The following is a 51,864-nucleotide window of genomic DNA, read 5'->3' as shown; positions in this document are numbered from 1 at the left end:
ACACTATCTTTCATTTATTCTTATATCGGCTTATTTATTGTTTATATCGACAATGAAAACTGGAATGGCTGTTTTTATTCATGATTGATATCGCATAAAATTTAGCGAGGAGGTGATAGATGATTGAATTAATCAAACAGTTTTTCTTATTAGGGTGCATGTCGTTTGGTGGGCCGGCCGCGCATGTCGGCTATTTTGAGCGTGTGTTCGTCAAAGAAAAGCGGTGGCTGAGTGCGGATACCTTTGCTTCTGGTTTAGCCATCAGCCAGTTTCTACCTGGCCCAGGAAGCAGTCAGCTCGGTATGTATATTGGCTATCAACGCGCGGGTTATTTAGGTGCGTTTGGCGCATTTGTCGCGTTTACCTTGCCTTCTTTTGTTTTGTTGACAGCGGCGGCGGTATTAAACAGCAGTGCGCAAGCTTCTGATTGGGTCGCAAGCATCATTAGCGCAGCCAAATTATTAGCGGTGGTGGTAGTGATTGATGCTACTGTCTCAATGGGCCGAAAATTTATCGGCTCGTTAGCGACTGGGACAATGGCGGTGGCAACAACGTTATGGCTATTGCTAACGCCATCAGGCGTATTATATCAAGTACTTCCCATTGTCATTGCAGGCATTGTAGGAGCTATTGGGTTTGCGAAGCCCCAATCACATCATGCACCAGTTAACATTGCGTGGCGCCGCAGTAGCGTGATCCTGGGTCTCTTTTTACTATTGCTCACAGTACCTTGGCTGTTTAATCAAACCTTATGGGTACAGGTGTTTAATCTGTTCTACCAAGCGGGCAGTTTTGTCTTTGGTGGCGGGCATGTGGTTTTACCATTGCTCGAGCCTATTGTCGGTGACGTTGTCACTGATTCGGCGTTAATTGAAGGTTATGCGGCGGCTCAGCTAGTGCCGGGGCCGATGTTCACCATGGCGAGTTATCTGGGTGCCAGTGTTGAAGGGTTAGCTCCCATTTGGGGCAGTATCATTGCAACGATTGCGATTTTCTTGCCTGGTGCATTACTTATGTTCGGTGTTTTGCCGATTTGGGAGGCGGTTAAAACTCAGCCTCGCTTGGCCGGGGCTATCAGTCTCATTAACGCAAGTGTGGTAGGGCTTCTTGCCGCCGCGCTTTATCAACCCGTATGGGTTTCCGCCTACACAAAACCTTTGGATTTAGTGCCCATCGCGCTTGGCTTAGTGGCATTAACTCAATGGCGAATTTCGGTGTTTTGGTTACTCCTATTAATGATGGTGTACCAGTTTACTCTCGCTTAATACGCGCCATACTTTGTGGCCCAGCTGTGTCTGGGCTACTTTTTATCACTTAGCGCACTATAACTTTATATGTTGTAAAGCAAAAAGCTAAGTCACATCGCTCATGTGGCTCAGCTTTTTAATTAATTTATAAACTGCAGCCTTAGAACTGCCAAGGTTGACGAGTACCTGTATCAGAGGCTGTTTGTGCCAGCTCAATAGCATAGATGACTTTGCTTGCAGAAATTGGGCAAACAGGCGAGGGTTGGTTATCGGTAATTGCCTTTGCTAATCCATCGAACAGGCGGTGATATTGGCCGTTTTCAAGGGTGAGAGGATCAGGAGTGACGCTGTCACCAACTTCGAGCATCCCTTGATACGCTTGCTCACCAAAACCAGAGACAGTTACCATCAAACCCGCGCGTAGTTGCTCTTCTTGAATATCTAACCCTACGGTACTGAAGGTCGCTTTTTCACCCTGGACGACAAAGCGTTCGGTGGTACCTGAACGGTAAGGGCTGGAGGATAAAATTACTTCTGTGTTTGGGTAATGCAGCGTCACTTGAAAATAGTCGGTCGTTTCGCTGCTAGGGCGTAGCGCACGACAGGTGCCGGATACCGCATCCGGTTCCCCTAAAAGATGGAGGGCTTGGTCAATTAAATGAGAGCCGAGGTCATAGAGAATTCCGCTGCCTTCACCTGGCAATTCGCGCCAACGTTGGCGGACTTCTGGGCGGTAGCGATTAAAGCTGGAATGCATGACTTTGATGTCGCCAAGCTCACCTGCTAGGTGTAACCCTTTTAGGGTGAGAAAATCCCCATCCCAACGTCGATTGTGGTAAGGACACAACACCAAGCCTTTTTGCTTGGCCAGCGCCGCTAGCTCGAGACCATCACGGCTATTGGTCACAAAAGGCTTTTCTACCAAGACATGGCAACCGGCTTCTAATGCTTGTTTAACGTGTTGGTAATGGAGGTGGTTGGGGGTAGTAATCACCACCAAATCTGGGGTTTGTTGAGTGAGTAAAGTGTTGAGGTCGTCAAAGCAAGCCGCTTTAGGCAATCGCCGTGCAACTTGTTCGGGTTTACTGGACACAACAGCTGAAATAGCGAACTCAGAGATTGCACTCAAAAAAGGAACGTGAAATGTATTGGCGGAAAAGCCAAAACCGACCAAAGCTGTTTTTATCATAAAGCGTACTCGCATTGACGATGTATTATCAGCACTTTATCGGACATCGACACGCCAATCAATCTAAGTGCAAGATCCCTCTGTCTCAATATGGATATAATTATAGATTAAGTCCATAATGAGAGTGTGTGAGCATGAAATGGTGAATGATATGACAGCAGCACAAGCACCAAAGGCGGCAGACAAGAAGAGAATGGCTCGGGTCGGCTTCAAAGCTGTTGTAAAAATAATGGAAGGATGGGGCTGTACCGGCGCAGACATGCAGCGAATTCTTCGCATGCCAAGGTCTACATTCCAAAAGTACAAGGCGAACCCAGATACTATATCTATGGATGATGATCAGCTTGAGCGCTTAAGCTATATCGCAAACATTCACAGTAGCCTTCGAATCATCTTCGATAACCAAGAGAACGTTCAGGGTTTCATGTCGATGGAGAACAAAAACGCTTACTTCGAAGGGCAGACGCCTTTATCTATTATTAGTAGCGGCAAATTCGCTGATCTTTACGAAGTGTTCTGTCGTGTCGACGCGTTACGTTCAGGTCAATGGGGGTAGCATGCCGAATGCGAGAGAAAATCAAGCGGTAGGTTATAGGCTCATTCCGTCTAAGTACCCGACGATTGATTTGTTTGATGATGTCCTTAATCCGGAAGACTTTGAGGTGATGTATCAACTGCAAGCATTGACGAATCCACGTATTCTCGATGAAGTGGGTGATGTTTCCCTGATTAAGCCGGAGGAAATCCCGTACCACTGTGAACGTGGTCGTAGCTATGCGGTAGCCGCCTTTACGCACATTAACCGTGATGGCTCACGCTTTGCTGATGGCAGCTTTGGGATGCTTTATATTGGTGACACCGAACAAACCGCTGTAAAGGAGGTCATGTATCACCAGCGCAAGTATTGGGCTGGTGTTAATGGGCTTCACTATGATCGTTTGGTGTTTAGGGCGCTTCGTTTCACATTTGATGATAATAAGGTGATTGATGTGTGCGACAAGCCAATGACAGATCCAATTTACGACCTGATTGATTACTCTGCGGCACAGATGCTTGGCCGCCAGGTACGGCAAAATGATACATTATCAGGGATCCGCTACCACTCAGTGCGAAATGAAGGGAGGATCTGCTGGGCGATGTCTACGCCAAAAGTGGTTAGCGATGTCATCCAATGCTTCCACGCAGAAATGATTTGGAACGGGAAAGAAATCAGCCAGGTTGAGAAGATTTACTTACTGGATGAATCGATATAGCGGTATGTTAATAAACCAATCTTAAGTGCGCATTATGTATGTTATGTTAAATAGGGTGTTTATCAGATGACGAATCGTATCGATAAGACAAGCGCCTTGACTCCTCACCTCCATTTTCTCTCCCCCTTCAGTATTCTGACGCGATGATTCAACATAACTGACTATTTACCATAAAATAGCTAATCACCATTTTCTTTAATCAACTTAGTTCAAATGCTCCGCTTGACCTAAGGTGCTTCAATCATGCGGTGATAAGCCAAACAAGATCAGCGTTATTGCTATCTTATACTTCTAGCGCATTGAAGCGTCAGTTCGCCAAAGTCACGGCAATTGCTGTCGTGACCAGCCTATTCCCCGCATTTCTTGCGGTGTCGGACGGCGCTAATAAGGTGATGGCGGCAGGCGTTCAAAGTCATCAATCACTTTAACCATGTTGGGTGGCGTATCACTCCATCGCCAAAATACGATATTTTTCATGTCCTGAGTGGCTCCACGCGCAAAACTTGGCACAATAATGGCGTTGACCTTTGCACTGATGAGCTGCGTCGATAAGTACCAACTATCGGGCGTTTGCTGCTGGGTCACTTGATCTAACCAAGCACAGCTTAGCGTCGAGGGCTTGATGCCACAGTTTAGAAGCACTGTTTCATCGGTCAGATCGAGTACGTTGTCGCAGTCGACATCATATTGACATATTGTCAGAGGCTGAGCTTTAAAACGAAACCCCTGCTGAGCCTCGACCCATGCACCTGATTGAGACAGTGAGGTGTATAAGGCGCCAACACCTTTTGGGTTAAACCGACCACCGTTGCGTCTTGCCCCTTCACCACTGTTAGGCGCGTATGACCAGCGAGGGTTATGGCCACGAAATACCGCACCTTCAAATTTAAACAAATGTTCCTTTAGCTTCTCTTCACGCATAACCGCCTTCGCTCGTATGATCGAGGTAGGCTCTGACCGCATCCATTCGATCGTGCTTAACCAATTGTTCTGCGGTTAATCCGCCAAACTCTGGCAGCCCTTCGCTCCGATACCACGCGTAGGCATGAAATTCATTCCCCGTCCACGGAAGGATTCGGTTGATCACTTCTGTGCAGTTACGTAGTTGTTGCTGCGCCTTGATTGTTGAATATCGTTCGGTGCGACTCAGCGTGGAATAAGGTAACCCAGACAATGATGCAATTTCTTTCAAATTTGTATGGAAAAACGCGGCCATTTTGCTCGGTTCAACGATACCTTCTGCGTTCATGACTACATCTAAAATAGATCGGTTCATCGTGATCACCATGTCATTTAAATTTGACTTATATACGTCTAAAATGGCTGACATTATGACAGTTGTCAAGCTGGGCTAAAATACAGCAGAACAGCAGGTGTTTACTGTACCGGGAACACAAATCACGGTTCGCTCCGGACGAATTCCACCCATTAACCTTTTTAGGTTCAGCAAGGTTTGCTACAGTTCACCAGTCATTAGATCATTCATTATAGGGATAACCATGAAAGCGCACATTTGGGCGTGTTTGCTCGTGGCGTTAGCCAGTTTTGGCGCGATAGCTCAGGACGAAAACGATGTTAAGCATACTAAGGCGGCCAAAGAGCCAACATCGTACGCCGAGCAAAGTATTTACGATAAACCATTGATGGAAAGGTATGTTTTGGATGAGATCCGGAACTTAAGAACCGATTTCCAAGCGTTAGAAAAACGTATGGTCACAGAGATTACCGACCGTGAGCTCGACGTGGCGGATAAGTCACTCAACTACGCTAATGTGACAGTGACCTACTTCTTTTATCTCATCGCGGGCGCAGCATCGCTCATTGCCCTCGTTGGCTGGCAGTCGTTACGTGATATTAAAACCAACACCAAAGAACTGGCGGATCAACAGTTATCTGAAATTGCAGAGCAATATGAGCGTAAGTTCCAAGCGCTCGAGCGAGATTTGAAGCGTAAAACGCGCATTATTGCTGAAAATAACAAAGAAATTGAACGCATTAACGAAATCCATAACTTATGGTTACGTGCGCAGCATTCGCAGACGCCAGAGCAGCGGATGGAAATTTATAATGAGATACTCAAAATCCGCCCTGGTGATCTCGAAGCGTTAACGCACAAAGCGGATGCCGCGATGGAGATGGGTGAATACCATTGGGCGCTAAGTATTAGTAACCGCGTCTTGGAAGTGGATGAGCGCAATGCTAATGCCCTATTCCAACGCGCTTGTGCTTATGCAAGGTTAGGTGCCGAGGACCAAGCCGTGTCTGACTTAGAGCTGGCGATAGCTGAAAGTGCTTCATTGCGTGAGGCAGCTCGAGAAGAGGCCGACTTTGAATCACTGCATGGTCACGAGCGGTTTGATCTGTTGATTGACCCTGATGGACTTATTTAAGCAACAAAAAACGTAAACAAAAAAACCAGGCATGAGATGTTGCCTGGTTTTTCTTTTTACCCGCCGGCCAGTTTGACTGTGTGGCCTTTCTTTTCTAAGTGCGTTTTGATGTTGTCGCGCTTATCCCCTTGGATCTCAATCACGCCATCTTTCACGGCTCCCCCGCAACCACATACTTTTTTGAGTTCGGCGGCGAGCTGTTTTAATTCAGCATCATCAAGGTCTAAGCCAGTGACTAAGCTGACGCCTTTACCTTTGCGCCCTTTTGTTTGGCGCTGGATACGAACAATGCCATCCCCTTTAGGGCGTTGAGGCTTCTCTGGCGTTTCTTTGATTTTTCCAGATTCTGTTGAGTAGACTAAGCGGTTTTCGTCAGACATGGTGATAGTTTTGCTTCGTTGAACATTTTAGGCTCATAATACCAAAAGCGTCGCTGTGTTGGCAGTCACTATCCGCGCAGCTGCTCTCCATTTTTATCAATAAAAAGCTTTAATCCTGGTAGCGATCCCTTCATCAGTTTGCCTCGGACAATCATATACCAGCCCTTTTCATCTTTTTCTGGATCGTCGTTCATAATACGAAAACCATTATATTCTTCCACCTGCTTTTTTGACGATACGTCATCCTCTTCATCATCAAAATCGGCGGGATCGACAAGAATACTGGTGTCAGCCCACCACTCGATTGATTTTTTCACATTGTGCAAACTGCCAGATATCGATTTACCCCCGAGTCTAGCGCGGTAAACCTCTGTGGCCTCATCGCCACCTTCTGACTTTTCAATCGTATAACCACGATGAAAAAGGCGTCGGGTCATGTTTTTTCCTCCCGCAAATAGCCGTGTACGCCATGTTGCATTGAACTACGGCCTTGAGTCTGTTTTAGACTATTATCAGCCCTACTTAGAATTATTTCATTAATCCAAGCCATTAACGGACTTAGGGTCTAGTGTAATGAGATATAAGTCTAATATTTTTCATTCTAGCGTGTTAGACTGATAAGAAATACATAAAGTTATAGTGCGTTATGAAAAAGATTTTACCGCTTGAGCCAAAACATATTCCCGATAGCTTGGCCCTTTTCAATCAAGGCGTGGTCAGTTTGGATGAGTGGGAATTATTAACACAAGGCGCTTACAGTCGTAATTCATTACTCAGTTACCGTAATGACTGGCACGTATTTGCTGATTTTTGTCACAGCCAAGGGATCACAGCCTTGCCATGTGCGATAACGACTTTGCGTCGCTTTGCCGAGCTAGCGGTTCAACAACGTAAAATATCGGTGATTCGTCGTGTCGTGGTCACCGTCGGCTTAGTACATCGACTACATCAACAGCGTGATCCCAGTAAACATCGCGAAGTAAAATACGCCATGGCTCGATTACTTCAGGCAAAGTTGCCGGAAAGTAAAGAAGCCACCCCCTTTCACGCGCAGCACATGATACAACTCAATGAACAACTCGCTGGTTCGCAAAGACTGCAAGATCTGAGAGATCGGCTTGTATGGTCACTTTCTTATGAAGGATTGCTTAAACGCAGTGAACTTGCCGCACTGACCACAGACGATCTGATTACTCAAGGTACCCAAACGTTCATAATAGTTAGAGATCAACGGGTAGCATTGAGTGAGCAAACAGCGATGTTAGTCGCCCAGTGGTTAGATAAAACAGGAATGAATCATGGCCCCCTACTTCGTCGAATCAACAAACATGGCCATTTAGGTGAGACCGCATTAGACCCGTCATCGATTTATCGGGTCTTTCGACGCGCGAGTCGCTTGCTGGGTGAATCCGTTACTTTTTCTGGGCAATCACCTCGCGTCGGTGCAAGCCGTGCACTTGCCAATAAAGGAATGACAATAAAACAAATCCAGCATCTTGGCCGCTGGAAAAGCCCCGCAATGCCGGCGCAATATGTCGGTAACACGATAGCAAGTGAACAAGCTAAAGCGCGATACCGACATAAGAAGCTGACGGAATAACTAGCTTACTCGCCGTCCCGTTGCATGGGTGATACGTGATGCGAGATATTCATCAAATGCTAACCCATGATGTTCGACCAATTTAGGGAACATGGAAATGGGCGTCATACCTGGAAAGGTATTAATTTCGTTGACGAGTACCGTACCGTTCTCAGTCAAGAAAAAATCAATGCGCGACATGTCCTTTAATCGCAGTTGCTTAAACGCTTGATGGGCATAGTCGCGAATACAGGCAACTTGTTCCTCGCTAAGGTCGAGTGCTTCAATCTGTGTATTACTCGAACTCCCTTCACTGTATTTCTCTTCAAAGGTATAAAAACTGCCCTCTGGACAGCGTATTTCACCCGGCTTGGTGACAATAATTTCGTCGCCAACCTGAAACGCGGCGACCTCTAATTCACGCGGTTGAATCGCTTTTTCGATCAATACTTGGTCAGAAAACGTAAACGCATCTGCAATGCATGTTGAGAGCTGCTCTTCTTCAGTCACACGATAGCAGCCTACACTGGATCCTTGACTGGCCGCTTTGACGAAAACGCCTTGATGCTCAGCAAAAAAGGCGGTCGCACGTGCCATGCTTTGGTCACTTTGATCGGTGATAAACACGTAGGGTGTGTTCGGAATGCCGAGGGCATCAAACCACAACTTCGAGGTGATTTTATTAAAGCAAATTTGGCTACCTTCCGGGCCGCATCCTAAGTAAGGCAAGCCGGTGATCTCGAGTAGTGACTGAATATCCCCCGTCTCGCCGGGAAAACCATGGAAGCAAGGGATCACATAATGAATTTGCCTATGTTCAACCTTGCTACAAAGCATGCCATCAGTATCAAGGTGACAGCGCATACCATCGTCAAGGTGCCATCCATCTTGGGTGATTTCGACTTTTTGGACATTGACTCGAGGGAGCTTCGCTAGCTGTGATTCAATATACTGCGCAGAAACGAGCGAGATATCGTGCTCCGCACCACCGCCACCGCACAGTAAAAGCAGGTTTAGTTTCGTCATTATTTTCTCTCACCACGTGCATTAACACGTTACCTGAATATACCGCCATAGTAGTCAAATGCGACGTTGCTTTCACCTATCGACGCGTATTTGTTGGTATTTTGGTGTTTGATTGCTGCGGGTTTGTTCAAAGCTGACCCAAGAGCCAGCTTCTATATTGACAGGCGCGGAGATTCGACTAGTTAACGCGTGTCATCTCAGGCGTTGATGAACGCTTAATGTCTGCGATGTCACGAACAAAAGGACCATACTGCTGAATGGTTTGCGGTAAAGCCTTAATGGCACGCTTCGCTGCATCTCGTGATGAATATTCACCATACAACAAGGTATACCAAGGTAAGCCGTCTACCATTTTCTTGTTGCTCCAAAGTGGCTCGTTACTTGGAAGCCGTTTGGCGTAATCAGTAAACCCGCGATCATGGCTAAGTGCCACAATTTGAATGGTATACCCTGGGCCCTGGCTTGATGCTTTTACGGTTTGTTTTTTCGGCGCTGGCGACGCTTCCTCTTTCCAAGCGGATTGCTCTTTCGATACAGATCGTTCTTTCGATGCAGATCGCTCTTTCGGTTGTGGTGCCGAGGTTTTCACAGTCTCGCGCGTATCGGTTGACTCAATGGTCTGACTATAAATTTCAGTGGTCACACCACCACCACTGCATCCTGTTAGCAGCAGCGCAACTGCAAGTAAGCCCAGTTTTTTCATTGTGATTCTGTCAGTTATCCAAATTTGTTTCATTGTGCCCCCGACCCAATAGCCATTCAACCAAAAGTTAACCTGTTACATAAGGTTTCCGGTGATAGCTCACAGATAGAACGTTAAACGACGTGCTTGAGTGTATCGTAACAGCCAGTTTCTGCCACACCCAGATCACATTGCGTTAAAAAAGACCGTTGATTTCAACGCTGAACCGATAGACTGGCTTCAGAGCTTAACCAATTGATGTGCCCACCGTTGATGACGCTGGGCGACGCTTTTTCGGAGGAAACTATGGCCGGCATCGAACAACTCCTCAAGCCTAAGTCTATTGCAGTTATAGGTGCGTCCGACCGCAGCGACCGCGCAGGCTACGTTATCACCCGCAACTTACAATCCGGTGGATTTCAAGGCCCTATCATGCCTGTCACACCTAAGTATCAAGCGGTTGCCGGCATTTTGGCGTATAAAACGATTGCGGATCTGCCACTTGTCCCCGATTTAGCTGTTCTCTGTACCCGTGGTGAAGCGACGCCAGCGCTTATCGAACAATTGGGAGAAAGAGGCGTTAAGCTCGTCATTGTGCTCGCAGCCGGGATGCGCGGCCAGCTCGACTCACTCGGCACAAGTCAGTACGCGATAATGCAACGGGTGGCAGAGAGATACACCATGCGCGTGCTTGGCCCCAATAGTTTGGGCATGATTTTACCATGGCTTAACCTTAACGCATCCTTTGCACCTGTGCCGGCCAACAAAGGAAACATTGCTTTTGTCTCTCAATCGGCCGCCGTCTGTACCACTATTTTGGACTGGGCGCGAAATAAACGTATTGGCTTTTCAACCTTTATCTCATTGGGCGAAGCCTGTGATATTGATTTCCCCGAATTACTCGACTTTTTGTGTCGCGACAGTAAAACCGACGCGATTTTGCTCTACGTCGATTCAATTCGTGATGCACGGCGCTTTATCTCCGCTGCGCGAGCGGCCGCCCGAAATCGTCGTATTCTCGTATTGAAAAGTGGTCGTACCCGCGGTGGATCTGTTGCTCTTGAACAACTTAGTCAGACCAGTACAGGGTTAGATGCCGCTTACGATGCTGCAATTCGACGCTCTGGGATGTTACGTGTAAACAATACGCACGAGTTATTTGCCGCGGTCGAGACGCTATCTCACTCCGTTCCTTTGCGTGGAGAACGGCTCGCGATTATCACTAACGGCGGTGGGCCGGCAGTAATGGCGGTTGACACGCTGATGGATGCTGGGGGTAAGCTAGCGACCTTGAGTGATTCAACGCTTGACGCCCTAAATCAGGTCTTGCCTGCAAGCTGGTCGCATACGAACCCCATTGACTTGGTCGGAGATGCTGACACCCAGCGTTACCAAGCGGCAATAGATATCATGTTAAACAGTGATGAGGCCGACGCGGTTTTGATCATGCATTCCCCATCGGTCACGGCACCTGGACTGGCGACCGCCAAAGCCATCATTCATTCATTAAAAGAAAACCCTCGCGCGCGGCGCTTTAATATTTTAACGAATTGGCAAGGAGAGGGAGACGATGCCACAGTCGCCCGGCTGGCGTTCACGCATGCCGGCTTCCCAACCTATCGAACACCTGAAAGCGCCGTGACTGCTTATATGCACTTAGTCGAATATAGGCGCAACCAAAAGCAATTAATGGAAACCCCTACCTCGACTGGACTCATGGACTATGACTTATTGGCCGCACGGGCGTTTATCGAACAAGCAGAAGACATTGAGCATCTCACCCTAACGACCCATGAGGTACGACCCTTTTTAGAAGCTTATGGTATGCAGGTTATATCTACCTGGCTCGCGACCGACGCGGTAGAAGCCGCCCAAATTGCCGAACAAGTTGGTTATCCTGTTGCCGTGAAGCTTCGCTCTTCCGATATTCGTCATAAATCAGATGTGCAAGGCGTGATGTTGAATTTACGTACAGGAGCGGAAGTCGCTAATGCTGCTCAAGCGATCCTTGATCGCGTGTCTGTCACTTTTCCCAACGCCCACATCCAAGGATTATTGATACAGTCGATGGCTCCGCGAGCGGGTGCCCAGGAGCTACGCGTTACCATCAGTAATGATCCCGTTTTCGGTACCATCATTTTACTCGGAGAAGGCGGCTCTGATTGGGATGTCACCAAAGATGCGGCAGTCGGGATCCCGCCGCTTAATATGGCACTGGCGCGCTATCTTGTGATTGGCGCGATTAAAAGCGGTAAAATCAAGCAACGCGGCTTTCCTATTGCCATCGATGTACCGCGTCTATGTCAATTTTTAGTGACATTGTCACAAATGATCATTGATTGCCCGGAAGTCGATGAGCTCGATATCCACCCACTTCTGATCGCTGGCGAGGAACTCACGGTTTTGGATGCATCGCTACGGTTACGAGATTACGCGGGTAGCCAACAAAAGCGCTTAGCTATTCGGCCTTACCCTAAAGAATTGGAGCAGTCGGTCACGCTTAAAAACGGACAAACCATTCTGCTGCGTCCTATTCTTCCCGAAGATGAGCCGACGCATAAGGCCTTTGTCGAAAAAGTGTCTGAAGAGGATCTATACCGCCGCTTTTTCTCTGACGTTGGCGAGCTAAATCATGAGGCGTTAGCGAATTTGACTCAAATTGACTATGACCGTGAAATGGCGATAGTGGCCACGTTCCCACTATCTTCCGGGAGAGAAGAAATCTGGGGAGTCGCGCGTTTATTGGCCGATCCTCAAAATACAGACGCCGAATTTGCGGTCTTAGTCCGCTCTGATTTAAAAGGTGTTGGTCTCGGCGGTGTGCTTATGAACACCATTATTAACTATGGCCGCCAGGCAGGCCTATCACGCATCACCGGGATGACCATGCCCAATAATCGAGGGATGATCGCACTCGCACAAAAATGCGGCTTTAGTATTGATGTGCAAATGGCCGATGGTATCGTCGATATGCAACTGCCGTTATCATCCAACGCGTAAGCGAAGACAACGCGCGACCAAAGCTGGTCAATTCAATCCAGCGCCTTCTTCATTCAAGACGAAGACTTATTAATCGGTATGTCGCCTGCTTGCATGTAAGGCGCAAGTAAATTGGGCAACTGTCTGACTAACCAGGATTTAGCATTGCCCATTCGATTGCGCTTCCAGGCTACTCCGAACTTGAGCTGAAACGGCTCTCCCCCTTTTAGGCGTTTTAAACGTCCGGCGTTCAGATCGTCTTGGACCCAAAACCAGGGCAACGTCCCGATGCCTTGGCCATTCAAAATAGCCGTATATTTGTCATGCATGGAACTGACGGTTAAGCGTGGTTGATTTTCCAGCACATTATAGGTTTTCGGCTGCATACCTCGCGCCGTGTCAGCAACCGCGACGCCACGGTATTTGGCGCGAACATCGGGTTCAACCGGGCGCGCTTCTTTATGTATCGGATGGTCGGGAGCAGCAACCCAATAGGCGCTCATTTCTCCCAGCGGCTGTACTTTTATTCCTTGAGGCACAGTATCGGGGATCGGCGCAATCAGTACATCTGCGCGCTCTTGTGCTAACGCCTCCCAACAGCCTGCTAGTATTTGCTCAGACAGTTTCAGCCGTGTGCTACTCTTTTTAGCTAAACGCTCGATCAGCGGAAAAAAGAAGTCACTCTTAAACAATCCATCGTAGGCAAGACAAATTTCCAACTCCCAGCCGTGAGCCAATGATGCTGCATCCGCCACCATTTCATCTGCCGCTTTTAACAACATGCGCCCTCGCTCAACCAATAAATGGCCGGCATCAGTAAACGTCGCACGGTGGCCTGAACGATCAAAAATCACTAATCCAAGTTCGTCTTCAAGCTTCTGTACTTGATAGCTCAGCGATGAGGGCGCACGATTCAACGACTCAGCGGCAGCAGCAAAACTGCCTTTTCGCTCAATGGCATCAAGAACGTGTAAGGCTTCAAACGACAACATAATTTTCTCTCGATGATCACCCTAAAAAGGGCACGTAACAGATCTACACACTATATCAGGGTTTACCTTACCACCCTATGGTAAATCGAAGGGCAATCACTCGTGAGGAAGCATTATGTGTTAGTCACGATAAATCAGGCATATAGCACAAAATAACCATCGATTTCGTTTCCTTTTTCGTCAAGGTGTCATACTCTAAAACAGAGGTGACAATGAGATTAGACCGTATAGAAATTGCAGGCTTCCGTGGCATCCGACGCCTATCACTCCAAGTCGATGAACTCACCGTGTTGATCGGCGAAAACGCATGGGGGAAATCGTCTCTTTTGGATGCACTGGAGCTCGCACTCCATCCCAGTGGCGATAAACCTCAGTTTAAACGCTCTGACTTTCATGTTGACCATGCCCTTGGCGTCGCACCAGAACAACAATTTCAGATTATTCTCCGTTGGCAGGAAAGTTTTCCAGGAGAGCATAAAGCTCGCCGTTATCGTCGTTTTAAGCCGATCTGGAACGGTGAAAATGCCGGTTGCCGAACTTTAGATTACTGTCTGAACGCGACCATGCAAGAAAGTAAAGTTTCGGTACAGCGTGTATTCTTGTCTTGTCAGGGAGAGATAATTGAAAAGGTCGACAACGATGCGCTCGCAAGCCATTTAATGCAGATCCATCCCGTTGTCAGGGTACGTGATGCCCGACGTATGCGAGTACCTGGACAAATGGTCAATAAAGACAATACGCGGGTTGAGCAACGTTTAGATAATACCTATCGCCGTTTATTAATGATGCCTGGGCACGTTAACAAAGGGGAAATCAAAAGTGGCCTGCATGCAATGCGTCAGCTACTCGATCACTATTTTGCCGCTGACGAGCATAGCCGCGCCCCCTATCCCATTCATGCTCCTGGCGCACTGTCGATTACCCATAATCAAATGCACCCCTTAGAAGCGGTTGCCGCCAATACATCTAACCAAAGCCGGCTCGTATTAATGGGGTTACTGAGTGCATTTGTGCGGGCGCGTGGCCCGAAACAACTCAAACGTAATGCCCGACCTATTATGTTGTTTGAAGATCCTGAAGGTCGGCTACACCCCACACTTTTAAATCAGGCATGGCGGCTCATCCAACTCATGCCCATGCAAAAACTGTTGACCACCAATAGCGGTGATTTGTTGGCTGGCGTTCAGCTCGATCATATTCGCCGGCTTGTACGCCATCCCACGGAAACACGTAGCCATCAAGTCCCTTCTCATCTACTGACGCAAGATGAACGTCGGCGTGTCACGTTCCACGTTCGCTTTCATCGTCCCAGCGCACTGTTCGCACGCTGCTGGTTATTGGTTGAAGGTGAAACTGAAATCTGGCTATTTAATGAGCTTGCACGATTACAAGGTTATGACTTTGCAGCGGAAGGTGTCCATTTAATTGAGTTTGCACAAAGCGGACTTAGGCCACTCATCAAGACCGCCAAGGCACTGGGCATTGAATGGCACCTTGTCGCCGATGGTGATATGGCAGGAAAGAAGTACGCAGCCACCGCGCGAGGACAAATCGAGCATCAGCCCGAAGGAGCAAGACTGACGGTACTGCCCGATAGAGATATTGAGCATTATTTATATAACAATGGCTATGAGCCGTTGTTTCGCGAGATGGCTGGCGTGGCGAGCCAGCAGCCGCACATGAACGATAAGCGTATCATCGCCAAGGCGTTAAAGCGCTACGCAAAACCCGATGCCGCCCTGGCCATTATTGCTTATACAGAAAATGAGCTGAATACGCCGATCCCTAAACTGCTCCGTTGGGTTATTCAGCGTGCCATCGGGCTAGCTAGAGGCGTTGGATAACGCCTCAAACACACTTATTGTTCGACGCGTTGGAAAAACAGCGTCACTTTGCCCACTTCAATGCCCCATTTTCGCATCGAGGTCACGTTAAAGAGATGATCATCATCTTGACGGAACATCCAGTCATCAAAGTGGAACTGATATTCACTCTCGCCAACAGGCACCACTAAATCATAGCGCCAATTCAGGGCATTACCCGCAACGACACCCCTTGCCTCGCCGACGATATCGCCAGCCGTCCCCGTATAAGTACCATCTTGATGACGCGTAATCGTCCACACGCGCATTTGGGTTTCTCCGTCCGCATAGATAAACGATTCATCCAATGTGAGCGTGTCACCGTCGACCGTTCCCTCAATATCCACTTCGAAGCGGCGGGTTTGCTCCCCTGTAAAGTCTTGGACCATGCCCCACGCTTTGGTATGTCCATCAAAATACTCGAACATGTTGAACGCCGGCTCACGATCTTGATAATCATCGATATCCGCCGAACAAGCAGCAAGCATGATAACGCTTGCAAGGGTAAGGCATGCCCGGTTAAAACTGCGGGTCCACTTTGTCATGATGCTTCTCCTAATAATGCGCGCCGATGATCGGGGTACTCTGTGTTTTCTGATAACCAGATAGCTAAAAAGGCGTCGGCTAGATCTGTGTCATCGATCACTAATGTGGTGCGCCAATCTTGCCCTTGAGATTGATAATGGAAAACGCCTTTGTCCTTGTAGCGAACAAACGCAAGTCGATCGTCTTCGGTAATATCGCCCCACGCATCATTAAGCGCAGTTTGCCAGCGTTCACGTTGTGAAGCCGAATAACCTAAATGCGCCCATTGGTCGTTAGTGGCTTTCATCAAGCGCTCTTCGCTAATATCACGGGCATACGTGATCACCAGAGCATGAGGTAATGGTGGTTCGTAATCGCCTGATGGCGTGCGTAATGACGATTGATAAATCGTCCACCAGCCCCAAGTTAAGGTCGCTTCCCCCACTTCGGGCCATTGCTGCCAGGCCATCGAGCCGCCGGTCGTTGGCTGCTCAGCTTGCACGGAAGTTGCCATGGTGAGAATGAGGCTGGCGATAAGTACTTTCCATCCTGTCATTGTTGTCCCCTTGTTGCCGCCATTCGCGCCTCTACTTTGTGTTGTAACCAACGCATTAAGGCAACGAATAACACACTGTATATCGCCCAAACGCCGAGTAATACCACGCCCGTTATCCAAAAGGATTGCGGGAATGATAATGCACCGAGTCGCTCTCCCGCGAGATAACTGCTTGCTCCCCCCACACTGCCAATGCATGTGATCAACCAAATTGGCCGAGCGAGCACGAGTTCACGCATAAGCCACGCAAAGGCGCAAAAACCCAACCAAAGTAAAATAAGCCAAGAAGGCATGATCAGTGAGCTGATGTCGACAGCTAACCACTGCGTATACAGCATCACACTGTCACCAATGATGCCTAATGGGGCAAGGGTTAAGATCCCAGCGATCACGGTACGATCATAGGCGATCGCAGCCAGTAACATCGCTCCCATCAACCATTGTAAACTCGGCGGCCCGATAGCCGCCGAAAACCAGTACACGTTGAACAATAAAGAGATCAACACAAAACGCATTATTTAGGCCTCTCGCCAAGCCGGACGACTAAGCAACAGCTGGACTGCACTGATGGTTCGCTCTCTGAAGCCGCCTTCGCAATAGCAAAAATAAAAACGCCACAGGCGCGCAAAACGCTCGTCGTATCCGTATTCCCGCAAGGTCTCTGCTTGTTGATTAAACCGAGTATGCCAATCAGCTAGCGTTTGCGCGTAATCCAAACCAATGTCTTTTAAATCCCGTATCACAAAGTCCGTTTGGGCGGTGAAGTGATCAAGTAAGACGTTTACCGAGGGTAAAAACCCTCCCGGGAAAATGTGCTTTTGAATAAAGTCGACATTGCGACTGTAATGGTCATAACGTTGATCCGCTATTGTGATCGCTTGAATCGCCATCAAACCACTCGGCTTGAGTAGTGACTGACACTTCCGCACAAAGGTATCTAGGTATTCTTTGCCTACCGCTTCAATCATCTCTATCGAGACAAGTTTGTCGTACTCGCCGGTCAGATCGCGGTAATCCTCTTTAAGCAATGTGATCTGATTATCTAACCCCTCTCGTGCAATACACGCCTGTGCCCAAGCATGCTGTTCTTCCGAGATGGTGGTGGTCGTGACACGACAGCCGTAATGCTTTGCGGCATAGATCGCCATGCCACCCCAACCTGTGCCAATTTCGATCAGGTGATCATCAGGCGTTAGCGACAGTTGTCGGCAGAGACGATCCATTTTTTCTATTTGCGCGGCTTCTAGTGAGGCTTCCTTTTCCGGATAAATTCCACTGGAATACAGCATTTGATCATCGAGAAAGTGACGATACAGATCGTTGCCAAGATCATAATGCGCGGCAATATTGCGGCGTGCTGTGTCTTTCTCGTTACGATTGCGCCAATGTGCCAGTTTATGACCGAGGCTCACCAACCAACCCGTGTGCTTTTCTATCCGATCAATCGCCGGCAAATTACGAGCAAAGACCCGAATCACGTCGGTTAGACTGGGCGATTCCCACCAGCCTTCAATATAAGCTTCGGCGGCTGCAATACTGCCACCGGTCAAAATCCGAGTATAAAAACGTGGATCATGGACTAAGACTGATGCATGTAATTGTGCCTGAGGATCTCCGCACTGCAAGGTCTGACCCTGCTCATCAACGAGCGAAATGGAAGCATCTTTGACGTGTGCCATTAACGTATAAACCAACTGCTTCGCGTAATGCTCTTTACGCGTCAATGTGCGTTGACTTTGAGGTACGTCCGTTACAGACATAATTACTCCTTCTTCGCACCCGGGTGCGGATAAAACGGTGCGCCCTTTATCCAAAGTTTGAGCGCTTGCCAATAAATACCAATGAGAACTTTTACTGTCTCTATCGGTGTCCGGATCAATAACTTACCCAATGTTTTTGAGGTAAAAGGCCGTCGTTGTAGGCCAAGTGTCGCGTCAAACTCCTTGGCTTCGCGGTGCGCTTCAAGATGCAAGTGCACGCGCTCGCGGGGCGGACGAAGACGCCAATGATAGCGTTGTTCTATTGGATTGAACGGCGACACATGAAACGCTTTATCATTTTCCCAACGCGTACCGGCCGGAACCGCGTAATAGTGGCGTTCGCCCCAAGGGGTGTTACTGACTTCTGCAAGCACGTAGCGCCAGTTATTGTCGTGATCATAGACGTAGTAAAAATTCGCCGGACTAAAATACACGCCGAGATAACGCAGCTGACACAGCGCATAAACTTTTCCTTCTATGCGCTCGCCCGTGAGTGTGTATACCTTGTCAAGACACGCCGCTTTGGTATCTTCTCGCCCATCTAAATAGTCTCGATAATCAAAGGCCGCCCAGCCCCATTTACCCAGCCGGAACCCCGTAACCTGTGACGACAGTAATGCCAGTTCGTCTAGGTCAATCAACGGCATAAAAACAGGATACGTGAACGTATGTTTGATCGGTGTATAGCGCCGATGCCGGACCTGGCCGACATACAAACCGCTATTCAAAGTTACAACCGACTCAGTCACGAATTGATGCCCTCCACCACGTCAAGTGCACTTTTAACGCCATCTTCATGAAAACCGTTATACCAATACGCGCCACAAAACCAGCTTTGCTGTTGGCCATTAATCTGATGACGCTTTTGCTGTGCTGCGACGCTCTCGGTATTAAACACTGGGTGTGCATACACAAAACGACGTAAAATCTTGCTGGGTTCTATTCTGTGTGTTTGATTGAGCGTGACACAAAACGTCTCAGGCGACTGAATTGATTGCAATATATTCATATTGTAGGTCAAAGCTGCCGGATCCGTGTCTATTTCTTCTGACAAGGGCAAATGATAATTCCAGCTCGCCCATGCACCTTGTCGCTTAGGTAACAGAGAGGTATCCGTATGTAGCACCACTTCATTATCTTGATAAGGGATGGCGCCGAGAACGTCACGCTCTGCATCACTGGGATCGGCTAACATAGCAAGCGCTTGATCGCTATGACACGCGAATACCACCTGATCAAACACCTGCTCGCCCTTATCCGTGGTGACATAGACCGCGCCTTGATCACGTCGAACCTGTTTTACCGGCGTATTGAGATGAATTTTATCGGCAAAAGCCGGTGTCAGTTTTTTCACGTATTCGCGTGAGCCACCTGGTATCACATACCACTGCGGTCGATTCGTTACATCTAACAAACCATGATTTTGGAAAAACCGTAGGAAAAAGGCTAATGGAAATCCACGCATATCCGACAGCGTTGACGACCAAATGGCCGCACCCATCGGTAAGATATAGTTTTGACAAAAATAATCACTGAATCCATGTTGGTTAAGGAAATCCCCTAAGGTATTCAATGATGAAGACGAGGCACTATCTTTCGCTGCGTACGCGTCACGTGCGAGACGATTAAAGCGCATGATTTCGGCTAGAAAGCGATAAAAACGTACATTAACGATATTGCGTTTTTGCGCAAACAACGACGACAAGCTGTGGCCGTTATATTCTAAGCCGTTTGCATCGTTGCGCACACTAAAACTCATTTGTGAAGGCTGACGTCCAACCCCGATGTCATTGAGCAAGCGCTCATAATTTGGATAAGTTCTGTCATTAAAGACGATAAAGCCGGTATCAATCGCGTATTGACCACTTTCGACCTCAATATCAACGGTCGCCGTGTGACCACCGAGGTAGTCATTCGCTTCAAATAACTGAATATCATGTTGTTTGTTAAGGTAATGGGCGCACGTTAACCCGGCAATGCCCGAACCAATAATGGCAATTTTCATGGTTTAGTTCCTTGTCATACGTCGAGCAAGGGCTATCTGCCAAGACATAGGCAGTAGCGCTAAAAATTTAAGAATAAACGTGAATTTTCGTGGGAAATGCACTTCTGTCTTGCCTTTGGCTAATCCAGACTGGATCGCCGCTGAGGCTTGTTTAACACTGACTCGCATTGGCATAGCAAAGTCATTTTTGTCCGTGAGCGGGGTTTCCACGAAACCAGGAGAAACAAGTGACACTGTCACTCCTTGCTGAGCAAGATCTGCGGATAACGTATTGGCGATATAGCTGATCGCCGCTTTGGAGGCGCCATAAGCTTCTGCTCGGGGTAGCGGCATGTAACTGGCAGAGGAACCCACGATCGCAAGATGGGTCGCATCACTAAAACCCGCTTGTAATGCTTCAATACAATTGAGCACACCAAAGACATTGATATCAAACACGCGCTTAAACAACGACACATCGACCCGACCTTGATCGATATATTCGCAGGTTCCCGCGTTTAAAATGATCAAATCTGGGGCCATACTGAGTTTGCCCAATGCCTGATGGGTTTGTTCACTATCGGTCGCGTCAAACGCCAAGGGGGTGAGTGAGGCATGATCATTTGCCATTGCAGACAGTTTGTCTTGATTGCGCCCACACGCGGTGACTTGCCAGCCTTGTCGCGCATAATCTCGAGCCAACTGTTCGCCAATGCCAGAGGTGGCGCCTGTGATCACTACGTGTTTCATTGTCCTAACCTCGTTTTAATCTGTTTCAGTAAGCGCCCGAGAACAGGCAATGCTTCATATAGCATTTCACCCATGTCAAAGTAGTCACGATGACGGATAATTTTGCCCTCGCTAAAGCGCAAGTGAGAGCAACCTTGAACCTGACGCGCTTTGCCTTTTTCTAACTTTGGATGCGAGAGTGTCATGGTCCAGGTGACAAATGCGTCATCGTCTTCGACCGTGGTGTGATGAATAACAAATTGACAGTCAGTAACATTCTCATAAAGCACAGTAAAATACTGAATGAAGGCTGCCAGTCCGACAATCTCATGTGCCGGGTCACGAAACACGATCTCTGGATGATAAAGGGTTTCTAATGACGTTAAGTTACGTTTGTTTAATGCCTTATAAATAGACACAAACTGCTTCACTCCGGCTTGTGTTTCATGATGTGCCATTAAAACGACTCCTGAGGCTGGTTTTTAGCCGCTTCAAATAAGGCTAACGCTTTCTTTCTTTGTTTAGCGTGATCAACCACAGGTCGTGGATAATCTATTGATTTAGCATACTTTTCTGCCCATTGCCAGGGTTGATGAACATGCTTGCCAGGCACCGATTTTAAAGCCGGAATCCAGCGGCGGATAAAACGGCCATCACTATCAAACCGCTCTCCTTGTGTTGTTGGGTTAAAAATCCGGAAGTAAGGCTGCGCATCGGTGCCGACAGATGCCGACCACTGCCAACCGCCATTGTTTGATGCAAAGTCGCCATCAATCAGTTTGGACATAAAATAGTCTTCGCCCCAGCGCCAGTCGATCAGCAAATCTTTGGTTAAAAAGCTCGCCACGATCATTCGTAAGCGGTTGTGCATCCAGCCGGTTTGATTCAGTTGCTGCATGGCGGCATCGACAATCGGATAACCCGTTTTTCCGTTTTTCCACGCCTCAAACAAGGTTGAGTCGTTTTCCCAGACCACCGACTCTCCCCAGCTTAAAAAACACTGCCGCTTGCTAATTGCAGGGTTCTGCGCGCTGACTTCTTGATAAAAATCTCGCCAAATAAGCTCAGACAACCAGGTAGCAGCGCCGGTATCGGGCTCACGCCAATCGCCGTTTTCCGCCTGAAGTCGGGCTAAGCATTGTCGTGGTGACAAGGCGCCGATGGCGAGATAAGGGGAAAGCTGACTGGTGCCATCCATCGCAGGAAAGTCACGGTGCTTTTTGTAATCTGCCGCTCGCTCGCGACAGTATTCGCGCAAACAATCAAGGATCCCTTTTTCGTCACTCGCCCACGCAGAGACATCTTCGGTTGGGTAGACAAACTCAATCGGGGCGAGTTGAGAAAAGATGTCTCTCACCACAGATGTTTCTTCTCGCACAGACGGCGCTCTACGGGGCGATAAGTCCAAGTTATCAAGCGCGCGCAAGCACGCTTTTTTAAACGGGGTAAACACTTTGTATGCTTCTCCCTTGCCTGACTTTATCGTTCCAGGGGCAAATAAATTGCGATCGGCATAGGTATGCCAAGCAATCCCTCGGGCAGCTAAATCAGCCTGCACGCGTTCATCTCGTTTGACTTCATTGAGCTCGTACTCATGATTGGCGAATACCGCTTGTGCATCTGTTTGTGTGGCATACTCTGCCACTGTACGCGCCGCCTCAGTAAAATCATTCGCCCGTTCAACCACTAATGGGATGTTGAGTGCTTTTAGCTCCTCACGCAGCGCTTCGAGCCGTGCTTGAATAAGTCCGGCTTGTGTGGGTGCAAGCTGGTGCTCAGCCCACTGCTGTGGTGTTTCGATAAAAATCCCGACAACAGGGCTAGATGACGCACTCGCGGCACTCAACGCCAAGTTGTCTAACACACGTAAATCGCGCCGAAACCAAACTAAATGCATAACGTCTTGTTCTCCCTCAAATCCTCGAGCTCGTCACCGTGTACGGAGTAAATGAATGCCTGGCTCACCACCTCAATCTCATTTTGCGACAGACAAAGACGTAGTTGGTTAAGCTGCGTACGATCAAGTCGATGGTTTGCCATCACCGCCAGTGTTTTAATTTGCTGCTCGCGCATGACCTCTAAAATCAAACTTAACTGGCTGTGTGCCTGTGAAAGTATAGTGACGTTGTAACCTTTTTCGTGAAGAGCTACCGCCATTAACAAACGTTGATACTCACTGGTTGGGTTGAGCGATACCAACCAACAAGTTGCTCGCGTGTTTCTCTTGGCATTCGCGGCGATCACCGACCGGCACTGTTCAATCACCGTGGTTTGCCAAAGATCACGCTGTAGCATACTGACCGCTCCATCGTGATGACTGAGCCATTGATCGACGGGTGTCATGACATGCTCGACCAACCAGTAAAAGGGATACTCTTTGAAGAGTTGGTCCAAACTTTGGCTAAGGCGCCTCACCGAGAACGTATGAATACAGTCGATCAAATCTCGAGCGACACCGTTGTCTTGGACATCGATAGATGCGGACGTTTGCACCAACAAGGGTTTCACCTTGCTAATTGGCACACCTTTGTCTAACCACTGAAGAATGCTCGCAATCGTGCTGACGTCGTCGTCACTGTATAAACGGTGGCCTTTTGCGGTTCTTGCTGGTGACAATAAGCCATAACGACGCTGCCAAGCGCGTAAGGTCACAGGATTAACGCCCGTTTGCTCTGCGACCTGACTAATAGTGAGTGTGTGGGATCCCTCACAAGCCATAACGTAACCTCAGTGCGTCGGGGTATGGCTTAAGATAGACTTGATTGGCCAGATAATCGTCGGGATGATTATGTAAATGATGTGAAATTAAGGTCAAAGGCGCCAGTAATGGCATGGTGCCTTGACGATAGGCGTGGATAAGGTTCGCCAATTCTGCTTTTTGGCCTTTATCGAGATTATTTTTAAAATAACCTTGTAGGTGCATTAGCACATTGGTGTGCTTTTTACGGGTAGCGCGAATGGCAATCGCCTGCATAAAAGCGGTCCGATACTGTTCAAAGAATGCATCGATATCGTAATGCCCAATGTTCGCCATAAAACGCCCTAACTCGCGATAACGTTCGGGCGAGTGTGCCATCAACACCAATTTGTATCGGGAATGAAAATCAACTAGAGTTTTTTTAGTGACGCCACCTTCCACACTTTTATAGAGATCATCGAGCGCGAACAAACGGAACACGAAATTCTCTTTTAAGATAGGATCATTAAGGCGACCATCTTCTTCTATAGGTAGCCAAGGCATCTGCGCCATCAGTGCTTGCGTGTACAAGCCAACCCCTGAAATATCAGAGGCGTAGCCATTTTCGCGATACACTTTGACCCGCTCCATGCCACACGTTGGTGACTTTGCGCAGACGATGTATCCGCGGAGTGCTTTGTGTTCCAGCTCTTCCGCTTTACGCTCACTAAACGCGATCATTTTATCCGTGTAGTCTTTTTGTTGATCCTTGGTTTCAACAAGCTTTACAGAAAGATCGCCTTTATCGACCAGCCTAATCGCCGGACGGGGAACAGGAAGACCAATCCCCACTTCAGGGCACACGGGCACGAAATCCACATAAGGACCTAACTCTTTCGTGACGAATGTGCTCCGCTTATGGCCACTGTCAAAGCGGACTTTTTCACCGATCACACAGGCGCTTACACCAACTGGAAACGACATGCCTTACCTCTACACTCACTGTGCGACGGGTGCCGCACTTGTACATTTATATTATCTTGTACAAGTAAAGGTAGAGGATAGATCAAAATTGTACAAATTTTTTTATTTGTACAATTTAAGAGAATCAAAGCGACGTGCTATTGCTGAAGGCATAACGCTTCTTTGCGTTCCTTAGGCCACTGTTTAATCTCCCATTCGCGTTGCATCGCGGCCCGTTTTTCCATGGGCTCTGACTGCCACGCCAATAATAGTGGACCTTTACCTCGCAATGCTCGGGCGCCTTTTCCGGCTGAATGCTGTGCGAAACGACGAGAAACGTTAGTGGTAACACCGCAATACAAGTGGCCTTGACGCGTTCGAATCAAATACACAAACCAAGGCGTGTCCATGCTCAATTACTGCCCCAACAGTGTACCTAACAGTTGACGTAGCTCTGATACCTCTTGCTCGAGTGCCGTGACACGTTGAGAAAGGGAGACGTTATCAGACGCGCCAACCGCTTCTGATTCATCCTCTGAATGCATCAACGAATCAATCGACGCATCGGTAAACAAATGCCTGTACCGTGATTCTCGCTTACCCGCTTCACGGGGTAATTTTTGCACCCACTGTTGCTCAACCATGCTTGTCAGTGTTGCTTCGACGTCCGCCATGTCATCAAAGGCGCACAAACGTTGCGTTCGAGTTCTTAGTTCTCCGGGTGTTTGCGCGCCACGCAGTAACAGTACACAAATAATGGCTTTTTGCTGTTCACTAAACGTCAAGTCACCAAATGTCGTGTTACAAAACCGATGCTGGTATTTTGTCACACGACTTCCGCTCCCCTCTTGCGGGCTGACAAGCCTTGCTTCTTCCAACTGATGGATAACATCCAGCACGTCTGAGTCCGACATATCGTAAACAGGATCGCGATTGCTTTTCTGATTCACTGCGGTGGTCAGCGCATTTAAAGTCAGCGGATAGTGATCTGGCGTCGTGACTTCTTTTTCAAGCAAGCAGCCAATAACACGCTGTTGGTATGGGGAAAGCTGTATTGACATAGTAGAGATGGACATAGTTGATGTCTCTATTCGGCTAAATGATTGGCTTTATATCAATTGACGGTGATGCAAGCAATCGCCGTTCACTGCCTTAGGGAACACACGAGCCACTCAGCAACCCCGAATACTGGTAGCGGGATCACATCTTTATCACGCGCTTATCCGCCGATCATCCTCCATCAAAGCGTGGCTAATGGTATACTTTGACGAAATGAAGTATGTGGAGAGCACGACATGGGCCTGTTTAGTTCAAAATCTCATCCAAATCATGGGTTATCTATCATTGCCAAAAACTGCAAAGTGGTGGGTGATATCGATCTTGAAGGTGACATTCAAATTGATGGGTTTGGAGAGGGAAATATTACTCAAGCCAATGCTGTTGTTATTTCTGCTTCTGGCCATTTTCGCGGTACCATTCACGCTAAACATATCACTATCAATGGGTTAATCGAAGGTCAGTGTGATGCCGATGCCATCGATATCCTTTCACAAGGAAAAATGAAAGGCGTACTTAACACCGAACAATTAACCATTGAAAAAGGCGGCCTACTCGCCGGCGAAAACCGAGCTACCTTGTTAACGGATACCGTTATCCCACTGCCTGAACAGAATCGTGCTGAGACCAAACAGGATCCGGACGCGCACCACACCGATCATAAAACACGCTCTTCCTCATCTAAAAAATCATAAGGAGAATCGGTGTATGTCTGATACCGATGCAAACCCAACACAAGTCAGTTTTGAAAGCTTCTCCCCAGAGCTGCAGTGCGTGATTCGCTATGAGCAAGCGCCTGAGGCCATGTACGCAATGATCGCATCTATCCATGATGCTTCTAGTTCAAGTGTCAAAGAAGCGTGGGAAATACTGCCTGCCAGCGCACAAAATATTCTCGATAACTATGACCAATTTCATGCGCTTGTTGCGATTAGCCAAAGTTATGCAGGTATCGATGCGCTGAGCGAACTCGAGAAAGTCGACTTAAGTGATATGTCTGACGAGGCGAAAGAAAACTACAAAGCCCAAGTACTCGACGATGTACTTAGCTCTTGTGTCAAAGATTTAGCTAAACAGCTTAAACAAGCACGCTTAAAGCCGGGCTTGAAACGCGAATTCCAAGCGATTTTTCAAAAATAAAGAGATAGAGACGGCTAGCGCTAGCCGCTAACCTTGGTCGTTAAGAGTAAGCCCCCAAACGCTGGGGGCTTTTTTTATCGACGAACATTTTTCCTCGGCGAACAAACCAATTAGGCAGACTCACTAAGACGAGCCGCTTTTTCTCGACGCGCTCGAACAGCTGCTGCCAACTGGTGTAGTGCCTTCTCGGTATCATCCCAACCAATGCAGCCGTCTGTGATGCTTTGACCATAGGTAAGCGACTGACCATCCGTTAAATCTTGTCGACCTTCGACCAGGTGGCTTTCAATCATCACACCGAAAATTGCCTGATTTCCAGCGGCGATTTGGCCCGCGATATCTTCACAGACGTCTTTTTGTTTTTGATACTGTTTGCTGCTGTTTGCATGACTTAAATCTATCATTACTTTTTGACGCAGTCCCGCGCCCGTCAACGCGCTGCAAATCTGATCCACGTCTCCGGCACTGTAATTTGGCACTTTGCCTCCGCGTAAAATCAAATGGCAGTCCTCATTACCGGCCGTCGCGACAATCGCTGAATGGCCATACTTGGTCACAGACAGAAATTGATGAGGGGCACTGGCAGAGCGAATCGCATCCGTGGCAATTTTTATATTGCCATCCGTTCCATTTTTAAACCCCACCGGACAAGACAGGCCTGACGCTAGCTCACGATGCACCTGAGATTCTGTCGTTCGCGCCCCGATTGCTCCCCAGCTAATCAAATCCGCCATATATTGTGGGGTAATCATATCGAGAAACTCACCCGCTGCAGGTAAGCCAGTATCGGCGATATCGAGGAGCAGTTTGCGCCCTAAGCGTAAGCCATCATTGATTTTAAAACTATTGTCCAAATAAGGGTCATTAATCAGACCTTTCCATCCAACGGTAGTGCGTGGTTTTTCAAAATAAACCCGCATGACAACTTCGAGATCCTCACTTAAGGTTTCACGTAATTGCTTAAGTTGACGTGCGTAGTCTCGCGCGGCATCTGGATCGTGAATCGAGCAAGGACCAACCACAACCACCAAGCGATCATCATCGTCGTTTAACACTCGGTGAATCGCCTGACGGGCGTTTACGACGGTCTGCTCTGCCGCCTCTGTTGCGGGGAACTTTTCCAATACAGCAATCGGCGGAAGAAGTTCTTTTATTTGCTGGATTCTTACGTCATCCGTTGGGTGTACACTCATGGGCTTGTCCTGTGTTTGCTTTTATCGTTTACGCGCTAATGCGGCCACTGATGGGCTTACGTTCTTATGGTTACACGTCTACGCTAACCTGACATCTCTGCGTGTGCAAATATTTTTTTACAGAGAGAATAGTCATCAATGTTTTAAAAAAATTGACAGGGAGAAATAGGCAGTATTTCCGTTGCGGTACACGACAAGAGAATTCCCACTGCAAACACGACCTCGTTATTGCACTTGTCATACAGAAGCTATTACACTGATCATTAAATATAAAAGGAGTAAATGACGTGATCACACGCCTAACCACTAGCGCACTCTTGGGGATATGCCTTTGGGCTCCAACCGCCCAGGCGACCAACTTTGACTATAACCATATTCAAGTCAATGCATTAGGCAATCCTAGTGGGCTGGGTGGTTTAGCACGTTTTGCGTTTACCGAAGGGGCGCATTTTGTCGTCAAAGGGAATACGCAATTTGAAGGGGACTGGTATACCTCTGGCGGGGTTGGTTTTCATGCTCCTATTAACGAATTTGTTGATTTATACGGCGAACTTGAAGGTGCGTGGTTTAGACGCCCAGAGGATGACAGGCATGATGCCGGCGATTTGGCGACGGTCATCGGTGGTGGTATGCGAGCCTGGATCGCACCGCCCTTTGAGGCGAATCTTTATGTCGGTTCGATTATTTTTGACCAAGACGATAGCACCAGCCTTGTCGAAATTGGTGGTCGTTTTCACTCAACAGAAGCGTTATCTCTCGGCGCAACCTGGCGTGCTAATGGTTTAGAGCAAAACCGCTTGATTTTCTCAGTCAGATACCTGTATTAATAGCCTGTGATTCGTTGCTCTTCTTCTACAGCGTGATCATACCAGTGTGATCTTCTCTCGCTGGTGAAAATTTTAATCTAAGCTAAATTAAACGTAGAGGCGTACCACTCTGGTAAAAAGTGGGCGTCTTTAGTGCGTGGTGTAACACTCACGTCTGACGCTCGTCGTCATTGTACGTGAGAACTGTCGGAGGGTATAACGATGGTGATGACTCAGCGTATTGGTGAATTTGAGAGAAAAATACAAGAGGCCTATCAAGAGGGTAACATTGAAACGGCTCACCGCTTAGAGGAGCAGGTCGCGTTATTGCGGCGGCGTAAGCTAAAACCTGCTGCTGATTTTAAAGCAGCCAGTCAGGTAGAAGACTTTCACGATGTTTCTGACGGGGATTACTACGATAGTTAACACATCACCATAGAAGCGTCCAGAAATCACATTCTCATAAAAATGTATTGTATGTAAAAAGCCTTCTCCAAAGGAGAAGGCTTTTTTATTTGCTGCCTAAAAACATGTGTTTAAAAAGGACGACTACAGCAAATTATTGTGCGGCACGCTCACGACGAACGATCCATGCCGCGGCAGTAATAAAGGCAACGACCAGTGCAGTTTCCACAGCAACACTCCAGTTTCATTGATGATTAAAAGACAAAAACCCAAGTTGCCAGCCACTCAAATCGTCTGAAGAATGAGCGACTATCAACAGATGCGCATAGTCTACGACTCCATGAGCTAAAAATCAGCTATAGAATCGATCTAACGCAAAGAAAAGCGCTTTTTTTGGCAAGATCGACACTTCGACAGATAAAGTTTCATCAACTCACAAAGTTAAACGTGACAATGCGCAGTTTTAGCTAGGTGTTTATTGTAAAAATCGCTGAGCTAACTGATTGAGAAAAGCAGAAATGGTAATAAAAGATTATTAGGCTCGTCGACTCCGCTGCACCAGAGGGATACAGCGGATAGTCACGACAAAAGATAGACGTATTGTGGCGTTAGGATTCAGGTTTTGTTTTCTTTTTTGCTAACGGCACATCGCCGACAGGCACATTGTTGTAAAAGCTCTTATCTCGTTTTTTCGGGGCTTTAGGCTGCTTTTTAACCGGTGTTTTCTGGCGTTTTGCCGGTCCAGGCGATTTTTTATTAGGGACTTTTTTCTCTTTAAAGCCTTTAAATTTACCCTCTAGGCCTTCTATTGCCGTAAATTCAAGCTTTTGTTGCAAGAAGCCTTCAATATTTTTAAAGCTTCGCCAGTCTTTCGGCCCAACCAGTGAGTAAGACAGGCCTTGGTGCCCTGCCCGACCAGTCCGTCCCACGCGATGCACATATTCCTCAGCGTGTTTTGGCATATCAAAATTAATGACCAAAGACACATTCAACAAATCTAAGCCGCGTGACGCAACATCGGTAGTGACCAACACCTCATGAAAGCCGCGCTCAAACTCATTCATAATACGACTACGTGATGCTTGGTTTAGCTCACCACTCAACGCAATCGCTTTATACCCTGCCTGTGTAAATCGCTCAGCCAATCGTTCCGTGTCTGCGCGAGTGGCAGTAAAGATCATGACTTGCTTGTGCACGTTGGCTTTCATCAAGTGCTCAAGCAAAGCCTGCTTATGATCCAAGTGATCACACAGTACAAAATGCTGCTCAATATCGCTGTGCAGTCTTTCCGCTTCACCAACCGCGACTCGCTTAGGAGACTTTAGCATACCGGCAGCAATTTCAGTCACTTGCTGATGATCTAACGTTGCAGAGAACATCAGTGTCTGGCGCAACCTATGCTCAGCATGCGCATTCACGCTATCCAATTGTTCTTTAAAGCCAAGATCGAGCATGCGATCCGCTTCGTCTAAGATCAGCATCTCTAAACCAGATAAAGACACGTTGCGCTGTTTCAAATGATCGGCGAGTCGGCCAGGTGTGGCCACCACAAAAGTTGGCGACTGACGAAAAACCTTTGCTTGCTCATTGAAATTTTCGCCCCCCAGTACGAGGGCCGCTTTATGAGTCGTGCCACTGGTTAGCATCCGCAACTGGCCATAAACTTGTTTGGCCAATTCGCGAGTCGGTGCCAATATTAACACGCGTGGATCACGACGACTGAGAGGTTTAGAACGCAAAACACGCTGCATCGCAGGCAGCAAAAACGCCAGTGTTTTTCCCGAGCCCGTTTTCGATGACGCCAGCAAATCTTTCCCTGCCATCACAACAGGAATTGCCTGACGTTGAATATCAGTTGGCTGTTCAAATCCACGGTGGGCAATGAGCGACAGTAAGCGTCTATCGAGTCCCAAATCGTCAAATTGCAAGGTATCACTCCAAAGGTAAATCAAAAGCAAAAGGCGCACACGCGCCATTTAAGGCGGCGAATGCTATCATACTTTACGCAAAAACACCGCACCAAAAATTTCGACACTCCAATATCCAGACGCTGTGATTACATGTATGTCTGTCTACGTTATCTGCGAAAAAAAGGCATCAGCCCGCAAGTTTGTTAACAAAATGTTGACGCACAAATAAACATCAATGTAGCGTTACAGGTAAGACCAGATAACAAGGAGTGTCTATGTTCTCGTCTCCACTCGCCCGTGCGAATCAGCATCTATCACTATTCGGTTTCCTAAAAGTCCCAATGATTGGCTGGTGCCGACCCAAGATCCTTTCGATCGACGATAAACATGTCACGATGAAAATTCCGCTAGGTCGACGCACCAAAAACCATTTGAACAGTATGTATTTTGGTGCTTTAGCCGTAGGGGCTGATGTAGCGGGCGGCTTTCTAGCGATGGCGATGGCAGAGCAGCGCGGTGTGAAGATTAGCCTTGCGTTTAAATCGGTACAAGCCGATTTCCACAAACGTCCCGAAGGGGATGTCATTTTCACCTGCCAAGATGGCGAAAAAATCAGTGCCATGATTGGCAATGCCATAGAGACAGGTGAACGCATCAACCAGCCGGTGACTATTGTCGCAACGTGTCCAAGCTTACATGGTGATGAACCAATGGCAACCTTTGAGCTTACGTTATCAGTGAAACACATCACTGATTAGCGCGTCGGCTTAACCGTAACAGCCTCGGCAACGCAGAAAAAAACCAGATTATCGGTCAGCAGATAATCTGGCTTTTTATCAGTAATCGTTAGCGATAACGACAATACAAAAAGCTCAGCGCACTCATTCTGACATCCGTGATACGGGTGCAAGAATCACTGAAAAATCATTGACTTTATACAAGCACAATAAAGCTGCGGATTTCATCGGTAATACACCGAGTTATCAACCGTTTCTGTGGATGACTTTAAAGTTATACACAGCTGGCGTTTTTCTTACTTTGAAAAACACAGCACCGCGCTAAGCGATGCCGGTTGATCGTTATTCAGGGTGATAACGAATTTGATAGAAAATGCGATACAACACCGGCACCACAATCAAGGTCAGCACGGTAGCAAACCCAAGACCAAACATGATGGTCACTGCCATAGGCCGGAAAAATACATCAGGTAGTAGGGGTAGCATCCCCAAAATGGTTGTAATTGCCGTCATACAAACGGGTCTCACACGACTAACCGCAGCATCAACCACGGCCTGGTATCGCTGTTTTCCACTCTCAACCTCTATATTTATCTGGTCGATTAGCACAATTCCGTTTTTAATCAACATCCCACTTAAACTTAAAAATCCCAGTAAAGCCATAAAGCCAAACGGTGTATCAAGTAACAATAAGCCAGTGGTCACCCCGATGACGGCCAGCGGTACCGTTAGCCAAATAATGACCGACTCTTTCACTGAGTTAAATAGCAAAATAGTGACCAAGAACATGAACAAATAGCCAAGCGGCATAATACTAAACAGCCCTTCTTTCGCCTCCTTGGAAGACTCATGCTCACCGCCCCATTCAATGCTGTAACCATCCGGCATCGGTATCGATTCAATATCGGCACGTACACGGCTCAATACGGTCGCGGCGGTCGTTTCTCGCAATGGATCAGGGTCGGCCAAAACAGTTAGCATACGTTTACGATTCTTCCGCATAATGATCGGATCTTCCCAACGCATGTCATAATCCAGGATGACCTGCTGCAAGGGAATATAATCTTGCAATGCTGGACTCCAGATTTTCATTCCTTCAAGCGTATTGATATTGACGCGCTCTTCATCCGGCAGTCGCGCAACAATGGGCATTAAATTGGTACCATCACGATAAACACCAATCCGCTTGCCACTAAATGTCATCGCCAGTAGCTCGTCGACATCCTTTTTGGTGATCCCATAACGACGTGCTTGGCTTTCATTAAATTCAGGTTCCAGCACCTTGGTACGGTTGCGCCAATCGTGGCGAATATTGACGGCATCGGGATCATCATGCAGCCGCGCTTCCACTTTTTTCGCTATCGCACGAAGTTCAGTGGGGTCGGAGCCAATAATACGTGCCTCGATTTTAGATCCCGTCGATGGTCCCAAAGAAATCGGTTTCAGTTTTAACTGTGCATTGGGGTGTTGGCGACGTACATACTCGCGCACCAATCCCATCGTTGATTTCACATGCTCATATTGGTCTACTCTTACTATCAGCTCACCGTAGGCGGCATAGCTTTTCTCAGGTGAGTAGGTCAGCATAAAACGTTGCGATCCCTGCCCAGCACTGGTAGACACATAGTTCACCCCTTTTTGCTCGCTGAGCCAGCTTGACACTTCGTCAAGCGTGTCTTGTGTGGCGCGAATATCAGTTCCTTCCGGTAACCACACATCAACCATGAACATAGGCGTGGTTGAGTCAGGGAAAAAGGACTGCTTAAGATGACCAAAACCATACACGCTCGCACCTAGCGCTAAGACCATCACCAGCAAAGTGAGGTAAGCATGGTGCATGCACGCAGTTAAAAAGCGCTTATACACCACAAAAAGAATACCATTATAGGGATCGCTTCCCTCGTCGCCCTCTTCTAAAGGCGTTTCTTTAAAAAAGAGGCTCGCAAAGAAAGGGGTCAATGTGATCGCGGTAAACCAGCTCAATAGCAAAGAAATTAGCAATACGGTAAATAGCGTTCCACAGTATTCCCCTGTCGCGTCTTCGGACAAACCAATCGGGGCAAACGCGGTGACCGCAATAACCGTCGCCCCCAACAACGGCCATTTCGTTTGTGTAACAATGTCATGCGCCGCTTGTAATCGTGTTCGCCCGCGTTTTAGTCCGACAAGGATCCCCTCCACCACCACAATGGCATTATCGACTAACATCCCAAGGGCTATCACTAAGGCACCAAGAGAGACGCGTTGCAGGTTGATCTCGAAATAGTACATGAACACAAAAGTGCCAAGCACAGTGAGCAAGAGCACTAGCCCAATCAATAGGCCCGAGCGCAAACCCATAAAGAACAACAGCACCACAATTACGATCGCCACCGCTTGTCCCAAGCTCGAGACAAAACCGGTGACTGAGTTATCTACTTCGTCAGGTTGGTTATAAACATGATGAACGTGAATACCTACCGGCTGATCGCTATTCAGCTCGGCTAATCGTTTATCTACTTTTTCACCCACTTCAACCACGTTGACGCCATCAGCAAACGAGATCCCAACCTGGAGTGCCTGCTTACCATTGTAAGCAATAATTTGACGCGGGACTTCTTGGTATCCACGTTTAATATCCGCCACATCACGTAGGTAAATTAATCCCTCGGAACCTGCTTCTGTTAAAATCAAACTGCCCAATTCTTCAACAGAAGAAAACTCGCCAGTTGGGTGAATACGGATATATTCATCACCGACCCGCAACGCCCCTGCGTTACTGACCAGATTTTGGGTCGCTAACAGGTTAAACAGAGTATCTGGCGAGATCCCCAGGCTACTCAATCGTTGAATTGAGACCTCGACAAAGACTTGTTCTTGCTGAGCCCCACTAACTTGTACCTTGCCCACGCCATCAACAAGCTCCAGCTCACGACGCAAAAAATCAACATAATCTTTTAGCTCGCTGTAACTGTAACCCTCTCCAGTTACTCCAAGTAAGATGCCGAATACATCGCCAAAATCGTCTTTGACTGAAGGTGGATTAACGCCAGGCGGTAACTCGCCTCGGGCATCATGGACCTTTCGTCGCAATTCATCCCAAATTTGCGGCAAATCATCTGAACGATATTTGGGTTTCATTTTCACTGTAATTTGCGAGAGGCCTCGGCTAGAAATCGATCTCACCTCGTCAACATAAGTCAGCTGTTGTACCGCTTTCTCCAGTGGATAGGTGACTTCTTCCTCCACTTGTTGCGGTGTCGCCCCCGGGTAACTGGTGACGATCATCGCATCTTTGATCGTAAAAGCAGGATCTTCGAGGCGCCCTAATCCTAGGAATGCAAGGGTGCCGCCGATAAGAAAAATCAGGGTGATCATCCAACTGATCACCTTGTTTTGAATAAAATAACCCGCCACACCTTGCTTCATGATGCTTGTTCCTCTTTTGACGCCAATTCTACTTTTTGTCCTTCAGACAGATGGTTGGCACCGCCGACGACGATACGCTCACCCATAGAAACTCCCGTTACGACTTCAATCTGTTGCCCATGAATGCGGCCCATTTCGACTTGTCGTTTGCTTACCGTTTGGGAGGCCTCATCGTAGACCCAAACATAACTATGATCGCGATCGAGTGGATCGCCATCTTGATTGAAAATCGCTTCGATAGGGACTGAAAGGCCTGTACGCGTCATTTTTAATCCATCACGAGCAATACTGACTTGTACCGGCATACCATCCAATATGAATTGGTCATCAGGCATTGGCATTGTCAACGTCACCACGAATGCCCCACTGTTGGGATCTGGCTCTGCGGTGAATTCATCGACGGTGGCTTTGTATGACTGCCCTTGCTCAGTAACGACCTTAGGTTGCAAGCGTGTTTGCACAGATGCTGCATCCCCACCTGCATTGTGACTAAAAAGAACATCTGGGACCTGAACGCGAATATCAGCGCGTGACGCATCATGAATATTCATAATCCCTTGTCCCGGAGCAATAGTCTCGAAAGGTTCTGCGTTCACTTTCGATATCACTCCATCAGCGGGGGCTTTCAATGCGACATAAGATAAACGGAGATTAGCCAAGGCTAATTCTGCTTGTGCAATTTGTCGCTGCGCTTTTAGTTCATCAAACTGAGACTGGGCTAGCATTCCTTTTTCAACAAGCGGTGCCGAACGCTGATACTGTGAGTTAGCAACGTCGAATTTTGCGTTCGCATTTTCAACCGCTAAGCGATAGTCCGTCGGTTCGAGACGGGCGAGGACCTGTCCTTTTGACACACGATCCCCGGCTTGCACATTAATGGCTTGAATTTCGCCCGGCACCCTAAACGCTAACTTGGCTTTATCGGCGGCAGCGGCAACCGCGGGGAAAGCAATCCGCTCATCCAACTGTTGTTGTGCGACTGTATGAGTTGAAACAACAGGCAAAGGTGCTGAATGAGACGCCGGATCAGGTTGACAGCCACTGATAACGCTTAGCCCGAGTACCACGCTAAGCCAAAGCAGCACCTTGATTAATTTTATTCTCATAATCCTCGCTCCTTCACCCAAGCTCTCACTCGATCACCGGCTTCAAGTGCGCCCGCACCCGTCACGACAATGACATCGCCATTGTCAAGCCCAGAGGTAATCTTGCCGTTTTTGAGCACGACAGGAACCAAGGTGATCTCTCCGTCTTCATTCACCCGCCAAACCGCACTTCCTGAGTCTGATTGCACCACTGCCGTATCAGGGATTTGGGGCTGTGATTGCGCCGGTATGGTGACATGGACTTTCGCAGCCATCCCTGGTAATACATTGACCGCATCGGGTCGACTCAGACTGACCGTGACATGATAAGACGCGGTTTTTGGATCCGCTTCAGTATCGATCTCTTTAAACTGAGCCGAAAATTGGCGATGCTCATACGTGTCAAAAGAAACACTCGGCGTTAAGGTATCAAGATGCTGGGCGAAATAGTGAAAGTAGCGCTCCGGTAACTGGAAACTCACGTTAATAACATCTTTAGATTGAATATGCAGCACCGGAGATTGTGCTTGAGTAAACTCGTTGCGCTCTTTCATTCTTAATGACACTGTGCCTGCATACGGCGCTTTGAGCTCGGTGTAATTTAGGTTGGTTTGCGCCTGTTCAAGGCCCGCCGCAGCTTCGCTAAGTGCCGAACGCGCCTCATCAAACCGCTGCTCCGAAATAACTTTATCATTGTGTAAGCGATCAGCACGGTTAAATTGAACCTGAGCAAGCTGGTATTGTGCACGCGCTTTGTCTAACTGCAGTGAATACTGTTGATTATCAAGCGCCGCAAGCATCTGCCCTTTCTTGACATCCATTCCTGCTTTTATCGGCATAGATTCAATAACGCCTGAGACTCGAAATGATAGTAACGCTTTGTTATCTGCTTCAACCTGAGCGGGGAACTCCCGGGTTAATCCTTCTTCATTCGTTACCACAGTCAATAACTTAGCAGGACGCGTTGGCGTCTCTGAGGGAGAAGATATCGCTGGCTCACCACACCCAAAAAGGATGAGAGCAGCGCAACTGGCTAATACAAAACGCTTTATCATCAGCTTATCCTTAACAATAAAACCTAGAGTCCGACAGCAACTGTCAGACCCTAGGTCTTTGATGGGTCTTTATTTTTCATTCTAACCGGCACTGAGTGTTATGCTAACCAGCGCCAGAGCATGTATCAAGATGTTTCCGATAAACTGGCTGTTTGTTCGACAATTAATGCTGTGTGTTTCTCAATAGGAAGAATGTAGGGCTGCAACGATTCCAGATCTTCATGCGGTGACTTTTCCAACTCTAGACACGTTTTCGACAGTTCGTTCGCTCCGATCATGGCTGCTGCACCTTTCATTTTGTGTGCGAGTTTTTTAACTTTACCCACATCTTGCTGTTCAAATGCTTGCTTCAGCGCGGTTAAATCTTGGGTTTGATTATTAACATATTTATTAAGTAGCATGGTCACTAGCTCCATACTATCACCTACTTGATCTTTGACATGCTGAACGTCAATGGGGTATGAGTCACTCATGGCAGGTTCTCCATCATCTTGGGGCTGAGCTTCAACGCCGCTATCATCGCCATAACGGACCGAGTCTGGGTTAGCGTAAAGTAGTAACAGTTCAATTAATTGATCTTTACTAAACGGTTTAGCTAAATGCCCATTCATTCCCGCGTCCACACATCGCTCAGCATCCCCAGACAACGCATTGGCTGTTACCGCTAAAATTGGCGTGTGTTTATCGAATTCACGGATCTGCCGAGTCGCTTCAAAGCCATCCATTTCCGGCATTTGGCAATCCATCAAAATGATATCGAAAGGGGTCTTTTTGTGCAGTTCAAGCGCTTCTTTTCCGTTCACGGCTAGCGCTCGTTGGCAGCCAAGTTGTGCCAAAATAATATCAATAAGTTCTTGGTTAACAAGATGATCCTCTGCCACCAAGACATTGAGATCAAAATTAATACTGTCGTATTGCCCTACATCCGGACTTGGATCAACTAATGTATGTTCATCTTCGTTCAATACTCTATAAAGCTCAGCATGGTAAATGGGACAAGTCAGCGTGGCCATTCCTGTATCATGATGCCCATCATGACTGATTGCGATACACTTATGCACGCTGCCAACAAATGCCTGGCAGCCTTGCATTTTGTCTTGATCGACCATTAGGACCGTCTGTTCCGGTTCGTCCAGTTCAAGGTTTCGTCCATCAGAGCATGGCGTCAGCGCGAGATTAAAACCTTGTAAATAAGCAGTCAGCGTCTTAGTCAATATTCTATCGCCAGAGACTAAAAATATATGATAACCCTCAAGAGCGTTGCTCAAGTCGTAACTTGATAAGAGCGTACAATCAGGATTAGGGACACTAATCGGCACTTCCGCGACAAAAGTAGTCCCTTGGTTTTCTTGACTGCGTATATAAATATCCCCATCCATTAAACGCAAAAGCTTGCGACAGACGGGCAAGCCCAGGCCGGTTCCTTGATAAGAGCGAGAATATGAATTATCAACTTGCGTAAAATTCTCGAAAATAGCATCATGACGATCTTCCGGAATACCAATCCCGGTATCCTCGACTTCCATGACAAGCTTAGTGATGCCACTATCATCATGCGTTTGAAATAGATTAACACAGATATGACCGCGCTTAGTGAACTTCACTGCATTACCAACAAGGTTAATAATCACTTGTTTATAACGCATCGCATCTAATTCAATGTCACATGACATGTTGGGGTCGATATAGCAATGGAGACGTAATTGTTTTTCAGCCGCTTTCGCCGTAAATATACTTAGAGATTCATGTACGATCTCAGCTAAATCTACCGACTGCTTGCTAAGCGTCATTTTACCTGCTTCTATTTTGGTGAGATCGAGCACATCATTAATAATATTTAATAATGCCGTCGACGAATTCTGTAGGGTGTCAACAAAATAGCGTTGCTGTTGCGTAAGCGACGTTTCCATCAATAGATTAGACATCCCCACAATCCCATTCATGGGTGTGCGAATCTCGTGACTCATCATTGCTAAGAAGTTAGTTTTTGATTCATTTGCGCGCTCAGCTTGTTCCTTCGCTCGCGCCATTTCTCGTGAAATCATATCGTTCAGTGCTTTCTGTTGCACAAAGTGCACCATCGAACTCAAACTTGATAAAATCGGCTCTATCCAGCTTTGTAACTCTTCATTGTATGTCGTAGACTCATCAAAAAGGCAAACCACACCAACCATTTGATTTGACATGTAGAGCGGCGTGCCAAACACATTAACAATCATTTTCTGGTTATTACCGGCAACACCTGCCATCTGCAGACTACGCTTGCTCTGTTTCGTCTCAATAATATCTTCGATTAAACCACGAACAAATTCCTCACCAATAAAGTTATTTTTAACCAGGCGCGTTTGTGCCAAAATACGGTAAGGGAGGTTGTAATCTATATTATTATCGTCATGATGGCCGACTTCGACAATAATACCATGATTGCTCTCACCAATACGCAGTAGAATGTCTAACACATCTTTAAAGCTCTTTTTAAAGTCCTCACGTATCAAAAATTTATCTTGTAAACTCTTCATCGCCGAGAAAAGCTCAGCACCTTTGGACACTTTTTGCTTGTCCAGATGTTGCTCAGTGATATCACGTATAATGGCGACATTAAGTGCGCGAGGATCTTCGTCTTTAATGGGGGTCGATTTCACTTGTACAACGCGAACGCCCCCGTCAGTCTCTATTTCATAGGAGCGTTCAACACGTCCATTCAAGCCGTAAAGGGCTTGAGAAAAATATCCACGAGAATTAGGCGTAACACGAGAAATTATCGTGGATAAACTGATTGCTTCGTCGGGAACCGACTCAAGTTCGAAAAGCTTTTTTGCCGACTCATTGATTGTAATAATGCGGTGTTTTTCGCCCAGCACTAACAAAGCATCCGTATAACTATGAATAACGGTATCCAAATATGCGCGACTTCTCTCTGCACGATTTATTTGCTTGGCATATTTCCAAATAAAAAAAACCACTAATAGATTCAAAAGTACGATTTGTGTCGCTGTACGGAGCACTTCTGTATTTAACTCTCTATTAATATAACGACTATCTTGATAAATGATTAGTTTACCCACCTGGACAGACGGGCTGGTTTCATTGTAAACCATTGGAACGATGACTTTATTTAACTCGTCACTGGAGCGCATACCTTTGGAGTCAGTCACATAACGAAACTGATCATTAGAGTCGGTTAACTCTAAACGGTGTACATAGCGTGATCCCATTTCACTATCTAGATCATTTTGTACATTATTAAAGTCATAGTTCCACATTAACGTTGGTAACCGCTGCTTTAAACGTTGGGTAATCGAATTAATGTCTTGGTTCATGTCTGACTCAAGGCGCTCTTTCGCAACGTGATAATTATAGTATCCGAAAACGCCCAGTAATAAGGTCGCCAATACCATTAAAACGACGGCTAGCCGCATCCCTACTTGATTCATCATTTACACCTGCATCGTTGCAGCTAAGGTCTGAGTTTGAAAACGTGCTTTATCGAAAGCTTTGAGTACAGCACGTTCTTTTAACGTCATTTTCTCACATACTGAGCCGACCCACTCCCAATTGGCATGCTCAATGTGCTTACATAACATTAACAATTCACCATAACGTCCTGATTGAGACAAGAGTGCATTTTTCGCTTCTTGGTCGAGATCAAGTTTCCCAACTAAATCTTCCATTGGCGCTGCCAACATAGCATCAAGCAGTGAAAAGGCACCAACTAAAAAGGCCTCATCAGGATCCATACCTTTTATCATTGGCGCCGCCTGTTGCATAAAAATCGCACGGAGTATCGCGGATGTCTGCAAATGAGAGCATTCCTGATGATTCATATTCGACATAATGAGTAAGGATATTAACCGACGCAACGACTCAAGCCCTAGATAGACAACCGCTTGCTTCGGGTTTGTGATCGGCTTTTTTTTCGATTTAGCTAGGATGTTCGCACTGGTTACAACTTTATAGAGTAACGAGACATCACGAGAAATTACGTCGGTAATTTCATCAATATCATGAGGACTACGATTAATCACGATGCAAGCATCTAATAAGCTGATCACAGATGGCGCCACATCATTATGACTTTTTACTTGCGGTTGTTCAAAAAAATAGCCCTGAAACAGGCTAAACCCAAGTTGCTTGGCCAGCATAAACTCGTCTTTTTTTTCAACTTTCTTCGCAAGAAACTGAATATCTGGATAATCAGACATCACACCAACCCAACTCATCGGGTCTTCGCTTGCCATACTGACAGAAATGACATCAAACAGATGCAAATGCCGCTGCCAGCGGTTAGTAAACATACCGCTGTCACCCTGTATCGTAAACCCTGCTTTTCGGTAGGCCTCTAGCTGTTTAGTCAGTACAGGCGTTGCTTTGCACGTCTCCGTAATATAGAGAACCAAGCGCGCGACAGGAATAGAAAAGGGTATCTCATCTAATAAGGCCGTTTCTGAGAAACTCACGACATAGCGCAAATCATCATCAAGCTCCTTCCCCGAGAGAAAGTTGGCACTTAGAATCCGTGATGTTGCAGTATCTTCATCAATCGAGGGAAATTTGTTTTGTAACCCTTCACGAAATAATAAATCGCTACCCCACTGATTTTGCTTGTCGTCAAAGATCGGCTGGCACGAAAAAAAAATCTCACTCACAATGTACTCCCCCCCAAAACAATCCCTTAGTACAAACTTAGACCAAAGGAAGGACTTTTGATCGTTTTTTTGATTAAAGTGAGTATGTTAAGTCCATTTCCCTACCAAGATAGTGCCTTTTACTTGGGAGAAATCATGAATTTTGCTACGCTTCCCGCAAAGACACTAAGAGGATAAATCATGGATATCTTAAACCAACTCGCTGATGATGCCCCCGAGCACGAGCCGGATTCGTTACCGTCACTCGACGAACAAAAAGCGATTGTGGCAAAACTCAAAGCGCTTGAGGAAAAAGGCGAGCTCACCGACGACGTATTGGCGCAGTATTTTGCCGCCAAACAAAAAGACACAAGCGACGAAGAAGAGTAAACTCAACACGATAAAGTGACCTTGTCACTTTTTAAATCTATCCTATTTTGCGCTATGAGTGTGATAGCCGAGACGTGCCAATGAGAGATGTGAGCCTCGCAGGATTGATACTTGCGTGACAGGGATAGATAGCAAGTGAGCGAAAAAGATACGCCCCGAGTTCAATTTCGGGGCGTTTTTTTGGTTTACTCAGGCGCAATGCCGTCGGTTTTCGCCGCACAAATAAAATCATTTTTGTGCAGGCCTTTAATCTTATGCGACCACCAAGTCACGGACACTTTACCCCACTCCAGCAAGATAGCCGGATGGTGGCCTTCTTGCTCAGCCAGTTCAGCTACTTGGTTGGCAAACGCCCACGCCAACTTAAAGTTGCGGAAAGTAAACTCGCGTTCGAGCTGATCAATCCCATCTCGCGTCACTTTGCTCCATTGTGGGATATCTTTAAGCAGCGTCGGCATTTCCTCAGCACTGACCAATGGGGCATCAATATTACAGGCTTCACATTTCAACTCAGTTAGTTCAGACATGTTGCGTTTCCTTTTGCTGTTCTGTCTTTTTCGGTTTGGGCGGGAACAAAGGCGCATGAAGGCCCAGTTCCATGGCTTGATGCACATCAGCAATCAAATCACGTTGGCTGATGGCAAATAAGTCGTCAATCGACTCAATGGTAAAGTAAATGGGTTGCATGATGTCAATCCGATATGGCGTGCGCATGACATCTATCACTTCTAAAGGCTTACGCACCGCTTTGTCGCTATTAAAGGCGTACTCGGTCTCCGCCGGCGAAGACAAGATCCCGCCGCCATAAATACTGCGATTGCCTTGCGCGTCACTGAGTAAACCAAACTCGACCGTAAACCAATACAAGCGTGCAAGATAGACGCGCTCTTTGGGCGTGGCCTGCTTACCGAGCTGACCATACATATGGGTAAATTCAGCGAATGCTGGGTGGGTGAGCATCGCACAGTGACCGAAGATCTCATGAAAATAATCCGGCTCTTGCAAGTAATCAAAGTCTTCTTTGGTGCGCAAAAAGGTCGCCGCGGGGAATTTTTTATCCGCCAATAAGGCGAAGAAATGGTCGAAATCAATCAATGCAGGCACGGGGGCCACTTGCCAGCCCGTCTCTCGCATTAACACTGCATTGACATCTGGGATCTGTGGCACCGTGTCATGCGGCAAGTCGAGCAGTCGTAAACCGTCGAGATATTCTTGACACGCTTTGTCCTTGATGCACGCAAGCTGCCGTGTGACTAACTGGCGCCATACATCGTTTTCTTGTGCCGACCAGGCTACACGACCCAGTTCATTAAGTGGTTTGGATTCGTATTTACTCTGTTTCACGTTCACCGCCTTGTGTCGTTGTCTGGCGTAAAAATCGCGCGTAAACAGCGGCCCTTAGCCTTACGCAATGTTTCCGTTACTCACAGATTACGTCGACTTTGCAGAGAAAATCATCTCCTCACCTCGGTTTTAATTTTACTTTTGCGTAACATTTATTTTACATTGTGCGTTCAAAAGGCTGTCGCTACGGGTAATGCCTCACCCTCGAGGGATCCGCGTGCTTGCATGGCTCGTAGTGGTTGAGAAAGGCCTAACTGCAGGGACGAGTGATGAATTTACAACTGAGCGAACTGATAAATTACGACAACATTGACAAGATTCAGATCCGCGGCATTGATGGCATGTTATATCAAGCAATAGCCTTTTTGCGTCACGGCGATACGGTGGAGCAGAAGCTAATTTATCAAGGCGATAAACCTTATTTATCTCGCAGCTTGCTGGCGGTAAAAGATGATTTTGAATGGGTTAATGCCGCGCAATATGTATTGGTCACTGACACGGCATATGATGAAATGATAGGGCTTGGCACGGAAAAGCCTTTGTCGACTTTGGAGCAGCCATTGCATTGGAAATAACGCAACAATGCCCCAACCTATGGGGCAATTTCTTCCCCGTCCCACGCAAACAGACGCCCAGTATGACGACTGTCTAGGCCATCCAATACCGACAATAAGTAGCCAGCCGATTGAGCCGGGCTGAATAATTTACCGGGCTTAACATTGGCTTGGAATGGCGCGGATAAATGACTGTCGACGGTCCCCGGATGCAGACCAACCACGGTCAATGATTTGTCCTGGCGGCCAAGTTCAATGCTCATGCATTTGATCAGCATGTTCACCGCCGCTTTACTTGCACGATAGGCGTACCAACCGCCCGCACGGTTGTCACTAATACTGCCCACGCGCGCCGACAAGATAGCGAGCTTCGCCTCAGCGTTACGTTTCAGTTTGGCCGCTAGATGTTTGCTCAACAGCAGCGGCGCAACGGCATTCACATCAAACAGCTGGTGCATGGCCTCACTGCTGCACGCCGCGAGGCGTTTTTCTGGGCTGACCGCATCATCATGAAGCATCCCCGAGGCAATGATCACCGCGTCTAGACTGTTGTCGTCGATGTGCTCGGCCGCCGCTTGTATCGATGCGTCATCGCGAATGTTCACTGTCACCGGGGTGACCTTTTCACTTATTTCGGCAAGTAGCGCGGGGTGACGCCCCAAGGCAAAGACTTGCTGAATGGATGGCTTGTCGAGCAATGCGCGGCAAAAAGCTTCACCAATCGCGCCACCTGCGCCGACAACCGCCACACGCTGCATGGAATCACTGTTCATTCTCTTGGCTCCTCAAACAAAAAGAGATGCAAACTGTATCTCTTTAGTTAGGGATGAGGCGATCTTGTCGATCACCGTACGTTAAAACTATAGCTTACGTAACACAACCATGAGGTAAAGCCCGCCTATCAAGGAAGCAATGATCCCAGCTGGCATTTCTTGCGGATACAGCCATTGTCGTCCTAGCCAATCGGCAAACAGCATCAATCCCATGCCAATCAATCCGGCGGTGATCATGTGCGCGCGGGCATTTTTCGCACCCCAACTGCGCGCAATATGCGGAGCCATCAAGCCGACAAAACTAAGCGGCCCTACCACCAAGGTGGCACTGACGGTCATGACCGCGACGAGGGCCAGCAACAGCATGCGGGCACGCCCTACCTTTACCCCTAGCGATTGAGCAGTTTCGCCACCGAGCGGCAAAATATCGAGCCACCGCTGACACATCAATCCCAGTGCCACCAGCACCGCCGCAACCAAGGCCAATGTAGTCACTGTGCTGTCGGTCACATAATAGGTTGAGCCTGAAATCCAAGCGAGGACTTGATACGCGCGAGGATCGCCGCCCGCCATCAAGAAGCTCTGTACCGCTTGCATCAGTGCGGCAATGGCTACGCCAGTGAGCAACACCTTTTCTGGCTGGAAGCCGGTTTTGTGATTGAGTAGTACAATCAACGCCAAGGTTGCGCCGGCACCGATTAATCCCCCGACATACAAACTCAGCATAGACGCGCCCATGCCCGCAAAAATAGTGACAATCAGCCCCAGCGCCGTGCCGGCACTGATCCCCATCACCTCAGGGCTCGCCATCGGGTTGGCACTTAAACGCTGAAGCACGGCACCCGCAACAGCAAGCACACCGCCCGCCAATGCCGCCGCCAGCAAGCGTGGCAAGCGCCATTCCAACAAAGACCAATCGCCGCTGAGCGCCAGCCACTGCCAGCCCTCACTTTGACGCGATACGGTGGCAAAAATCACCACACCTAACACCAGTAACATCAACGTTCGGCCTAACGGCCAATCCTGACGTGGTGCGGGCGATCCCGATTGCATCTGTTGGCGTTGACGATTCCCCAGTGACACCCGTGGCAACAACCACAAAAGAAGAGGCGCCCCTAACGCTGCCGTCGCCGCCCCAGTGGGCACCATCATGGCCCGGCGGCCAGGTAACAGTTGGACAGCCAAATCGGTGGCTGCCAACATCAATGCGCCTAAAATCATCGCCAGGCTCAATCGGGTGATGAGCTTACGTGCGCCACATAAGCGCGCAATCGCGGGCGCGGCGAGACCGACAAAGCCAATCACGCCAATCAAGCTAACCACCCACGCGGTCAGAAGCACCGATAGCCCCAGAGCAATTACGCGGATTTTCGCCAGTGATACGCCCAAGCTTTTCGCTCCTTCATCCGAAAGACTCAAGACGTTGAGCGGCTTTAATAAGGCAAGGATCAACACGACCGCCAATCCAACACGTGGCAGTAAGGCTTGTACACTGTGCCAGTCGGTTTGCACCATCGAGCCCGCGCCCCACACCATCATGCCGTGTAGCGCTTCTTGATTCATCAACAGCAGTACAGTGCTGAGCGCACCGCAGTATAGATTTAGAATCAAACCCGCGATCACCACCACGGTGGGCGATAGGCCGCGTCGCCATGCCAGCGCAAACACCACCAGCATAGTCAGCACCCCGCCAGACATCGCCACCATCGCGCTCGACCAAGTCAGTAGCCAAGGGGCATAAAGCGTTGCTAGCATCAGCGCCAAGCTGGCGCCATTCGCCACCCCCAGCGTCGACGGCGAAGCTAGTGGGTTACGTAACACCTGTTGCATCAAGGTACCGGCCAGTCCCAAACATGCGCCAGCCAGTAATGCGGTGACCAAGCGCGGCCACCAGGTTAAATGCATCACCACCCCAATCGACGCGCTGTCATCCAGCGACCACAGCGACTGCCAGAGCATAGATGCATTCACATCCCACTGCCCCAACTGAGTGGAGGCGAGGCTTAACAGTGCCGCCAGTAACGCCAAAGGTACCCATAATAGTTTCAGTTTCATGACTGCCCCCCTTGTTCAGGGTCGGTCAATGCCACGGTCACAAGGCGCGCAAAGCGTAACGCCGACGGAATCGCACCAAAGCTCCACACCGGATCAATCATCAATGGCGTACGCCCCGTGCGTTTAACCAAATATTGCCAAAACATATTGGTCTGAAGAGTTTGCTCGACGCCCGCGGGAAGTGGGCGCACAATCACCAGCTGCGCATCAAGGTCTAGCAGCTCGCGGGTGGAGACCATGCTAAATCCCCAACTGTTGGTGGTGTTTTGCCACGCATTGCTGAGCCCCAATTCACTGATAGCGGCGTGATACAAACTGTTCGTCCCAAACACCCGTACATGGTTGGGGTCTAGGAACTGGATCATCAGCAGCGGGGGTTGTTCACCGGGGATGGTATCGCGCAGGCTCGCCAGTTGCTGTTTCGCATTGGCAATCAGAGTTTCACCGGCCTCCAGACGGTTAGCTTCGCGCGCAATTTTCCGCGTCACGGTTTTTAACGACGTCCAGCTTAGGCCACTTTCATAGAGAGGAATTGAACTGACCCGCGCAATGGTGCTTAACTTGGGCTTCATCGCCTTAAAAATCGGCGAAATTAGAATTTTATCGGGGTGAAGCTCGGCCAAACGCTCCATGTTCGGCTGGGTGCGAAGCCCAATATCGACAGTGTCCTCTGGAATGGGCGGGGCTTTCACCCACGAATTGTAATCTGCCTTTTGCGCGACCGCGACTGGGGTAATGCCTAGCGCCAACAAGGTTTCAGTTTGGGTCCAATCCAGCGAGAGAATACGAGGCGACGCGCTGACGCTCGCTGACATCATGGCCGCGGTCAGCCAGACCATAAGCGTCAGAAAAGAGGACTTGATCATACTGGCGATAACTCCCCCGGCATAGCGACCGCATAGCCGGCGGCATGATCGGCAATCGGCATTTCAATACCATAAATCGATTTGAGGGCCGACTCTTGAAACACATCACTAACCGCACCTTGAGTCAGGACTTGCCCGCTGTGCAAGGCGACAATCTCATCACAAAAACGCGCCGCCATATTAATGTCGTGCACCACGATAATGATGGATTTATCCAGCTCTCGGCTGAGTTTACGCACTAAGGTCATCACTTCTACTTGGTGGGCCACATCCAGCGCAGACAGCGGCTCATCGAGTAACAAGTAACGCGTTTGCTGTGCCAGCAGCATCGCAATCCATAGCCGTTGGCGCTCACCGCCCGATAACGTATCAACCAAGCGCTCGGTATAATCTTGGGTGCCAGTCAGCGCCATTGCCTCGTTGATCGCTTGGTGATCGGCTTTGGTCAACCGCCCCAGCAAGCCATGCCAAGGATAGCGACCAAAACTGACCAACTCATACCCAGTTAAGTTATCTGTTGCCGGTAAATGCTGTGGCAAATACGCCACCTCGCGCGCAAACGCTTTTTCTGACCATTTCGACAAGGGCTTTTGGTCTAATGCGATCTGTCCGCTGCTGGTTGCCTGTTGCTGCGCTAACAGCTTTATCAACGTCGACTTGCCCGAACCATTGTGGCCGACCAACGCACAGATTTTTCCTGGCGTAAACGACAAGCTCACCTTATCAAGCAACACTTTTCCGTTGACGGCAAACGCAACGTCCTTTGCCTCTAACATATCCCGATCCTACTGCTTAAGTACAAGCGCGGGATGCGCCTGTCAGTTAATTCTACAGTTGGTAATTTTCCGATGCCTAAAAAGCAAATGCAAACCATTTTGATTTCGCTTTGTGCGCTTAGCGCTTGTTAATCAGAGAAATTAGACCTCAACCAAGTCACCATCAGGGATCCAAACACCATTCAGCCTCGTATCGCCAAAGGTGAATAGAAGATTGTGTTGTTACGACTGTCGAGAGCCCTATGTCCCCGCCCATCAGCCTTGTGTGGTTAAAACGCGATTTACGCCTGCGGGATCATGCCCCTTTACAAGCTGCCATTGTAGCGGGGCGTCCCTTAGTGATCCTGTACCTGTTTGAGCCACTGCTGCTTAACGATCCGCACCATAGCGAGCGCCATTGGCGGTTTGTCTGGCAATCGCTTTGCGATCTTAATCAGCAGCTGGCGCCGCTTGGCGGGCAGGTCACCATTTGCCAAGGTGAAGCACTTGCCGTTTTCGACGCCATCCACCAGCAACGGGCCATTGGCGCGGTCTACAGCCATCAAGAAATTGGCGTCGACGCGACATTTTCTCGTGATAAAGCGGTGGCGAAATGGCTGGAGAGCCATCTGATCCCGTGGCATGAATCCCCCACTGGGGCGGTGATCCGCGGCGCTAAAAATCGGGTTGATTGGGACGCTGAATGGCAAAAAGTGATGCGCGCTCCCCTTGCCGACCCGGATTGGCAACAAGCGCGCTGGCTAAACGCATCACTCACGCTACCTTCGCTCGGTCACCATAACTGGGATTCGCCCGCGCCACGCTTTCAACCCGGCGGGCCGAGTTGGGCGTATAAAACCTTGCAGTCTTTTTTCCGCGAGCGTGGGCAAACCTATCAGCGCCACATCTCTAAACCGCTCGCCAGCCGCAAAAGCTGTACGCGACTGTCGCCCTATCTTGCATGGGGTAACATCAGCTTGCGCGAGATGTATCAAATCACCCTCCTCCATTGGCAGAAAAAGGGCTGGCGGCGTGCGCTGGTCGCTATGGTGTCGCGTTTGCATTGGCACTGTCATTTTATGCAGAAATTTGAAAGCGAGCACCACATGGAGCATCGCCCCGTTAATCGCGGCTACTTACATTTTGAGTACGCGAACGGTCCGCAGAGCGATGCGCATCTGCTCGCATGGCAACAAGGTCATACCGGTTATCCGCTCGTCGATGCCTGTATGCGTTGCCTACACGCCACCGGCTATATCAACTTTCGTATGCGGGCGATGCTGGTCAGTTTTTTAACCCACCACCTACTGATTGACTGGCGGCGTGGTGTGCATCATTTGGCGCAGCTATTTCTCGATTTTGAGCCCGGCATTCACTACCCCCAGTTTCAAATGCAGGCTGGCGTGACAGGCGCCAATACCCTGCGCATTTATAACCCAGTGAAACAATCGCAGGAGCAAGATCCGGAAGGGGCATTTATTCGTGAATGGTTACCTGAGCTTTCTCCCTTGCCCGACAGTTTGATCCACACCCCGTGGCAAATGACCGATATGGAAGCGATGATGTACGGGGTGGTGCTTGGTGAAGACTACCCGAAACCTATTGTCGATATCGAACAAACTGGCAAACGTGCGCGTGATATTTTATGGTCGTTTCGTCAACAAGACGCGGTTCGTATCGAAAAAGCACGGATCCTCGCCACCCATGTGCGTCCAAGCAGCCCTGAGCAAACAAATAGCCCTGAGCCAACAAACAGCCCTGAACAACGAAAAAGCCCGGGGCACGCAGAAAAGCGCACTAAAAAATCACGTTTACCTGCCACTCAATCCACTGGAGGCAACCCAGATGGCGCATAAAAAGCCACACCTCCCCAGCAAGATATGTTTGATGTGCGAACGCCCGTTTACGTGGCGTAAAAAGTGGGCACGCTGTTGGGACGACGTTAGGTATTGCTCTGACCGTTGCCGCCGGGAAGGTCGTCGCCATGCGCGAGCGGCGACGCACTGAACGCATCTAAAAGCGAATTCAATTTCGGATGTACCCATTGACGTTTAATCGATACCGCATAGAACGGCTCATACACACTCGGCAGTAAAGCGTAGCGGGTAAGCATACCACTATCTAGCTCATCGCGGACCACCACTTCGGGCATCACCGCTAACGCATCATTGTCTCGGGTTAAAAGGCGCAGCATCGCCATATCATTGGCTTCTGCCATGATGTAAGGCTTGAGTTGATATTGCGCAGAGATGGCATCAAACCCCGAGCGAATTGGGTTATCGCCATAAGGCAACACCCACGCTTGGTGTTGATAGCTGGCGTCTAAGGTGGGCGACAAAGCTTTACCCGGCCAACCTATCACCGCCACTGGCTGGCGCGCTAGTTGCTGATACTGCCAAATCTGTTTATTGGTGCCACGCACCGCAATATTGGTCAGTGCTAAATCCAGCTGGTGATCAGACAGCGCATGGAGCAAGCCGGTTTGATCCATCGACTGCAACACATAACGGCACTCCCGTTGATTCACCAACGGCTGAATAAACTGCTCGATAAAGTTCCGCGACATGGTCGATAAGGTGCCAATGCGAATCGTGGCACTGGACAGCGCCCCGCCACTGGATAACAACTGCTCAAGCTCTTCCCCTTGGCGAAATATTTCTTCGGCATAGTTCATCGCTTGATAGCCACTTTCGGTCAACGTCAATGTACGACCTTGCCGCTCAAACAATTGCACCTGCATCGCCTGCTCAAGCTGCTTGATTTGTGACGACAGCGCCGACTGCGAAATATGCAGGTTACGGGCGGTCTGGGTCAGGTTGCCATGACGTGCCACCTGCCAGAAATAATACAAATGATGGTAGTTGAGTCGGCTCATCGTTCTCTAAAACAGAATGAAAAATAATTTATTATGTATTTTACTTAACTGTAGTAAGT

Annotated in this window: 50 protein-coding genes and 1 pseudogene; 16 read left to right on the top strand and 35 right to left on the bottom strand. The window is 48.2% G+C overall.

The genetic code is table 11. The annotated features are described in order from the left end of the window. Positions 1-119 precede the first annotated feature (119 nt). Complete coding sequence (gene chrA / locus BZG75_RS12360; RefSeq protein ID WP_077460761.1) at positions 120-1,265, top strand: chromate efflux transporter; 1,146 nt, start codon at positions 120-122, stop codon at positions 1,263-1,265. A gap of 142 nt (positions 1,266-1,407) precedes the next feature. Here the strand turns inward: chrA and BZG75_RS12355 are convergent, their stop codons facing one another. Further along, on the bottom strand, positions 1,408-2,436 hold the full coding sequence (locus tag BZG75_RS12355) for a Gfo/Idh/MocA family oxidoreductase (protein WP_077577173.1): 1,029 nt from the start codon (positions 2,434-2,436) through the stop codon (positions 1,408-1,410). Positions 2,437-2,587: 151 nt separating this feature from the next. Between BZG75_RS12355 and BZG75_RS12350 the strand changes: the two genes are divergently transcribed. Then, on the top strand, positions 2,588-2,992 hold the full coding sequence (locus BZG75_RS12350; RefSeq protein WP_077577175.1) for an antitoxin Xre-like helix-turn-helix domain-containing protein: 405 nt from the start codon (positions 2,588-2,590) through the stop codon (positions 2,990-2,992). Position 2,993: 1 nt separating this feature from the next. Next, on the top strand, positions 2,994-3,689 hold the full coding sequence (locus BZG75_RS12345; RefSeq protein ID WP_077577172.1) for an RES family NAD+ phosphorylase: 696 nt from the start codon (positions 2,994-2,996) through the stop codon (positions 3,687-3,689). Between the two features lie 381 nt (positions 3,690-4,070). Here the strand turns inward: BZG75_RS12345 and BZG75_RS12340 are convergent, their stop codons facing one another. Both BZG75_RS12340 and BZG75_RS12335 read right to left on the bottom strand, forming a co-directional pair. Next, positions 4,071-4,610, bottom strand: coding sequence for an RES family NAD+ phosphorylase (locus BZG75_RS12340; protein WP_077577171.1), 540 nt, complete (start codon positions 4,608-4,610; stop codon positions 4,071-4,073). Then, positions 4,603-4,965 carry an XRE family transcriptional regulator gene (locus tag BZG75_RS12335; RefSeq protein WP_131825141.1) on the bottom strand — a complete coding sequence of 121 codons (363 nt, stop codon included), beginning with the start codon at positions 4,963-4,965 and terminating at the stop codon, positions 4,603-4,605. Before BZG75_RS12335 ends, BZG75_RS12340 begins: the two co-directional genes overlap by 8 nt. A 223-nt stretch (positions 4,966-5,188) precedes the next feature. Between BZG75_RS12335 and BZG75_RS12330 the strand changes: the two genes are divergently transcribed. Then, the gene (locus BZG75_RS12330) at positions 5,189-6,079 is read left to right on the top strand and encodes a TPR end-of-group domain-containing protein (protein WP_236719515.1); all 891 of its coding nucleotides are present in this window, start codon (positions 5,189-5,191) and stop codon (positions 6,077-6,079) included. Between the two features lie 56 nt (positions 6,080-6,135). On the opposite strand, the gene yciH is transcribed toward BZG75_RS12330, so the two are convergent. Further along, on the bottom strand, positions 6,136-6,459 hold the full coding sequence (gene yciH, locus BZG75_RS12325; RefSeq protein WP_025744584.1) for a stress response translation initiation inhibitor YciH: 324 nt from the start codon (positions 6,457-6,459) through the stop codon (positions 6,136-6,138). Positions 6,460-6,527: 68 nt separating this feature from the next. After that, complete coding sequence (locus BZG75_RS12320) at positions 6,528-6,896, bottom strand: DUF3319 domain-containing protein (RefSeq protein WP_077460747.1); 369 nt, start codon at positions 6,894-6,896, stop codon at positions 6,528-6,530. Positions 6,897-7,105: 209 nt separating this feature from the next. Between BZG75_RS12320 and BZG75_RS12315 the strand changes: the two genes are divergently transcribed. Beyond that, positions 7,106-8,059, top strand: a complete 954-nt coding sequence (locus BZG75_RS12315) for a tyrosine-type recombinase/integrase (protein ID WP_077577169.1) — start codon at positions 7,106-7,108, stop codon at positions 8,057-8,059. Here the strand turns inward: BZG75_RS12315 and BZG75_RS12310 are convergent, their stop codons facing one another. Next, positions 8,060-9,064 carry a D-alanine--D-alanine ligase gene (locus tag BZG75_RS12310; protein ID WP_077577168.1) on the bottom strand — a complete coding sequence of 335 codons (1,005 nt, stop codon included), beginning with the start codon at positions 9,062-9,064 and terminating at the stop codon, positions 8,060-8,062. Between the two features lie 178 nt (positions 9,065-9,242). Beyond that, a complete protein-coding gene (locus BZG75_RS12305; RefSeq protein ID WP_077577167.1) occupies positions 9,243-9,767 on the bottom strand; it encodes an SPOR domain-containing protein in 525 nt (174 codons plus the stop codon). A 285-nt stretch (positions 9,768-10,052) separates the two neighbouring features. On the opposite strand from BZG75_RS12305, the gene BZG75_RS12300 reads away from it, so the two are divergent. After that, a complete protein-coding gene (locus BZG75_RS12300) occupies positions 10,053-12,746 on the top strand; it encodes a bifunctional acetate--CoA ligase family protein/GNAT family N-acetyltransferase (RefSeq protein ID WP_077577166.1) in 2,694 nt (897 codons plus the stop codon). Positions 12,747-12,799: 53 nt separating this feature from the next. Here the strand turns inward: BZG75_RS12300 and BZG75_RS12295 are convergent, their stop codons facing one another. Next, complete coding sequence (locus BZG75_RS12295) at positions 12,800-13,717, bottom strand: LysR family transcriptional regulator (protein ID WP_025744581.1); 918 nt, start codon at positions 13,715-13,717, stop codon at positions 12,800-12,802. Between the two features lie 212 nt (positions 13,718-13,929). Here BZG75_RS12295 and BZG75_RS12290 point away from each other — a divergent pair, with 212 nt between their 5' ends. Continuing rightward, the gene (locus BZG75_RS12290) at positions 13,930-15,561 is read left to right on the top strand and encodes a DUF2813 domain-containing protein (protein WP_077577165.1); all 1,632 of its coding nucleotides are present in this window, start codon (positions 13,930-13,932) and stop codon (positions 15,559-15,561) included. A 14-nt stretch (positions 15,562-15,575) separates the two neighbouring features. Here the strand turns inward: BZG75_RS12290 and BZG75_RS12285 are convergent, their stop codons facing one another. The 13 genes from BZG75_RS12285 to BZG75_RS12225 form a co-directional block, all read right to left on the bottom strand. After that, a complete protein-coding gene (locus BZG75_RS12285; RefSeq protein WP_077577164.1) occupies positions 15,576-16,124 on the bottom strand; it encodes a DUF3833 domain-containing protein in 549 nt (182 codons plus the stop codon). Further along, positions 16,121-16,660, bottom strand: coding sequence for a chalcone isomerase family protein (locus BZG75_RS12280; RefSeq protein ID WP_242413602.1), 540 nt, complete (start codon positions 16,658-16,660; stop codon positions 16,121-16,123). The genes BZG75_RS12285 and BZG75_RS12280 overlap by 4 nt, the downstream gene beginning before the upstream one ends. Further along, positions 16,657-17,175, bottom strand: coding sequence for a DUF2878 domain-containing protein (locus tag BZG75_RS12275; protein ID WP_077577163.1), 519 nt, complete (start codon positions 17,173-17,175; stop codon positions 16,657-16,659). Before BZG75_RS12275 ends, BZG75_RS12280 begins: the two co-directional genes overlap by 4 nt. Before the next feature lie 3 nt (positions 17,176-17,178). Beyond that, a complete protein-coding gene (locus BZG75_RS12270; RefSeq protein WP_077577162.1) occupies positions 17,179-18,420 on the bottom strand; it encodes an SAM-dependent methyltransferase in 1,242 nt (413 codons plus the stop codon). Between the two features lie 2 nt (positions 18,421-18,422). Further along, entirely contained in the window at positions 18,423-19,169 is a 747-nt protein-coding gene (locus tag BZG75_RS12265) for a DUF1365 domain-containing protein (protein ID WP_198532308.1), read from the bottom strand. After that, complete coding sequence (locus BZG75_RS12260) at positions 19,166-20,425, bottom strand: NAD(P)/FAD-dependent oxidoreductase (RefSeq protein ID WP_037367761.1); 1,260 nt, start codon at positions 20,423-20,425, stop codon at positions 19,166-19,168. Before BZG75_RS12260 ends, BZG75_RS12265 begins: the two co-directional genes overlap by 4 nt. Before the next feature lie 3 nt (positions 20,426-20,428). Next, positions 20,429-21,154 carry an SDR family NAD(P)-dependent oxidoreductase gene (locus BZG75_RS12255; protein ID WP_077460739.1) on the bottom strand — a complete coding sequence of 242 codons (726 nt, stop codon included), beginning with the start codon at positions 21,152-21,154 and terminating at the stop codon, positions 20,429-20,431. Further along, the gene (locus BZG75_RS12250) at positions 21,151-21,591 is read right to left on the bottom strand and encodes a nuclear transport factor 2 family protein (protein WP_077460738.1); all 441 of its coding nucleotides are present in this window, start codon (positions 21,589-21,591) and stop codon (positions 21,151-21,153) included. Before BZG75_RS12250 ends, BZG75_RS12255 begins: the two co-directional genes overlap by 4 nt. Continuing rightward, the gene (phrB, locus tag BZG75_RS12245) at positions 21,591-23,030 is read right to left on the bottom strand and encodes a deoxyribodipyrimidine photo-lyase (RefSeq protein WP_077577161.1); all 1,440 of its coding nucleotides are present in this window, start codon (positions 23,028-23,030) and stop codon (positions 21,591-21,593) included. The genes BZG75_RS12250 and phrB overlap by 1 nt, the downstream gene beginning before the upstream one ends. Next, the gene (locus BZG75_RS12240; RefSeq protein ID WP_025744573.1) at positions 23,021-23,851 is read right to left on the bottom strand and encodes a MerR family transcriptional regulator; all 831 of its coding nucleotides are present in this window, start codon (positions 23,849-23,851) and stop codon (positions 23,021-23,023) included. Before BZG75_RS12240 ends, phrB begins: the two co-directional genes overlap by 10 nt. After that, positions 23,841-24,794 carry a YbgA family protein gene (locus BZG75_RS12235; protein ID WP_077460736.1) on the bottom strand — a complete coding sequence of 318 codons (954 nt, stop codon included), beginning with the start codon at positions 24,792-24,794 and terminating at the stop codon, positions 23,841-23,843. The genes BZG75_RS12240 and BZG75_RS12235 overlap by 11 nt, the downstream gene beginning before the upstream one ends. A 137-nt stretch (positions 24,795-24,931) precedes the next feature. Then, on the bottom strand, positions 24,932-25,183 hold the full coding sequence (locus BZG75_RS12230; protein ID WP_037367758.1) for a GIY-YIG nuclease family protein: 252 nt from the start codon (positions 25,181-25,183) through the stop codon (positions 24,932-24,934). 6 nt (positions 25,184-25,189) lie between these two features. After that, positions 25,190-25,834: a YceH family protein gene (locus BZG75_RS12225; RefSeq protein ID WP_025744571.1), complete on the bottom strand. Its 645-nt coding sequence runs from the start codon at positions 25,832-25,834 to the stop codon at positions 25,190-25,192. Positions 25,835-26,068: 234 nt separating this feature from the next. Between BZG75_RS12225 and BZG75_RS12220 the strand changes: the two genes are divergently transcribed. Both BZG75_RS12220 and BZG75_RS12215 read left to right on the top strand, forming a co-directional pair. Then, the gene (locus BZG75_RS12220) at positions 26,069-26,524 is read left to right on the top strand and encodes a bactofilin family protein (RefSeq protein WP_077460735.1); all 456 of its coding nucleotides are present in this window, start codon (positions 26,069-26,071) and stop codon (positions 26,522-26,524) included. A 13-nt stretch (positions 26,525-26,537) separates the two neighbouring features. Continuing rightward, positions 26,538-26,969: a DUF3069 domain-containing protein gene (locus BZG75_RS12215; protein WP_077460734.1), complete on the top strand. Its 432-nt coding sequence runs from the start codon at positions 26,538-26,540 to the stop codon at positions 26,967-26,969. A gap of 110 nt (positions 26,970-27,079) precedes the next feature. Here the strand turns inward: BZG75_RS12215 and aroG are convergent, their stop codons facing one another. Next, complete coding sequence (aroG, locus tag BZG75_RS12210; RefSeq protein ID WP_077460733.1) at positions 27,080-28,162, bottom strand: 3-deoxy-7-phosphoheptulonate synthase AroG; 1,083 nt, start codon at positions 28,160-28,162, stop codon at positions 27,080-27,082. 287 nt (positions 28,163-28,449) lie between these two features. Between aroG and BZG75_RS12205 the strand changes: the two genes are divergently transcribed. Together BZG75_RS12205 and BZG75_RS12200 are read left to right on the top strand one after the other, a co-directional pair. Further along, on the top strand, positions 28,450-28,989 hold the full coding sequence (locus BZG75_RS12205) for a hypothetical protein (protein ID WP_077460732.1): 540 nt from the start codon (positions 28,450-28,452) through the stop codon (positions 28,987-28,989). Between the two features lie 207 nt (positions 28,990-29,196). Continuing rightward, on the top strand, positions 29,197-29,394 hold the full coding sequence (locus tag BZG75_RS12200) for a hypothetical protein (protein WP_128080777.1): 198 nt from the start codon (positions 29,197-29,199) through the stop codon (positions 29,392-29,394). Positions 29,395-29,981: 587 nt separating this feature from the next. Here BZG75_RS12200 and BZG75_RS12195 read toward each other — a convergent pair. Then, complete coding sequence (locus BZG75_RS12195) at positions 29,982-31,301, bottom strand: DEAD/DEAH box helicase (RefSeq protein ID WP_028569685.1); 1,320 nt, start codon at positions 31,299-31,301, stop codon at positions 29,982-29,984. A gap of 257 nt (positions 31,302-31,558) precedes the next feature. Here BZG75_RS12195 and BZG75_RS12190 point away from each other — a divergent pair, with 257 nt between their 5' ends. Then, positions 31,559-32,041, top strand: a complete 483-nt coding sequence (locus tag BZG75_RS12190) for a PaaI family thioesterase (RefSeq protein ID WP_021023545.1) — start codon at positions 31,559-31,561, stop codon at positions 32,039-32,041. 321 nt (positions 32,042-32,362) lie between these two features. Here the strand turns inward: BZG75_RS12190 and BZG75_RS12185 are convergent, their stop codons facing one another. The 5 genes from BZG75_RS12185 to BZG75_RS12165 form a co-directional block, all read right to left on the bottom strand. Beyond that, the gene (locus tag BZG75_RS12185; RefSeq protein WP_077460731.1) at positions 32,363-35,428 is read right to left on the bottom strand and encodes an efflux RND transporter permease subunit; all 3,066 of its coding nucleotides are present in this window, start codon (positions 35,426-35,428) and stop codon (positions 32,363-32,365) included. Then, positions 35,425-36,534, bottom strand: coding sequence for an efflux RND transporter periplasmic adaptor subunit (locus BZG75_RS12180; RefSeq protein ID WP_077460730.1), 1,110 nt, complete (start codon positions 36,532-36,534; stop codon positions 35,425-35,427). Before BZG75_RS12180 ends, BZG75_RS12185 begins: the two co-directional genes overlap by 4 nt. Further along, on the bottom strand, positions 36,531-37,568 hold the full coding sequence (locus BZG75_RS12175) for an efflux RND transporter periplasmic adaptor subunit (protein WP_077460729.1): 1,038 nt from the start codon (positions 37,566-37,568) through the stop codon (positions 36,531-36,533). Before BZG75_RS12175 ends, BZG75_RS12180 begins: the two co-directional genes overlap by 4 nt. A gap of 125 nt (positions 37,569-37,693) precedes the next feature. After that, positions 37,694-41,005: an ATP-binding protein gene (locus BZG75_RS12170; RefSeq protein ID WP_241824059.1), complete on the bottom strand. Its 3,312-nt coding sequence runs from the start codon at positions 41,003-41,005 to the stop codon at positions 37,694-37,696. Continuing rightward, complete coding sequence (locus BZG75_RS12165) at positions 41,006-42,214, bottom strand: EAL and HDOD domain-containing protein (protein ID WP_077460728.1); 1,209 nt, start codon at positions 42,212-42,214, stop codon at positions 41,006-41,008. A gap of 180 nt (positions 42,215-42,394) precedes the next feature. On the opposite strand from BZG75_RS12165, the gene BZG75_RS12160 reads away from it, so the two are divergent. Beyond that, on the top strand, positions 42,395-42,583 hold the full coding sequence (locus BZG75_RS12160; RefSeq protein ID WP_077460727.1) for a restriction endonuclease subunit S: 189 nt from the start codon (positions 42,395-42,397) through the stop codon (positions 42,581-42,583). Positions 42,584-42,768: 185 nt separating this feature from the next. Here BZG75_RS12160 and BZG75_RS12155 read toward each other — a convergent pair whose 3' ends face one another. Both BZG75_RS12155 and phhA read right to left on the bottom strand, forming a co-directional pair. Further along, a complete protein-coding gene (locus BZG75_RS12155) occupies positions 42,769-43,110 on the bottom strand; it encodes a 4a-hydroxytetrahydrobiopterin dehydratase (RefSeq protein WP_077460726.1) in 342 nt (113 codons plus the stop codon). After that, positions 43,103-43,975 carry a phenylalanine 4-monooxygenase gene (phhA, locus tag BZG75_RS12150; RefSeq protein WP_077577160.1) on the bottom strand — a complete coding sequence of 291 codons (873 nt, stop codon included), beginning with the start codon at positions 43,973-43,975 and terminating at the stop codon, positions 43,103-43,105. The genes BZG75_RS12155 and phhA overlap by 8 nt, the downstream gene beginning before the upstream one ends. A gap of 221 nt (positions 43,976-44,196) precedes the next feature. On the opposite strand from phhA, the gene BZG75_RS12145 reads away from it, so the two are divergent. After that, on the top strand, positions 44,197-44,502 hold the full coding sequence (locus tag BZG75_RS12145; RefSeq protein ID WP_069586487.1) for a DUF6482 family protein: 306 nt from the start codon (positions 44,197-44,199) through the stop codon (positions 44,500-44,502). A gap of 17 nt (positions 44,503-44,519) precedes the next feature. On the opposite strand, the gene BZG75_RS12140 is transcribed toward BZG75_RS12145, so the two are convergent. The 4 genes from BZG75_RS12140 to BZG75_RS12125 all read right to left on the bottom strand — a co-directional run bounded on the left by BZG75_RS12140 (position 44,520) and on the right by BZG75_RS12125 (position 48,951). Beyond that, on the bottom strand, positions 44,520-45,254 hold the full coding sequence (locus tag BZG75_RS12140) for an SDR family NAD(P)-dependent oxidoreductase (RefSeq protein ID WP_077460724.1): 735 nt from the start codon (positions 45,252-45,254) through the stop codon (positions 44,520-44,522). Positions 45,255-45,341: 87 nt separating this feature from the next. Continuing rightward, the gene (gene fhuB, locus BZG75_RS12135) at positions 45,342-47,309 is read right to left on the bottom strand and encodes a Fe(3+)-hydroxamate ABC transporter permease FhuB (RefSeq protein ID WP_077460723.1); all 1,968 of its coding nucleotides are present in this window, start codon (positions 47,307-47,309) and stop codon (positions 45,342-45,344) included. Further along, positions 47,306-48,175 carry an iron-siderophore ABC transporter substrate-binding protein gene (locus BZG75_RS12130; protein ID WP_077460722.1) on the bottom strand — a complete coding sequence of 290 codons (870 nt, stop codon included), beginning with the start codon at positions 48,173-48,175 and terminating at the stop codon, positions 47,306-47,308. Before BZG75_RS12130 ends, fhuB begins: the two co-directional genes overlap by 4 nt. Further along, entirely contained in the window at positions 48,172-48,951 is a 780-nt protein-coding gene (locus BZG75_RS12125; protein ID WP_077577159.1) for an ABC transporter ATP-binding protein, read from the bottom strand. Before BZG75_RS12125 ends, BZG75_RS12130 begins: the two co-directional genes overlap by 4 nt. A gap of 242 nt (positions 48,952-49,193) precedes the next feature. Here BZG75_RS12125 and BZG75_RS12120 point away from each other — a divergent pair. After that, positions 49,194-50,678 (top strand): annotated as a pseudogene (locus BZG75_RS12120) (FAD-binding domain-containing protein); the annotation flags it as partial. Positions 50,679-50,775: 97 nt separating this feature from the next. Next, complete coding sequence (locus tag BZG75_RS12115) at positions 50,776-50,937, top strand: DUF2256 domain-containing protein (RefSeq protein ID WP_077577157.1); 162 nt, start codon at positions 50,776-50,778, stop codon at positions 50,935-50,937. Here BZG75_RS12115 and BZG75_RS12110 read toward each other — a convergent pair. After that, the gene (locus tag BZG75_RS12110) at positions 50,873-51,805 is read right to left on the bottom strand and encodes a LysR family transcriptional regulator (RefSeq protein WP_077577156.1); all 933 of its coding nucleotides are present in this window, start codon (positions 51,803-51,805) and stop codon (positions 50,873-50,875) included. The two genes, BZG75_RS12115 and BZG75_RS12110, sit on opposite strands and share 65 nt — an antisense overlap. Between the last annotated feature and the right edge of the window lie 59 nt (positions 51,806-51,864).

The organism is Salinivibrio sp. AR640 (assembly GCF_001995405.1).
Lineage (GTDB): Bacteria > Pseudomonadota > Gammaproteobacteria > Enterobacterales > Vibrionaceae > Salinivibrio > Salinivibrio costicola.
Note: the sequence above shows the minus strand (reverse complement) of the source record. Positions and strands in the feature narration are given on the sequence as shown.

Excerpts from the sequence above, each read along its gene's own strand:
- chrA (WP_077460761.1), top strand. The coding sequence starts at position 120 with ATGATTGAATTAATCAAACAGTTTTTCTTATTAGGGTGCATGTCGTTT.
- BZG75_RS12355 (WP_077577173.1), bottom strand. The coding sequence starts at position 2,436 with ATGATAAAAACAGCTTTGGTCGGTTTTGGCTTTTCCGCCAATACATTT.
- BZG75_RS12350 (WP_077577175.1), top strand. The coding sequence starts at position 2,588 with ATGACAGCAGCACAAGCACCAAAGGCGGCAGACAAGAAGAGAATGGCT.
- BZG75_RS12345 (WP_077577172.1), top strand. The coding sequence starts at position 2,994 with ATGCCGAATGCGAGAGAAAATCAAGCGGTAGGTTATAGGCTCATTCCG.
- BZG75_RS12340 (WP_077577171.1), bottom strand. The coding sequence starts at position 4,610 with ATGCGTGAAGAGAAGCTAAAGGAACATTTGTTTAAATTTGAAGGTGCG.
- BZG75_RS12335 (WP_131825141.1), bottom strand. The coding sequence starts at position 4,965 with ATGAACCGATCTATTTTAGATGTAGTCATGAACGCAGAAGGTATCGTT.
- BZG75_RS12330 (WP_236719515.1), top strand. The coding sequence starts at position 5,189 with ATGAAAGCGCACATTTGGGCGTGTTTGCTCGTGGCGTTAGCCAGTTTT.
- yciH (WP_025744584.1), bottom strand. The coding sequence starts at position 6,459 with ATGTCTGACGAAAACCGCTTAGTCTACTCAACAGAATCTGGAAAAATC.
- BZG75_RS12320 (WP_077460747.1), bottom strand. The coding sequence starts at position 6,896 with ATGACCCGACGCCTTTTTCATCGTGGTTATACGATTGAAAAGTCAGAA.
- BZG75_RS12315 (WP_077577169.1), top strand. The coding sequence starts at position 7,106 with ATGAAAAAGATTTTACCGCTTGAGCCAAAACATATTCCCGATAGCTTG.
- BZG75_RS12310 (WP_077577168.1), bottom strand. The coding sequence starts at position 9,064 with ATGACGAAACTAAACCTGCTTTTACTGTGCGGTGGCGGTGGTGCGGAG.
- BZG75_RS12305 (WP_077577167.1), bottom strand. The coding sequence starts at position 9,767 with ATGAAAAAACTGGGCTTACTTGCAGTTGCGCTGCTGCTAACAGGATGC.
- BZG75_RS12300 (WP_077577166.1), top strand. The coding sequence starts at position 10,053 with ATGGCCGGCATCGAACAACTCCTCAAGCCTAAGTCTATTGCAGTTATA.
- BZG75_RS12295 (WP_025744581.1), bottom strand. The coding sequence starts at position 13,717 with ATGTTGTCGTTTGAAGCCTTACACGTTCTTGATGCCATTGAGCGAAAA.
- BZG75_RS12290 (WP_077577165.1), top strand. The coding sequence starts at position 13,930 with ATGAGATTAGACCGTATAGAAATTGCAGGCTTCCGTGGCATCCGACGC.
- BZG75_RS12285 (WP_077577164.1), bottom strand. The coding sequence starts at position 16,124 with ATGACAAAGTGGACCCGCAGTTTTAACCGGGCATGCCTTACCCTTGCA.
- BZG75_RS12280 (WP_242413602.1), bottom strand. The coding sequence starts at position 16,660 with ATGACAGGATGGAAAGTACTTATCGCCAGCCTCATTCTCACCATGGCA.
- BZG75_RS12275 (WP_077577163.1), bottom strand. The coding sequence starts at position 17,175 with ATGCGTTTTGTGTTGATCTCTTTATTGTTCAACGTGTACTGGTTTTCG.
- BZG75_RS12270 (WP_077577162.1), bottom strand. The coding sequence starts at position 18,420 with ATGTCTGTAACGGACGTACCTCAAAGTCAACGCACATTGACGCGTAAA.
- BZG75_RS12260 (WP_037367761.1), bottom strand. The coding sequence starts at position 20,425 with ATGAAAATTGCCATTATTGGTTCGGGCATTGCCGGGTTAACGTGCGCC.
- BZG75_RS12255 (WP_077460739.1), bottom strand. The coding sequence starts at position 21,154 with ATGAAACACGTAGTGATCACAGGCGCCACCTCTGGCATTGGCGAACAG.
- BZG75_RS12250 (WP_077460738.1), bottom strand. The coding sequence starts at position 21,591 with ATGGCACATCATGAAACACAAGCCGGAGTGAAGCAGTTTGTGTCTATT.
- phrB (WP_077577161.1), bottom strand. The coding sequence starts at position 23,030 with ATGCATTTAGTTTGGTTTCGGCGCGATTTACGTGTGTTAGACAACTTG.
- BZG75_RS12240 (WP_025744573.1), bottom strand. The coding sequence starts at position 23,851 with ATGGCTTGTGAGGGATCCCACACACTCACTATTAGTCAGGTCGCAGAG.
- BZG75_RS12235 (WP_077460736.1), bottom strand. The coding sequence starts at position 24,794 with ATGTCGTTTCCAGTTGGTGTAAGCGCCTGTGTGATCGGTGAAAAAGTC.
- BZG75_RS12230 (WP_037367758.1), bottom strand. The coding sequence starts at position 25,183 with ATGGACACGCCTTGGTTTGTGTATTTGATTCGAACGCGTCAAGGCCAC.
- BZG75_RS12225 (WP_025744571.1), bottom strand. The coding sequence starts at position 25,834 with ATGTCAATACAGCTTTCCCCATACCAACAGCGTGTTATTGGCTGCTTG.
- BZG75_RS12220 (WP_077460735.1), top strand. The coding sequence starts at position 26,069 with ATGGGCCTGTTTAGTTCAAAATCTCATCCAAATCATGGGTTATCTATC.
- BZG75_RS12215 (WP_077460734.1), top strand. The coding sequence starts at position 26,538 with ATGTCTGATACCGATGCAAACCCAACACAAGTCAGTTTTGAAAGCTTC.
- aroG (WP_077460733.1), bottom strand. The coding sequence starts at position 28,162 with ATGAGTGTACACCCAACGGATGACGTAAGAATCCAGCAAATAAAAGAA.
- BZG75_RS12200 (WP_128080777.1), top strand. The coding sequence starts at position 29,197 with ATGACTCAGCGTATTGGTGAATTTGAGAGAAAAATACAAGAGGCCTAT.
- BZG75_RS12190 (WP_021023545.1), top strand. The coding sequence starts at position 31,559 with ATGTTCTCGTCTCCACTCGCCCGTGCGAATCAGCATCTATCACTATTC.
- BZG75_RS12185 (WP_077460731.1), bottom strand. The coding sequence starts at position 35,428 with ATGAAGCAAGGTGTGGCGGGTTATTTTATTCAAAACAAGGTGATCAGT.
- BZG75_RS12180 (WP_077460730.1), bottom strand. The coding sequence starts at position 36,534 with ATGAGAATAAAATTAATCAAGGTGCTGCTTTGGCTTAGCGTGGTACTC.
- BZG75_RS12175 (WP_077460729.1), bottom strand. The coding sequence starts at position 37,568 with ATGATAAAGCGTTTTGTATTAGCCAGTTGCGCTGCTCTCATCCTTTTT.
- BZG75_RS12170 (WP_241824059.1), bottom strand. The coding sequence starts at position 41,005 with ATGATGAATCAAGTAGGGATGCGGCTAGCCGTCGTTTTAATGGTATTG.
- BZG75_RS12160 (WP_077460727.1), top strand. The coding sequence starts at position 42,395 with ATGGATATCTTAAACCAACTCGCTGATGATGCCCCCGAGCACGAGCCG.
- BZG75_RS12155 (WP_077460726.1), bottom strand. The coding sequence starts at position 43,110 with ATGTCTGAACTAACTGAGTTGAAATGTGAAGCCTGTAATATTGATGCC.
- BZG75_RS12145 (WP_069586487.1), top strand. The coding sequence starts at position 44,197 with ATGAATTTACAACTGAGCGAACTGATAAATTACGACAACATTGACAAG.
- BZG75_RS12140 (WP_077460724.1), bottom strand. The coding sequence starts at position 45,254 with ATGAACAGTGATTCCATGCAGCGTGTGGCGGTTGTCGGCGCAGGTGGC.
- fhuB (WP_077460723.1), bottom strand. The coding sequence starts at position 47,309 with ATGAAACTGAAACTATTATGGGTACCTTTGGCGTTACTGGCGGCACTG.
- BZG75_RS12130 (WP_077460722.1), bottom strand. The coding sequence starts at position 48,175 with ATGATCAAGTCCTCTTTTCTGACGCTTATGGTCTGGCTGACCGCGGCC.
- BZG75_RS12125 (WP_077577159.1), bottom strand. The coding sequence starts at position 48,951 with ATGTTAGAGGCAAAGGACGTTGCGTTTGCCGTCAACGGAAAAGTGTTG.
- BZG75_RS12115 (WP_077577157.1), top strand. The coding sequence starts at position 50,776 with ATGGCGCATAAAAAGCCACACCTCCCCAGCAAGATATGTTTGATGTGC.
- BZG75_RS12110 (WP_077577156.1), bottom strand. The coding sequence starts at position 51,805 with ATGAGCCGACTCAACTACCATCATTTGTATTATTTCTGGCAGGTGGCA.